At 63.5% G+C, this 57002-nt stretch carries 49 protein-coding genes and 3 tRNA genes (2 of these 52 cut by a window edge); 10 read left to right on the forward strand and 42 right to left on the reverse strand.

Annotation, left to right across the window (positions count from 1 at the left end):
• The 3 genes from PSV26_RS12690 to aceE form a co-directional block, all read right to left on the reverse strand.
• Positions 1-108, reverse strand: partial view of an MFS transporter gene (locus PSV26_RS12690; RefSeq protein ID WP_300571254.1) — the 5' portion only. The gene continues 477 nt to the left of window position 1, outside the view; the window shows 108 of its 585 coding nt (coding positions 1-108); the start codon lies at positions 106-108; its stop codon lies off the left edge, out of view.
• An 82-nt stretch (positions 109-190) separates the two neighbouring features.
• Complete coding sequence (aceF, locus tag PSV26_RS12695) at positions 191-1879, reverse strand: dihydrolipoyllysine-residue acetyltransferase (RefSeq protein WP_300571256.1); 1689 nt, start codon at positions 1877-1879, stop codon at positions 191-193.
• 61 nt (positions 1880-1940) lie between these two features.
• Complete coding sequence (aceE, locus tag PSV26_RS12700; RefSeq protein WP_300571258.1) at positions 1941-4706, reverse strand: pyruvate dehydrogenase (acetyl-transferring), homodimeric type; 2766 nt, start codon at positions 4704-4706, stop codon at positions 1941-1943.
• Positions 4707-4977: 271 nt separating this feature from the next.
• Here aceE and PSV26_RS12705 point away from each other — a divergent pair, with 271 nt between their 5' ends.
• The 3 genes from PSV26_RS12705 to folD all read left to right on the forward strand — a co-directional run bounded on the left by PSV26_RS12705 (position 4978) and on the right by folD (position 9159).
• Positions 4978-7542: a PAS domain S-box protein gene (locus PSV26_RS12705; RefSeq protein ID WP_300571260.1), complete on the forward strand. Its 2565-nt coding sequence runs from the start codon at positions 4978-4980 to the stop codon at positions 7540-7542.
• A 34-nt stretch (positions 7543-7576) separates the two neighbouring features.
• Positions 7577-8206 (forward strand): response regulator transcription factor, encoded by a 630-nt coding sequence (locus PSV26_RS12710; protein ID WP_293592234.1) that lies wholly within the window; start codon positions 7577-7579, stop codon positions 8204-8206.
• A gap of 86 nt (positions 8207-8292) precedes the next feature.
• A complete protein-coding gene (gene folD / locus PSV26_RS12715) occupies positions 8293-9159 on the forward strand; it encodes a bifunctional methylenetetrahydrofolate dehydrogenase/methenyltetrahydrofolate cyclohydrolase FolD (protein WP_300519182.1) in 867 nt (288 codons plus the stop codon).
• Positions 9160-9255: 96 nt separating this feature from the next.
• Here the strand turns inward: folD and PSV26_RS12720 are convergent, their stop codons facing one another.
• From PSV26_RS12720 to rpsB, 20 genes are all read right to left on the reverse strand, one after another.
• On the reverse strand, positions 9256-9693 hold the full coding sequence (locus PSV26_RS12720) for a DUF4149 domain-containing protein (RefSeq protein WP_300519179.1): 438 nt from the start codon (positions 9691-9693) through the stop codon (positions 9256-9258).
• A gap of 8 nt (positions 9694-9701) precedes the next feature.
• Positions 9702-10178 carry a transcription elongation factor GreA gene (greA, locus tag PSV26_RS12725; protein WP_096665416.1) on the reverse strand — a complete coding sequence of 159 codons (477 nt, stop codon included), beginning with the start codon at positions 10176-10178 and terminating at the stop codon, positions 9702-9704.
• 120 nt (positions 10179-10298) lie between these two features.
• On the reverse strand, positions 10299-13529 hold the full coding sequence (gene carB / locus PSV26_RS12730; RefSeq protein ID WP_300571262.1) for a carbamoyl-phosphate synthase large subunit: 3231 nt from the start codon (positions 13527-13529) through the stop codon (positions 10299-10301).
• Positions 13522-14694 carry a glutamine-hydrolyzing carbamoyl-phosphate synthase small subunit gene (gene carA / locus PSV26_RS12735; RefSeq protein ID WP_300571264.1) on the reverse strand — a complete coding sequence of 391 codons (1173 nt, stop codon included), beginning with the start codon at positions 14692-14694 and terminating at the stop codon, positions 13522-13524. The genes carB and carA overlap by 8 nt, the downstream gene beginning before the upstream one ends.
• 284 nt (positions 14695-14978) lie before the next feature.
• Positions 14979-15764 carry an RNA methyltransferase gene (locus tag PSV26_RS12740; RefSeq protein ID WP_300571266.1) on the reverse strand — a complete coding sequence of 262 codons (786 nt, stop codon included), beginning with the start codon at positions 15762-15764 and terminating at the stop codon, positions 14979-14981.
• Positions 15761-16378, reverse strand: a complete 618-nt coding sequence (gene rnhB, locus PSV26_RS12745; protein ID WP_300571268.1) for a ribonuclease HII — start codon at positions 16376-16378, stop codon at positions 15761-15763. The genes PSV26_RS12740 and rnhB overlap by 4 nt, the downstream gene beginning before the upstream one ends.
• On the reverse strand, positions 16350-17480 hold the full coding sequence (gene lpxB / locus PSV26_RS12750) for a lipid-A-disaccharide synthase (RefSeq protein ID WP_300571749.1): 1131 nt from the start codon (positions 17478-17480) through the stop codon (positions 16350-16352). Before lpxB ends, rnhB begins: the two co-directional genes overlap by 29 nt.
• 76 nt (positions 17481-17556) lie before the next feature.
• Positions 17557-18351, reverse strand: coding sequence for an acyl-ACP--UDP-N-acetylglucosamine O-acyltransferase (gene lpxA / locus PSV26_RS12755; RefSeq protein ID WP_300519164.1), 795 nt, complete (start codon positions 18349-18351; stop codon positions 17557-17559).
• A gap of 180 nt (positions 18352-18531) precedes the next feature.
• Positions 18532-18972, reverse strand: a complete 441-nt coding sequence (fabZ, locus tag PSV26_RS12760) for a 3-hydroxyacyl-ACP dehydratase FabZ (protein WP_300519161.1) — start codon at positions 18970-18972, stop codon at positions 18532-18534.
• Positions 18969-20054 carry a UDP-3-O-(3-hydroxymyristoyl)glucosamine N-acyltransferase gene (lpxD, locus tag PSV26_RS12765; protein WP_300571270.1) on the reverse strand — a complete coding sequence of 362 codons (1086 nt, stop codon included), beginning with the start codon at positions 20052-20054 and terminating at the stop codon, positions 18969-18971. Before lpxD ends, fabZ begins: the two co-directional genes overlap by 4 nt.
• A gap of 25 nt (positions 20055-20079) precedes the next feature.
• Entirely contained in the window at positions 20080-20586 is a 507-nt protein-coding gene (locus tag PSV26_RS12770) for an OmpH family outer membrane protein (RefSeq protein ID WP_300571272.1), read from the reverse strand.
• A complete protein-coding gene (gene bamA, locus PSV26_RS12775; RefSeq protein WP_300519153.1) occupies positions 20586-22892 on the reverse strand; it encodes an outer membrane protein assembly factor BamA in 2307 nt (768 codons plus the stop codon). The genes PSV26_RS12770 and bamA overlap by 1 nt, the downstream gene beginning before the upstream one ends.
• A 13-nt stretch (positions 22893-22905) precedes the next feature.
• Complete coding sequence (gene rseP, locus PSV26_RS12780; RefSeq protein WP_300571274.1) at positions 22906-24258, reverse strand: RIP metalloprotease RseP; 1353 nt, start codon at positions 24256-24258, stop codon at positions 22906-22908.
• Positions 24259-24271: 13 nt separating this feature from the next.
• Complete coding sequence (gene ispC / locus PSV26_RS12785) at positions 24272-25459, reverse strand: 1-deoxy-D-xylulose-5-phosphate reductoisomerase (protein ID WP_300571276.1); 1188 nt, start codon at positions 25457-25459, stop codon at positions 24272-24274.
• A gap of 10 nt (positions 25460-25469) precedes the next feature.
• Complete coding sequence (locus PSV26_RS12790; protein ID WP_300571278.1) at positions 25470-26306, reverse strand: CDP-archaeol synthase; 837 nt, start codon at positions 26304-26306, stop codon at positions 25470-25472.
• On the reverse strand, positions 26306-27049 hold the full coding sequence (gene uppS, locus PSV26_RS12795; RefSeq protein ID WP_300571280.1) for a polyprenyl diphosphate synthase: 744 nt from the start codon (positions 27047-27049) through the stop codon (positions 26306-26308). The genes PSV26_RS12790 and uppS overlap by 1 nt, the downstream gene beginning before the upstream one ends.
• A 173-nt stretch (positions 27050-27222) precedes the next feature.
• On the reverse strand, positions 27223-27783 hold the full coding sequence (gene frr / locus PSV26_RS12800) for a ribosome recycling factor (protein ID WP_300519139.1): 561 nt from the start codon (positions 27781-27783) through the stop codon (positions 27223-27225).
• A gap of 65 nt (positions 27784-27848) precedes the next feature.
• Entirely contained in the window at positions 27849-28559 is a 711-nt protein-coding gene (gene pyrH / locus PSV26_RS12805; protein WP_300519137.1) for a UMP kinase, read from the reverse strand.
• Positions 28560-28621: 62 nt separating this feature from the next.
• The gene (tsf, locus tag PSV26_RS12810) at positions 28622-29536 is read right to left on the reverse strand and encodes a translation elongation factor Ts (protein ID WP_300571282.1); all 915 of its coding nucleotides are present in this window, start codon (positions 29534-29536) and stop codon (positions 28622-28624) included.
• A gap of 115 nt (positions 29537-29651) precedes the next feature.
• Positions 29652-30404, reverse strand: coding sequence for a 30S ribosomal protein S2 (gene rpsB / locus PSV26_RS12815; protein WP_300519132.1), 753 nt, complete (start codon positions 30402-30404; stop codon positions 29652-29654).
• Between the two features lie 359 nt (positions 30405-30763).
• Here rpsB and PSV26_RS12820 point away from each other — a divergent pair, with 359 nt between their 5' ends.
• Both PSV26_RS12820 and PSV26_RS12825 read left to right on the forward strand, forming a co-directional pair.
• Complete coding sequence (locus PSV26_RS12820; RefSeq protein ID WP_300571284.1) at positions 30764-32035, forward strand: D-amino acid dehydrogenase; 1272 nt, start codon at positions 30764-30766, stop codon at positions 32033-32035.
• 18 nt (positions 32036-32053) lie between these two features.
• Positions 32054-33601, forward strand: coding sequence for an NAD(P)H-hydrate dehydratase (locus PSV26_RS12825; protein ID WP_300571286.1), 1548 nt, complete (start codon positions 32054-32056; stop codon positions 33599-33601).
• Here the strand turns inward: PSV26_RS12825 and PSV26_RS12830 are convergent.
• The gene (locus tag PSV26_RS12830) at positions 33572-34120 is read right to left on the reverse strand and encodes a YggT family protein (protein WP_300519124.1); all 549 of its coding nucleotides are present in this window, start codon (positions 34118-34120) and stop codon (positions 33572-33574) included. The two genes, PSV26_RS12825 and PSV26_RS12830, sit on opposite strands and share 30 nt — an antisense overlap.
• 60 nt (positions 34121-34180) lie before the next feature.
• Entirely contained in the window at positions 34181-36481 is a 2301-nt protein-coding gene (rnr, locus tag PSV26_RS12835; protein WP_300571751.1) for a ribonuclease R, read from the reverse strand.
• A gap of 278 nt (positions 36482-36759) precedes the next feature.
• On the opposite strand from rnr, the gene PSV26_RS12840 reads away from it, so the two are divergent.
• Positions 36760-36844 (forward strand) — tRNA-Leu (locus PSV26_RS12840).
• A gap of 111 nt (positions 36845-36955) precedes the next feature.
• Here PSV26_RS12840 and rimO read toward each other — a convergent pair.
• The 5 genes from rimO to PSV26_RS12865 form a co-directional block, all read right to left on the reverse strand.
• Positions 36956-38365 carry a 30S ribosomal protein S12 methylthiotransferase RimO gene (gene rimO, locus PSV26_RS12845; RefSeq protein WP_300571288.1) on the reverse strand — a complete coding sequence of 470 codons (1410 nt, stop codon included), beginning with the start codon at positions 38363-38365 and terminating at the stop codon, positions 36956-36958.
• A 63-nt stretch (positions 38366-38428) separates the two neighbouring features.
• Complete coding sequence (gene phaR, locus PSV26_RS12850) at positions 38429-38965, reverse strand: polyhydroxyalkanoate synthesis repressor PhaR (protein ID WP_300519643.1); 537 nt, start codon at positions 38963-38965, stop codon at positions 38429-38431.
• Positions 38966-39187: 222 nt separating this feature from the next.
• Positions 39188-39264, reverse strand: a tRNA-Val gene (locus PSV26_RS12855).
• A gap of 77 nt (positions 39265-39341) precedes the next feature.
• Positions 39342-41567, reverse strand: a complete 2226-nt coding sequence (locus PSV26_RS12860) for a bifunctional (p)ppGpp synthetase/guanosine-3',5'-bis(diphosphate) 3'-pyrophosphohydrolase (protein ID WP_300571290.1) — start codon at positions 41565-41567, stop codon at positions 39342-39344.
• Positions 41568-41665: 98 nt separating this feature from the next.
• Entirely contained in the window at positions 41666-42565 is a 900-nt protein-coding gene (locus PSV26_RS12865; protein WP_300571292.1) for an alpha/beta hydrolase, read from the reverse strand.
• 94 nt (positions 42566-42659) lie between these two features.
• Between PSV26_RS12865 and PSV26_RS12870 the strand changes: the two genes are divergently transcribed.
• Positions 42660-43442, forward strand: a complete 783-nt coding sequence (locus PSV26_RS12870) for a 3-hydroxybutyrate dehydrogenase (protein ID WP_300519117.1) — start codon at positions 42660-42662, stop codon at positions 43440-43442.
• 243 nt (positions 43443-43685) lie between these two features.
• Here the strand turns inward: PSV26_RS12870 and PSV26_RS12875 are convergent.
• From PSV26_RS12875 to uvrB, 10 genes are all read right to left on the reverse strand, one after another.
• A tRNA-Val gene (locus tag PSV26_RS12875) sits at positions 43686-43760 on the reverse strand.
• A gap of 34 nt (positions 43761-43794) precedes the next feature.
• A complete protein-coding gene (dnaQ, locus tag PSV26_RS12880) occupies positions 43795-44502 on the reverse strand; it encodes a DNA polymerase III subunit epsilon (RefSeq protein ID WP_300571294.1) in 708 nt (235 codons plus the stop codon).
• A 40-nt stretch (positions 44503-44542) separates the two neighbouring features.
• A complete protein-coding gene (gene fdx / locus PSV26_RS12885) occupies positions 44543-44881 on the reverse strand; it encodes an ISC system 2Fe-2S type ferredoxin (RefSeq protein ID WP_096665493.1) in 339 nt (112 codons plus the stop codon).
• Between the two features lie 19 nt (positions 44882-44900).
• Positions 44901-46775: a Fe-S protein assembly chaperone HscA gene (gene hscA, locus PSV26_RS12890; RefSeq protein WP_300571296.1), complete on the reverse strand. Its 1875-nt coding sequence runs from the start codon at positions 46773-46775 to the stop codon at positions 44901-44903.
• A gap of 35 nt (positions 46776-46810) precedes the next feature.
• Positions 46811-47332 carry a Fe-S protein assembly co-chaperone HscB gene (hscB, locus tag PSV26_RS12895; protein ID WP_300571298.1) on the reverse strand — a complete coding sequence of 174 codons (522 nt, stop codon included), beginning with the start codon at positions 47330-47332 and terminating at the stop codon, positions 46811-46813.
• Between the two features lie 139 nt (positions 47333-47471).
• A complete protein-coding gene (gene iscA / locus PSV26_RS12900; RefSeq protein ID WP_300519104.1) occupies positions 47472-47795 on the reverse strand; it encodes an iron-sulfur cluster assembly protein IscA in 324 nt (107 codons plus the stop codon).
• 26 nt (positions 47796-47821) lie between these two features.
• Positions 47822-48208: a Fe-S cluster assembly scaffold IscU gene (gene iscU / locus PSV26_RS12905; RefSeq protein WP_293592264.1), complete on the reverse strand. Its 387-nt coding sequence runs from the start codon at positions 48206-48208 to the stop codon at positions 47822-47824.
• 45 nt (positions 48209-48253) lie between these two features.
• Complete coding sequence (locus PSV26_RS12910; protein WP_300571300.1) at positions 48254-49471, reverse strand: IscS subfamily cysteine desulfurase; 1218 nt, start codon at positions 49469-49471, stop codon at positions 48254-48256.
• Positions 49472-49575: 104 nt separating this feature from the next.
• Positions 49576-50112: a Fe-S cluster assembly transcriptional regulator IscR gene (gene iscR / locus PSV26_RS12915; RefSeq protein WP_300519097.1), complete on the reverse strand. Its 537-nt coding sequence runs from the start codon at positions 50110-50112 to the stop codon at positions 49576-49578.
• Positions 50113-50378: 266 nt separating this feature from the next.
• Entirely contained in the window at positions 50379-52481 is a 2103-nt protein-coding gene (uvrB, locus tag PSV26_RS12920; RefSeq protein ID WP_300519094.1) for an excinuclease ABC subunit UvrB, read from the reverse strand.
• Positions 52482-52653: 172 nt separating this feature from the next.
• On the opposite strand from uvrB, the gene PSV26_RS12925 reads away from it, so the two are divergent.
• Together PSV26_RS12925 and PSV26_RS12930 are read left to right on the forward strand one after the other, a co-directional pair.
• A complete protein-coding gene (locus PSV26_RS12925) occupies positions 52654-53850 on the forward strand; it encodes an amino acid aminotransferase (RefSeq protein WP_300571302.1) in 1197 nt (398 codons plus the stop codon).
• 30 nt (positions 53851-53880) lie between these two features.
• Complete coding sequence (locus PSV26_RS12930; RefSeq protein ID WP_300519089.1) at positions 53881-54456, forward strand: nucleotidyltransferase family protein; 576 nt, start codon at positions 53881-53883, stop codon at positions 54454-54456.
• A gap of 84 nt (positions 54457-54540) precedes the next feature.
• On the opposite strand, the gene PSV26_RS12935 is transcribed toward PSV26_RS12930, so the two are convergent.
• Together PSV26_RS12935 and ygiD are read right to left on the reverse strand one after the other, a co-directional pair.
• Positions 54541-54906 (reverse strand): nuclear transport factor 2 family protein, encoded by a 366-nt coding sequence (locus tag PSV26_RS12935; RefSeq protein ID WP_300519087.1) that lies wholly within the window; start codon positions 54904-54906, stop codon positions 54541-54543.
• A 20-nt stretch (positions 54907-54926) separates the two neighbouring features.
• A complete protein-coding gene (ygiD, locus tag PSV26_RS12940) occupies positions 54927-55781 on the reverse strand; it encodes a 4,5-DOPA dioxygenase extradiol (RefSeq protein WP_300519084.1) in 855 nt (284 codons plus the stop codon).
• A gap of 243 nt (positions 55782-56024) precedes the next feature.
• On the opposite strand from ygiD, the gene phaZ reads away from it, so the two are divergent.
• Positions 56025-57002, forward strand: partial view of a polyhydroxyalkanoate depolymerase gene (gene phaZ, locus PSV26_RS12945; protein ID WP_300519081.1) — the 5' portion only. 417 nt of this gene lie beyond the right edge of the window; 978 of the gene's 1395 nt are visible here — the first part of the coding sequence; the start codon lies at positions 56025-56027; the stop codon falls past the right edge of the window.

Consider the following 57002-nt stretch of genomic DNA (forward strand, 5'->3'; position numbering starts at 1 on the left):
CTCGTTGGCCTCGAAGCGGCTGCCCAGGCGCGTATCGCCGAAGGTGATCAGCGCATCGGTGGCGATCACCGCCTGCCCGGCTTTCCTGACAGCAACCAGGGTGGTCATAGTGGCCGCAGCGCAGGGCCGCCCCAAGCAAGGCCAGCCCCCCCGGGGGGCAGCGACGTACACGAAGTGACGAGCGTGGGGGTCAAAGCAATACCCGGCGGAAGTCACCCAGGATCTGGCCCAGGTAGGCGTTGAAACGCGCGGCCGAAGCGCCGTCGATAACGCGGTGGTCCCAGCTCAGGGACAGCGGCAACATCAGGCGCGGCTGGAAGGCCTGGCCGTCCCACACCGGCTCGGTGCTCGACTTGCAGACGCCGAGGATTGCGACTTCCGGCGCGTTGATGATGGGCGTGAAATAACGCCCGCCTATGCCGCCCAGCGACGAGATGGTGAAACACGCGCCCTGCATGTCGGCCGGGCTGAGCTTGCCGTCACGCGCTTTTTTCGCGAGTTCGCCCATCTCCTGCGAGATCTGCACCACGCCCTTCTTGTCGGCGTCCTTGATGACAGGCACGACCAGACCGTTGGGCGTGTCGGCGGCGAACGCCACGTTGTAATACTGCTTGAGCACCAGCTGATCGCCGTCCAGCGAGGCATTGAACTCGGGGAATTTCTTCAGCGCAGCGACCGAGGCCTTGATCAGGAAGGCCAGCATGGTGATCTTGATGCCGGTCTTTTCGTTTTCCTTGTTCATCAGCACGCGGAAAGCTTCCAGCTCGGTGATGTCCGCATCGTCGTGATTGCAGACGTGCGGAATCATGACCCAGTTGCGGTGCAGGTTGGCGCCGCTGATCTTCTTGATGCGCGACATGTCCTTGCGCTCGACCGGGCCGAACTTCGTGAAGTCCACCTTGGGCCAGGGCAGCAGATCCAGGCCAGCGCCGCCGCCCGATGCAGCCGGCACCTTGGCAGCCTGCGCCTGGGTACGCGCCTCACCGGCCATCACCGCCTTGGTGAAGCCCTGCACGTCGTCCAGCGTGATGCGGCCTTTGGGGCCGCTGCCCTTGACCTCCGCCAGGGGAACGCCCAGTTCGCGCGCAAATTTTCGCACCGAGGGCGAGGCATGCGGCAGGTTGCCCGTGGGTGCAGCCGGTTCATGCGCCGGCAAGGCTGCCGGTGCCACGGCGGCCGGCGCCGGCGCGCTGGCCCGGCTGGCAGCGGGCGCCGCAGCTGCGGCGGCGGGTGCCGCTACTGGCGTCGGCGCGGGTGCCGCAGCGGCGGCCGGTGCCGCGGCGCCTTCCAGAATCGCCAGCAGGTCGCCAATGTTGATCTTGTCGCCGAGCTTGACCTTGAGTTCCCGGATCACACCCGACACCGAGGACGGAATTTCCATCGAGGCCTTGTCGGACTCCACGGTGACCAGCGACTGCTCGGCCTTGACCGTGTCGCCGACCTTGACCAGCACCTCGATGACGGCCACGTCCTTGAAGTCGCCGATGTCCGGCACACGGACCTCGACCGGGCCGGAGGCCGCAGCCGGGGCGGCCGCGGCTGCTACTGAAACAGGAGCAGCCGGCGCAGATGCAGCTTGGGCTGGAGTCGCATTCTGTTCAGAAGCGGGAGCCGCGGCAGGCGCAGCGCTCGCAGCAGCGCCCTCGCCTTCGAGCACCAGCACCACCGATCCTTGTTTGACCTTGTCGCCCAGCTTGACCCGGACTTCCTTGACCACGCCGGACTGGCTGGAGGGAATTTCCATCGAGGCCTTGTCCGATTCGACCGTGATCAGCGACTGCTCCGCCTTGACCGTGTCACCCGGCTTGACCAGCAGCTCGATGACTGTTACTTCGTCAAAGTCCCCGATGTCGGGAACCTGTATGTCTACCAATGCCATGTTCTTGTCTCCAGTTCGTCCGTGTTTTCTGCGCGTGCTGATCAGGCGGGATCAAGCCCGATCAGGCGTAAAGCGGGTTGACCTTGTCGGCATGGATGCCGTACTTCTTGATGGCCTCGGCGACCTTGGCCACCGGCACGGTGCCTTCTTCGCTGAGCGCCTTCAGCGCGGCGACCACAATGTAGTGGCGGTTGATCTCGAAGTGCTCGCGCAGCTTGCTGCGGAAATCGCTGCGGCCAAAACCGTCGGTGCCCAGCACCTTGTAGGTACGGCCGCGCGGAATGAAGGAACGGATCTGCTCGGCATAGGCCTTCATGTAGTCGGTCGAGGCCACCACCGGCCCCGTGTGTTTTTCGAGCTGCTGGCTCACGAAGGGGACACGCGGCGTGTCCAGCGGATGCAGCAGGTTCCAGCGCTCGGCGTCCTGGCCGTCACGCGTGAGTTCGTTGAAGCTCGGGCAGCTCCAGACGTTGGCGGCGACGCCCCAGTCCTTGTCCAGCAGTTCCTGGGCTGCGATGGACTCGCGCAGGATGGTGCCCGAGCCCAGCAACTGCACGCGCGCCTGGTCCTTGCCCGCGGCCTGGCCGCCTTCCTTGAGCAGGTACATGCCCTTGACGATCTGCGCCTCGGTGCCCGGTGTCAGGCCAGGCATCGCGTAGTTTTCGTTGAGCAGCGTGATGTAGTAGAAAATGTTTTCCTGACGCTCGACCATGCGCCTGAGGCCGTCCTGCATGATCACCGCCACTTCATGGGCATAGGTCGGGTCGTAGCTGACACAGTTCGGAATGGTGCCGGCCAGGATGTGGCTGTGGCCGTCCTCGTGCTGCAGGCCTTCGCCGTTGAGCGTGGTGCGGCCCGACGTGCCGCCCAGCAGGAAACCACGCGCCTGCATGTCGCCCGCGGCCCAGGCCAGGTCGCCGACGCGCTGGAAGCCGAACATCGAGTAATACACGTAGAACGGGATCATGATCCGGTTGTTCGTGCTGTAGGAGGTGGCGGCAGCGATCCAGCTGCTCATGCCGCCGGCCTCGTTGATGCCCTCCTGCAGGATCTGGCCCTTTTTGTCTTCCTTGTAATACATCACCTGGTCCTTGTCGACCGGGGTGTATTTCTGGCCTGCCGGGTTGTAGATGCCGATCTGGCGGAACAGCCCTTCCATGCCGAAAGTGCGGGCCTCATCCACCAGAATCGGCACCACGCGCGCGCCCAGCGCCTGGTCGCGCAGCAACTGCGTGAGAAAACGCACATAGGCCTGGGTGGTGGAGATTTCGCGGCCTTCCGGCGTCGGCTCGATCACCGACTTGAAGGTCTCCAGGGACGGTGCGGTGAAGCTCTCGTCGGCCTTGGTCCGGCGGTGCGGCAGGTAGCCGCCGAGGGCCTTGCGGCGCTCGTGCAGGTATTTCATTTCAGGCGTGTCGTCGGCCGGTTTGTAAAACGGGACGTCCGGCAGCTGGCTGTCGGGAATCGGGATGTTGAAGCGGTCGCGGAAGGCCTTGATGTCCTCGTCGGACAGCTTCTTGGTCTGGTGGACGTTGTTCTTGCCTTCGCCGATCTTGCCCATGCCAAAACCCTTGACGGTCTTGATCAGCAGCACGGTCGGCTGGCCGGTGTGGTTGACCGCCTTGTGAAACGCCGCATAGACTTTTTTCGAATCGTGGCCGCCGCGGCGCAGGTCGAAGACTTCCTCGTCGCTCATCTTGGAGACCATCTCCAGCGTCTCGGGATTCTGGCCGAAAAAATGCTTGCGCACATAGGCACCGTCGTTGGCCTTCATGGCCTGGTAGTCGCCGTCGGGCGTGTCCATCATGACCTTGCGCAGCGCGCCGTTCTTGTCGCGCGCCAGCAGCGGATCCCAGTTGCTGCCCCAGATCAGCTTGATCACGTTCCAGCCCGAGCCGCGGAACTCGCCCTCAAGCTCCTGAATGATCTTGCCGTTGCCGCGCACCGGGCCGTCCAGGCGCTGCAAATTGCAGTTGATGACAAAGATGAGGTTGTCGAGGTTTTCGCGCGCGGCCAGGCTGATGGCGCCCAGCGACTCAACCTCATCCATCTCGCCGTCGCCGCAGAACACCCAGACCTTGCGGTTCTCGGTGTTGGCAATGCCGCGTGCGTGCAGGTACTTGAGGAAACGCGCCTGGTAAATCGCCATCAGCGGGCCCAGGCCCATGGAGACGGTGGGGAACTGCCAGAACTCGGGCATCAGCTTGGGATGCGGGTAGCTCGACAGGCCCTTGCCATCGACCTCCTGGCGGAAATTGAGCAATTGCTCTTCACTGAGCCGCCCTTCAAGATAGGCGCGGGCATACACACCCGGCGACACATGGCCCTGGATGTAGAGACAGTCGCCGCCGTGCTCCCTGCCGGGTTCCGCGCTTTCGGCGTGCCAGAAATGGTTGAAACCGGCGCCGAACAGGCTGGCCAGAGATGCGAATGAGCCAATGTGGCCGCCGAGGTCGCCACCGTCAGCCGGGTGCAGGCGGTTGGCCTTGACGACCATGGCCATCGCGTTCCAGCGCATGTAGGCGCGCAGGCGCTGCTCGATCAGGAGGTTGCCGGGAGAAGGCACCTCGTCGCTGGGTTCGATGGTGTTGACATAACCAGTGGTGGCGGAGAACGGCGTGTCGATGCCCTCCTGGCGCGCCTGCTCCAGCAACTGCTCCAGCAGGAAGTGGGCCCGTGCGCGGCCCTCATCATTGCTGGGGCTGTTGGCAATGACGGCGCTCAGCGCGTCAATCCACTCGCGGGTCTCCTGGGCGTCCTTGTCCTGGACCTCCGTGGCAGCCTTGCCCAATGTATCGGCACGTGCCTGTTCCGGATTTGCAGCCATGGTTTTGTCTCCTGCTGGGCGCTAGATTCCTAGCTGTTGATTTGGTGGCGTCAACATCACGTTAACGCAATTTGGATTGCAAGCTCCAGTTTCCCACAATTTTTCGGATTTTTCAAATCGTGCTTTTTACTTTCGTATTGTGAAATTTTAATTCTCAGGAATAGACGGGCCCGGCAGACCAGTGGGCGCAGCCCCGCAACCACGCCTCTCTCGTCATGGTCAGGGTGACGCGCGGCCGCAGGGGGAAGTCCCGTAAACTCGACACCCCGCCATGACCGAGCCCACACCCTCCACTTTTGACGCCCCTGCGGGCAGCGCGCCGCTGGCCCGCTGGCGCCGCTGGTGGCGCAAACAATCGCCGACCCGCCAGGACCGCTTTGTCACGCTCGGCCCTTTGCTGGCGGTGATGCTTTTCCTGGCCGCGGTGATTGCCGCATTTGCCTACCTGCGCATCGAGGAAATCGACCGCGAGCAGCAGGCCGTCAAGCGCGATGTGGAGTACGCGCAGCAACGGCTGCGGCTGCGCCTGCTGGAGCGCCAGGAGCAGTTGATGCGGCTGGGCCGCGACGTGTCCAACAAGGACGTGGACAGCGCGGAGTTCATTTCGCAGGCCGAATCGCTGGTCAACCAGTACCCCGAACTGCTGGCCGTGACCTGGATAGACGCGCGCCGCCGGGTCCGCTCTTCCTATGTCTCGCCGAGCGCCAATGCGTCACAGCAGCAGGCGCCCGGTGAACAGCTCAAACGCGGGGAAACCGAAAGCACCTTCGGGCTGGCCCGCGATCTGCGGCAACCGGTTTATTCGCGCCCCCTGACCGTCAAGGACGACACGAGCTACAACGCCCCCAGCCTGCAGCTGCAGGTGCCGCTCGACGATCAGGGCAAGTTCGACGGCGTCATCATGGGCGAATACTCCATCGACGGCCTGCTGCGCTTTGGCGTGCCCAACGAAGTGACCGCCAAATACGCGGTGGCCCTGCTTGACGACCAGGGCAAGGTGCTGGCCGGCAACCTGCCGCCGCCCAGAAACACGGCGGCCAGGCTGCTGCCCATGGCCGACGATGCGCAGGAGTATGAAATCCCGGTGTCACCGGTCGGCAACGGCCTGCTGCTCAAGGCCCAGGGCTACCGGGCTTCACTGGGCGTGGTGGGCAGCGGTTTCTTCTGGCTGGTCAGTGCCCTGAGCGCGCTCACCGTCTGGATGCTGCTCGGCACCTGGCGCCACACGCGCCGGCGCGTACAGGCGCAGGAAGCGCTGATCTCGGAAACCAATTTCCGCCGCGCCATGGAAAACTCCATGCTGACCGGCATGCGCGCGCTGGACCTGCAGGGCCGCATCACCTACGTCAACCCGGCCTTCTGCCAGATGACGGGCTGGAGTGAAGGCGAGCTGGTCGGCCGAACCGCCCCCTTTCCCTACTGGCCGGATCAGGATCGCGACACACTCGCGGCGCGGCTGGACGACGAGCTGCATGGCCGCTCCACCACAGGTGGATTCGAAGTGCGCATCAAGCGCAAAAGCGGCGCCATTTTTGATGCCCGCATGTATGTTTCGCCGCTGATCGATCCGCGCGGCCAGCAGACCGGCTGGATGACCTCGGTCACGGACATCACCGAACCCAAACGCATCCGTGAAGAGCTCTCCAACTCCTACGAACGTTTCACCACCGTGCTCGAAGGGCTGGACGCGGCGGTGTCGGTCGCGCCGCTGGGCAGCGAGGAGCTGCTGTTTGCCAACAAGCTCTACCGCGCCTGGTTCGGCGGTGAAGTCGCCGGCCACATGAGCCTGATCGCCCAGGCCGGCGTGCCGGCCGTGGCGCCGACCGACGACACCCTGGACGCCGTCGACGGCCTGGCCGGTTTTCCGACCGACACCCTGACTGCGGCCCAGACCGAGAACGCCGAGATTTTTGTGCCCGAGCTCGGCAAATGGCTGGAGGTGCGCTCGCGTTACCTGACCTGGGTGGACGGACGCCTGGCGCAGATGGTGATTGCCACCGACATCACGCCGCGCCGCCATGCCGAAGAGCAGGCCGCCCTGCAGGCCGAGCGGGCCCAGGCGGCCAGCCGCCTGATCACCATGGGCGAGATGGCGTCCAGCGTCGCCCACGAACTGAACCAGCCGCTGACCGCCATCAACAACTATTGCAACGGCATGGTGTCGCGCATCAAGGGCCAGCAGATCAGTAACGAGGACCTGCTGGTGGCGCTGGAAAAAACCGCCCGGCAGGCGCACCGCGCCGGCCAGATCATCCAGCGCATACGCTCCTTCGTCAAACGCAGCGAACCGAACCGCAGCCCGGCCGACGTGGCCACCATGGTCAGCAATGCGATGGAGCTGGCCGACATCGAACTGCGCCGCCACAACGTGCGGCTCAGCCACTACATCGCGGCGCGCCTGCCGCCGGTGATGGTGGACCCCATCCTGATCGAGCAGGTGCTGATCAACCTGATGAAAAACGGTGCCGAGTCGATTGCGCAGGCTCAGCGCCCCACAGCGCGGCGCAGTGTGGAGCTGCGCGTGGTGCCCAAAATCATCGACGAGCAGAACGTGGTCGAGTTCTCGGTGCTGGATTCGGGCAAGGGCCTGTCGCCCGAAGTCATGGGCCGTCTCTACGAAGCCTTTTACTCAACCAAGGCCGAAGGCATGGGCATCGGCCTGAAGCTGTGCCGCAGCATTGTGGAGTCGCACCAGGGCAGGATGCTCGCCGAGAACCTCTACAATGGGGACGAAGTGGTGGGGTGCCGGTTTACCTTCTGGATCCCCGTGACACCCCTGCTCTCGCCAGCGCCGGCTGCCGCAGAAGCGCCCGCCGCCCCGACTGGCATTTCCTGACAGGGTTCTGAAACCGTTTACGCAAAGGTTTGGCATGAGCTTGATTCCGAAAAAAGGTACCGTCTATGTCGTCGATGACGACGAGGGTGTGCGCGACTCGCTCCAGTGGCTGCTTGAAGGCAAGGACTACCGCGTTCGCTGCTACGACTCTGCCGAAACCTTTCTGAGCCGCTACGACCCGCGCGAAGTCGCCTGCCTGATCGTCGACATCCGCATGGGCGGCATGACCGGCCTGGAACTGCAGGACCGCCTGGTCGAACGCAAGTCGCCGCTGCCCATCGTGTTCATCACCGGCCACGGCGACGTGCCCATGGCGGTGGACACCATGAAAAAAGGCGCGATGGATTTCATCCAGAAGCCTTTCCAGGAAGAAGCCCTGGTCAGTCTGGTGGAGCGCATGCTGGACCAGGCCAAGGAAGCCTTCAGCGAACACCAGCAATCCGCCAGCCGCGACGCCCTGTTGGCCAAGCTCACCTCGCGCGAGGCGCAGGTGCTGGAGCGCATCGTCGCCGGCCGCCTGAACAAGCAGATCGCCGACGACCTGGGCATCAGCATCAAGACGGTGGAGGCGCACCGCGCCAACATCATGGAAAAACTCAATGCCAATACCGTGGCCGACCTGCTGAAAATTGCCCTGGGTTCCAGCGCACCCAAGGCCGCCTGACCGATCTTCCTTCACTCCTCTTTTTATAGCTGACGGCGCCCGTGGTTCAAGGACTGGCGGGCGTTTTTTCTTGAAGACCAGACACCATGACCGCCCACATCATTGATGGCATTGCCCTGTCGAAACAACTGCGTGCCGACGTCGCGCTGCGCGCCGCCGCGCTGCGCGCGCGCGGTGTGGTGCCAGGCCTGGCGGTGATCCTGGTCGGCGAGAATCCCGCCAGCCAGGTGTATGTGCGCAACAAGGTCAAGGCCTGCGAGGACAGCGGCCTGCATTCGGTGCTGGAGCGGTACCCGGCGACCTTGAGCGAAGCCGAACTGCTGGCACGCGTGGACGCGTTGAACCGCGACCCGGCCATCCACGGCATCCTGGTGCAGCTTCCCCTGCCCGCCCACATCGACGCGCACAAGGTGATCGAGGCGATTTCACCCGCCAAGGACGTCGATGGGTTCCACGTGGCCAGCGCCGGCGCCCTGATGGTCGGCCAGCCCGGCTTCTGGCCCTGCACGCCTTACGGCTGCATGAAGATGTTCGAAAGCATCGGCTACGACCTGAAGGGCAAACATGCGGTGGTGATAGGCCGCAGCAACATCGTCGGCAAACCGATGGCCTTGATGCTGCTGCAGAAAAATGCCACCGTCACGATCTGCCACAGCGGCACCCCGAACCTCAAGGCGATGACGCTTCAAGCCGATGTGGTGGTCGCCGCCGTGGGCAAGCGCAACGTGCTGACGGCCGACATGGTCAAACCCGGCGCAGTGGTGATCGACGTCGGCATGAACCGCAATGACGAAGGCAAGCTCTGCGGCGACGTGGATTTCGACGGCGTGAAGGAAGTCGCCGGCTGGATCACCCCCGTGCCCGGCGGTGTCGGCCCCATGACCATCACCATGCTGCTGGTGAACACCCTCGAAGCCGCAGAGATGACCCCCACGGTTGCTCGCTCCGCGTAGCGCCCTGCCCCCCCGGGGGGGCCGCTGCGCCTGCGGGCCGGCGGAGCCGGACCCGCGGCCCCTGCTTGAAAAGAAGCGGTTGGCTGTGGTTTGCGGCTATGTGTCGCCGGCTTTCGTAGAGCGACTCAGGCACCACAAGGTCCAGCCGGCCGCCAGCCACTGGGCCAGGTACATCGCGCTGCCCAGGCCGTGCCAGAGCTTGAGGTTGCCACCGTCGGCGCGTGCGTTGACGATGCGCGGCGCCACGCCGAATTCCACCAGCACCGCGAGCAGCAGGCCCGCCACTATGAATTTCATAGCTGCTTGCGCAGAAGGGGAAAGGGCTGGAGCCTCTTTTTTATTCAAGGCCAGCAGCAGGAGCATGGCGCAGGCCACGCTGAGCCAGGTCTGCGCCGTGAACAGTTTCGCAGCCATGGCGCCGGCCGCGGCGGGGCCGGGCAGGTGAATGAACAACATCGGCACCACGACAAAACCCAGGCCCGTCAGGCTGCCCCACCAGAGGGCGGCCAGCAGGATGCTCAGGCGGGGTTTCATGCGGCAGCCTAGATGTACATCACCGCGATGATTTCATAGCGCCTGATGCCGCCCGGTGCCTGCACCTCGGCGGTGTCGCCCTCGTCCTTGCCGATCAGCGCGCGTGCAATCGGCGAGCTGATGTTGACCAGGCCCAGCTTGATGTCGGCCTCGTCCTCGCCGACGATCTGGTAAGTCACCTTGTCGCCGGAGTCCTCGTCCTGCAACTCGATGGTGGAGCCGAACACCACCTTGCCGCCGGCATCCACCTCGGACGGGTCGATGATCTGCGCGGCCGACAGCTTGCCTTCGATTTCCTGGATGCGGCCTTCGATGAAGCCCTGGCGGTCCTTGGCGGCGTCGTACTCGGCGTTTTCGCTGAGATCGCCCTGGGCCCGTGCTTCGGAGATCGAATTGATCACCCAGGGGCGATCCACGGTCTTGAGCTGGTGCAGTTCGGCCTTGAGCTTTTCTGCGCCCTTTTTTGTAATAGGAATGGTTGCCATGGTTTGAGTCCTCCAAAAGCGAAACCGCCACCAGTCACCTGGCGGCGGCGTCAAAAAATGATTGTCCTGATGTCAGTTTAATGCAAATGTGCAGGCACCGGCTCGGTAGTTGTCCCGAGCTCAGGCCAGCTGGGCATGGAGTTCCTGGACCGAATACACCGTCAGGTTGTCCAGGTATTTCATGCCCTCCACCGCTGCCTCAGCGCCGGCGATGGTGGTGTAGGTGGTGACCCGGGCCAGCAGCGCCGAAGTGCGGATCTGCCGCGAGTCGGCAATCGCGTTGCGGCGCTCTTCCACCGTGTTGATGACCAGCGCAATCTCGTTGTTCTTGATCATGTCCACCACGTGCGGCCGGCCCTCGGTGACCTTGTTGACCACGCCGCAAGGGATGCCGGCAGCGTTGATGGCCGCGGCCGTTCCCTTGGTGGCGACAATCTCGAACTTGAGCGCCGCCAGCGCACGCGCCACTTCCACGGCGCGCGGCTTGTCGTTGTTCTTGACGGTCATGAACACCTTGCCGGAGGTCGGCAGCTTGGTGCCGGCACCGAGCTGCGACTTCACAAAGGCCTCGCCGAAAGTCTTGCCCACGCCCATCACCTCGCCGGTGGACTTCATCTCGGGGCCGAGAATCGTGTCCACGCCGGGGAACTTGACGAAGGGGAACACCGCTTCCTTGACGCTGAAATACGGCGGCGTGACTTCCTGGCTGATGCCCTGCGAGGCCAGCGACTGGCCCACCATGCAGCGCGCCGCGACCTTGGCCAGCTGGATGCCGGTGGCCTTGCTGACAAAGGGCACGGTACGGGATGCGCGCGGATTCACTTCCAGAACGTAAATCACGTCCTGGCCGTCCACATGCTGGATGGCGAACTGCACGTTCATGAGACCCACCACGTTCAGGGCCTGGGCCATGGCGGCGGTCTGGCGCTTGATCTCGGTCACCGTTTCCGCGCTCAGCGAATACGGCGGCAGCGAACAGGCCGAGTCGCCGCTGTGCACGCCGGCCTGCTCGATGTGTTCCATCACGCCGCCGATGAAGGTCACGCCTTCCGAATCGCGGATGCAGTCGACGTCACACTCGATCGCGTCGTTCAGAAAGCGGTCCAGCAGCACCGGCGAGTCATGGCTGACCTTGACGGCCTCGCGCATGTAACGCTCCAGGTCGCGCTGCTCATGCACGATTTCCATGGCGCGGCCACCGAGCACGTAGCTGGGGCGTACCACCAGCGGGTAACCCAGCGCAGCGGCTTTCTCCAGGGCCTCGGGCTCGGTACGGGCCGTGGCATTGGGCGGCTGGCGCAGTTTCAGCTCGTGCAGCAGTTTCTGGAAACGCTCGCGGTCTTCGGCTGCGTCGATCATGTCGGGCGAGGTGCCGATGATGGGCACGCCGTTTTTCTCCAGGTCCAGCGCCAGCTTCAAGGGCGTCTGGCCACCGTACTGGACAATCACGCCCAGCGGTTTTTCCTTGTCGACAATTTCCAGCACGTCTTCCAGCGTCAGCGGTTCGAAATACAGGCGGTCGCTGGTGTCGTAGTCGGTCGAGACGGTCTCGGGGTTGCAGTTGACCATGATGGTCTCGTAACCGTCCTCGCGCATGGCGAGCGCGGCATGCACACAGCAGTAGTCAAACTCGATGCCCTGGCCGATGCGGTTGGGCCCGCCGCCCAGCACCATGATTTTTTTGTTCTCGGTCGGCTCGGCCTCACACTCGCTGCCCTCGCCCTCGTAGGTCGAGTACATGTAGGCGGTGTTGGTCGCAAACTCGGCGGCGCAGGTGTCCACCCGTTTGTAGACCGGGCGCACGCCGAGTTCCAGCCGTTTCTCGCGGATGGCGGTGTCGGTGGTCTTGAGTTGTTTGGCCAGGCGCCGGTCGGAGAAGCCCTTTTGCTTGAGGGCGCGCAGTGTCGGCTCGTCAATCTTGTCCAGGGTGGTGGTTTCCAGCTCCAGCTCGATCTTGACGATCTGTTCGATCTGCACCAGAAACCAGGGGTCGATCCTGGTCAGGGCAAACACTTCATCGACGCTCATGCCCATGGCGAACGCGTCGCCCACGTACCAGATGCGGTCGGGACCAGGCGCGCCGAGTTCTTTCTCCAGCACCTCGCGATCCTGCGTCTTCTCGTTCATGCCGTCCACGCCGACCTCCAGGCCGCGCAGGGCTTTCTGGAAGGACTCCTGGAAGGTGCGGCCCATGGCCATGACTTCACCGACCGACTTCATCTGGGTGGTCAGGCGGCTGTCGGCAGTCGGGAATTTTTCAAACGCAAAACGCGGGATCTTGGTGACGACGTAGTCGATGCTCGGCTCAAAACTCGCGGGCGTGGCGCCGCCCGTGATTTCGTTGCGCAGCTCGTCCAGCGTGTAACCGACGGCCAGCTTGGCAGCAACCTTGGCGATGGGGAAACCGGTGGCCTTCGACGCGAGCGCTGAGGAGCGCGAGACACGCGGATTCATCTCGATCACCACCATGCGGCCGTCGACCGGGTTGATCGAGAACTGCACGTTGGAGCCGCCGGTGTCGACACCGATCTCGCGCAGCACGGCCAGGCTGGCGTTGCGCAGGATCTGGTATTCCTTGTCGGTCAGGGTCTGGGCCGGCGCCACGGTGATGGAGTCGCCGGTGTGCACACCCATGGGGTCCAGGTTTTCGATCGAGCAGACGATGATGCAGTTGTCGGCCTTGTCGCGGACCACTTCCATCTCGTACTCTTTCCAGCCGAGCAGCGACTCTTCAATCAGCAGCTCGTTGGTCGGCGAGGCTTCCAGGCCGCGCTTGCAGATGACCTCGAACTCTTCCGAGTTGTAGGCGATGCCGCCGCCGGTGCCGCCCAGCGTGAAGCTGGGGCGGATCACGGTCGGAAAACCAAGCGTCTTCTGTACGGTCCAGGCTTCGTCCATGCTGTGGGCAATGCCGGAGCGCGCCGAGCCCAGGCCGATTTTGGTCATCGCGTCCTTGAACTTCAGCCGGTCTTCGGCCTTGTCAATCGCTTCGGGTGTCGCGCCGATGAGCTCGACTTTGTACTTGTCGAGCACGCCGTTATGCCAGAGATCCAGCGCGCAATTGAGCGCGGTCTGCCCGCCCATGGTCGGCAGGATGGCGTCGGGCCGCTCCCTGGCGATGATCTTCTCGACCGTCTGCCAGGTGATGGGCTCGATGTAGGTGACGTCGGCCGTGGCCGGGTCGGTCATGATGGTCGCCGGGTTGCTGTTGATCAGGATGACCTTGTAGCCTTCCTCACGCAGCGCCTTGCAGGCCTGCACACCGGAGTAATCAAACTCGCAGGCCTGGCCGATGATGATGGGGCCGGCGCCGATGATGAGGACGCTTTTGATGTCTGTGCGTTTAGGCATTCTTGTGTTTCTCCATCAATGCCGTGAAACGGTCGAACAAATACGAAATGTCGTGCGGGCCGGGCGAGGCTTCCGGGTGCCCCTGGAAGCAGAACGCCGGCTTGTCGGTGCGGGCCAGGCCTTGCAGGGTGCCGTCGAACAGGCTGATGTGGGTCGGGCGCAGGTTCGCCGGCAGGGTTTTTTCGTCCACCGCAAAACCGTGGTTCTGGCTGGTGATGCTGACGCGGCCGTTGTCGAGGTCTTTCACCGGATGGTTGGCGCCGTGGTGACCGAACTTCATCTTGAAGGTTTTCGCGCCGCTGGCCAGCGCCATGATCTGGTGGCCCAGGCAGATGCCGAAGGTCGGGATGCCGGTGTCGATCAGCTCGCGCACCGCCGCTATCGCGTAGTCGCAAGGCTCCGGATCGCCCGGTCCGTTGGCCAGGAAGATGCCATCGGGCTTGAGCTTGAGCACGTCGGCGGCGGGCGTCTGCGCCGGCACCACCGTGATGCGCGCGCCGCGTTCGGCCATCATGCGCAGGATGTTTTTCTTCACGCCGAAATCGAAGGCGACGACATGGAATTTCGGCGTGATCTGCACGCCGTAACCCGAGCCCAGCTTCCACTCGGTCTGGGTCCATTCGTAGGACTGCTTGCAGGAGACCACCTTGGCCAGGTCGAGCCCGGCCATATCGGGTGCGCTGCGGGCCACGAGAACCGCTTGTTCAATATGTTCAGGCGACACCTCGTCGCCCGCAGGCAAGGCCAGGATGCAGCCGTTTTGTGCGCCCTGCGTGCGCAGCATGCGTGTCAGCTGGCGCGTGTCGATGTTGGCAATCGCCACCGTGCCCTCCCTGACCAGGTACTCGGACAGGGTCATGGTGCTGCGGAAATTCGACGCGATCAGCGGCAGGTCCTTGATGATCAGCCCGGCGGCATGGACTTTTTCTGCCTCCACGTCTTCGGCATTGATGCCGTAGTTGCCGATATGGGGGTACGTGAGGGTGACGATCTGCTGGCAGTAGCTGGGATCCGTGAGGATTTCCTGGTAGCCGGTCATGGCGGTGTTGAACACCACCTCACCGACCGTGGAGCCCACGGCTCCAATGGAATTGCCGATAAAGACCGTGCCGTCTGCGAGCGCCAGAATGGCGTGAGGGGTATTTCCCTGTAGAGACAAAAGCACTGGGTTCTCCGGGTTGGTTACGGTTCGCCCAAGCGTGCACAAGAAACGTCTCTGTCAAGACTCTTGCGGGCTGCTTTTGTGAGGGTGTTGGCTTGGTATGCGCTCGGGCGAAGCTGTGTTTTGAAAAGCCACTGATTATATAACGCCCCCACGGTCGCTCGCTTTGCGTAGCTCCCTGCCCCCCGATGGGGCCGCTGCGCCTGCGGCCTGGCGAAGCCAGTTCCGCGGCCCCAACTGGTGAAGAAAGTGCCTCCAGCACCTCGCGTCACAGCACAGAAAGCTGGCTAGCTGCGGGAAATGGAGCTGGCGTACAGGCAAATGGCCGCGGCAGCAGCCACATTGAGCGACTCCTCGCCGCCCGGCTGGTCGATGCGCACCTTCAGGCTGGCCCGGGCCATCAGGTCGTCGCCGACACCCTGCCCTTCGTGTCCCATGGCCCAGGCGCAGGGCATGGGCAGGGTTTGCTGGTGCAGGAAAGCGCCGTGGTGCGAACTGGTCACCAGGATGGGAACGCTCAAGCCGTCCAGCGCCTGCGGCTCCACCCCTTCGAGCAGCTGAAGCCCGAAATGGGCGCCCATGCCTGCGCGCAGCACCTTGGGCGACCACAGCGCCGCCGTGCCCTTGAGCGCAATCACCTGGCTGAATCCGAAGGCCGCGGCGCTGCGCAGCATGGAGCCAACGTTGCCGGCGTCCTGCACCCGGTCGAGAATCAGCGTTGCCGCCCCTGGCGACAGGGCCGTTGGCGCCGGCAGATCAATCACGAACCCCATGCGGGCCGGCGACTCCAGGCCACTGATCTCGGGCAGCAGGGCATCCGCAATCACTATGGTTTTGATAGCTGCTCGCGCCCATTCGGCGTGGGCCAGAGGCCAAAATGACTCTGCAAACACGGCCATCGCCGGTGTCAGCCCGCGCAGCAGCGCGGCGCGGCACAGGTGGTCGCCCTCCAGCCAGACCCGTCCCTGCTTGCGGTAGGCCGTGCTGTCCTGCGAGAGCCTGCGCAGCTCCTTGACCAGGGGGTTGTCGCGCGAGGTGACAAACACCGGCGCCACCGGCGCAGGCGTGCTCAACGCAGGACCTCGGCCACCGGACTGAACGACCGGCGGTGTTGCGGGCAGGCGCCGTGCGCGCGCAGGGCCGCCAGATGTTCGGCCGTGCCGTAGCCCTTGTGGCCGGCAAAACCGTATTGCGGGTATTCGAGGTGGAACTGCTCGCACCAGCGGTCCCGGTGCACCTTGGCCAGGATGGACGCGGCAGAGATGGCCGGTACCAGCGCGTCGCCCTTGACGATGGCTTCGGCCAGCATGCTGAGCACCGGCAGGCGGTTGCCATCGACCTGCACTTTCACGGGTTTCAGGCGCAAACCCTCGACCGCGCGTTTCATCGCCAGCATGGTGGCCTGCAGGATGTTGAGGCGGTCGATTTCCTCGACGCTGGCCTGGGCAATCGAGCAGCACAGGGCCTTGGCGAGGATTTCCTCGTAGAGCTGTTCCCGGCGCCGCGCCGTCAGCACCTTGGAGTCCGCCAGGCCCTTGATGGGCTGCAGATCGTCCAGAATCACCGCGGCGGCCACCACCGGGCCGGCCAGCGGCCCGCGGCCGGCCTCGTCCACACCGGCCCACAGTCCGGGCGTGTCCCAGGACAGGGTGACCTGTTCAGCCTTCAAGAATGTTCTGGATCGCATCGGTGGCCAGTTGGGCGGTGTCGCGCTGCAGTTCGTGGTGCAGCTGCGTGAATCGTTGTTCGACGGCAGCTATTTTTTCGGGTGCGGAGATTTTCGCATCTATCCATTGCAGCACCGCAGCGGCCAGCGCCTGCGGCGTGGCGGCATCCTGCAGCAGCTCGGGCACGACAAAATCGCGGCACAGGATGTTGGGCAGGCCCACCCAGGGCTGCAGCTTCTTGCGGCGCATGATCTGCCAGGACAGCCAGTTCATGTTGTACGCAATCACCATGGGGCGCTTGAACAGCGCCGCCTCCAGCGTTGCGGTGCCGCTGGCAATCAGCGTGACATCGCAGGCCGCCAGCACCGTGTGCGACTGCCCGGTGACGATCTGCACCTGTGACCCCACACCTGCTTCCCGCGCCGCCTGTTCGATCTGCTGGCGCAAGGCGGGCACCGCCGGAACTATTATTTTGATAGCAGGTTGCGCACGCTGGACAAGGGCTGCAGCCCGAAAGAACCTGTCGGCCAGGTACTGGATCTCGGAGCGTCGGCTGCCGGGCAACACGGCCAGCACCCGATCACCCGCTGCCAGGCCCAGCGCTTGCCGGGCCGCCGCCTTGTCGGGCTGCATCGGGATCATGCCCGCCAGCGGGTGGCCCACATAGGTAGCGGCAATGCCATGCTGCGCCAGCAGGGCCGGCTCAAAGGGAAAGATGCACAGCACGTGGTCGACGCTGCGGCGGATTTTTTCGACCCGGTCTGCGCGCCAGGCCCAGACCGAGGGACTGATGAAATGAACGGTGCGTATGCCGGCGGCCTTGAGGTCGGCCTCCAGGTCGAGGTTGAAGTCGGGTGCATCGACGCCGATGAACACATCGGGCCGCAACTGCAGCAGCCGCTGCCGGAGCTGCCGGCGGATGCCGACAATTTCGCGGTAGTGCCGCAGCACCTCGACATAACCGCGCACCGCCAGCTTTTCGCTGGGCCACCAGGCGGAGAAGCCGCGGCCGGTCATCTGCGGCCCGCCTATGCCCACCGCCGTCAGCCCCGGCCAGCGTGCGCGACAACCGTCAAGCAGCAAACCGGCCAGCAGGTCACCGGAGGTTTCGCCGGCGACCATGGCGAACGCAGGGTCCTTGGAGGTGCCGGCCACTCCACGGGCCGGCAGAGAGCTGGGTGCGTCCGGCACGAGAGGCCTAACGCACGATGCCGCGCTGCGGCGAAGTGGCTTCCAGAAACCCGAGCATCATCTGCACATCGGCTTCGGCTTCGGGATGCCGGGCCGTGAGCGCGGCGATGCGCGCCCTGGCCTGCTCCAGCGTCAGGTCCTCCCGGTACAGGGCCTTGTGCATGCCCTTGACGGCCGCGATGCGCTCTGGCGTGTAGCCGCGCCGGCGCAGGCCCTCATAGTTCATCGAACGCGCCCCGGCAGGCTGGCCCTGGCACATCACGAACGGCGGCAGATCGGCAAACAGCAGCGAACACATGGCGGTCATGCTGTGGGCACCCAGCCGGACGAACTGGTGCACGACGGTGAAGCCGCCCAGGATCACCCAGTCGCCGACATGCACATGACCGGCAAGCTGCGAGTTGTTGGCAAAAATCGTGTGGTTGCCGACATCGCAGTCGTGCGCCAGATGCACATAAGCCATGATCCAGTTGTCGTTGCCGACCCGCGTCACCCCGGTGTCGCCGGGCGAGCCGATGTTGAAGGTGCAGAACTCGCGGATGGTGTTGCGGTCGCCGATGACCAGTTCGCAGGGCTCCCCCGCATACTTCTTGTCCTGTGGAATGGCACCCAGCGAGTTGAACTGGAAAATGCGGTTGTCGCACCCTATCGTCGTGTGGCCTTCGATGACGCAATGCGCGCCAATCGTCGTGCCGGCTGCAACCTTGACGTGCGGGCCGATCACGGTGTACGGCCCCACGCTGACGCTGCTGTCGAGCTGGGCCTGGGGATCAACCAGCGCTGTGGGATGTATAGCCATCATGAAAAAATGTACTGTTCAGCGAATAAGTCGGCCAGCTGCCGCGTCGGCAAGCGCCCCTTCAAGCCTGAGCCTCGGGACATATCTCCTGCAAGCAGGGGCCGCGGGTCCGGCTTCGCCGGCCCGCAGGCGCAGCGGCCCCCTCAGGGGGCAGCACATTACGCGAAGCGAAAAGCGTGGGGGTCATGCAATGCTGCGCATGGTGCACATCAGCTCGGCCTCGCAGACCATGTTGTCATCGACCCGGGCCACACCCTTGAACTTGAACACGCCGGCCTTGAGCCGCTCCAGCGTGACGTCCATGATCAGCTGGTCGCCGGGCTCCACCGGCCGCTTGAAACGCGCGCCGTCGATACCGGCAAAGTAATACACGGTCTTGTCATCGGGTGTCACACCCTGCATGTCGAACGCCAGCAGGGCTGCGGCCTGCGCCATGGCTTCGAGCATCAGCACACCCGGCATCACCGGCCGGTGCGGAAAGTGCCCGGTAAAAAACGGCTCGTTGATCGTGATGTTCTTCAGCGCCTTGATGCGCTTGCCTTTTTCGAGTTCCAGCACACGGTCCACCAGCAGGAAGGGGAAGCGGTGCGGGAGCTGCTTGAGAATTTGGTGAATGTCCATCATGATTTTTCTTCGGTCTTTCCAGAGGCTTTGTCAGTCGTTTGCTCGAGCGCCTTGAGGCGTTCACGCAAGGCGTGAAGCTGCTTGAGTGTGGCTGCATTTTTTTCCCACTGCGCATTGTCGTCGATGGGAAACAGGCCGGTGTAATGCCCCGGCTTGTGAATCGAGCGGGTCACCACCGAAGCGGCGGAAACATGCACATGGTCGGCCAGGCTCAAATGTCCCAGTACCACCGCACCGCCGCCAATGGTGCAATGGGCACCAATGGTGGCACTGCCCGCCACCCCGGCACAACCGGCCATGGCCGTGTGCGCGCCCACACGCACGTTGTGGCCGATCTGCACCAGGTTGTCCAGCTTGACGCCGTCTTCAAGAACGGTGTCCTGCAACGCACCCCGGTCGATGCAGGTGTTGGCGCCGATCTCGACGTCATTGCCGATGCGCACCGCGCCCAGCTGTTCGATTTTTTCCCAACGCCCGGCATGTGGCGCAAAGCCGAAACCGTCGGCGCCGATCACGGCACCCGGGTGAACGATGCATCGCTCACCAAGGGAGCAGCCGTCGGCAACGGTCACCCGGGCCGACAGGCGCGTCCCGGTGCCGATCCGGACGCCGTTGCCAATGACGCTGTGCGCGCCAATCTCGACACCGGTATCCAGCACCACCTGGGCACCGATGCAGGCAAAGGCACCCACCACCACACCGGGCGCCAGGCGTGCCTGGGGGTCGATGAAGGCGCTGGGGTGAATGGGGGGCCCGCTGGTCGTCCCGGAAGAGCCCGACCGCGCGTGCTCGCGCTTCCAGAGCTGGGTAACGCGGGCAAAATAGAAATACGGGTCATCAACGATGATGCAGGCGCCGCGCTGCATGGCCACCTCGGCCACGCCAGGCCCCACCACCACACAGGCGGCGGCAGAGCGGGCGAGTTTGCCCTGGTATTTGGGGTGACTGAGAAAAGTCAGCTCGGCCGCGCTGGCCGATTCGAGCGTGGCGAGCCGCTCGACCAGGACATCCGGGTCTCCTACCAGCCGGGCGTCGAATTCGCCCGCCAGCGCCGCAACAATGTCCCCGAGTCTGAGCGTCACACCTGGCGTGTCCCTGAATGCGGGCTTATCTGGCGGCGTTGAGCGCCTTGATCACCTTGTCGGTGATGTCATGCTTGGGGTTGGCGTAAACCGCTTCCTGCAGGATGAGGTCGTACTTCTCGGCCTCGGCAACGGTCTTGACGACCTTGTTGGCGCGCTCGATGACCTGCTGCAACTCTTCGTTTTTGCGCGCGTTGAGGTCTTCCTGGAATTCGCGGCGCTTGCGCTGGAAATCCCGGTCCTGTTCCACCAGTTGTTTCTGGCGGGTCACGCGCTGGCTCTCCGCCAGGGTTGGTGCCTCGCGGTCGAACTTGTCGGCCATGGCCTTGAGCTGGGTCCCGACGTCGGTGAGCTCCTTCTCACGCTTGCCGAATTCCTGCTCCAGCTTGGCCTGGGCCGCCTTGGCGCTGTTGGCTTCGCGAAAGATGCGGTCGATGTTGACGATGCCGATCTTGAAGTCCTGCGCGGCTGCCGCAAACGCGGCCAGCGCCATCACGGCAGCGAGGAAGAACTTGAGTGAAAAGGATTTCATTAGAAGGATGTACCAATCTGGAATTGCAGTCGCTGGATTTTATCCGTCGGCTTCTTGTTCAAAGGATGGGCAAACGCCAGCCGCAGGGGTCCGAGCGGCGAGATCCAGCTCACACCGAAACCCACCGACGAGCGCATCTCGCTGAGTGAATATTTCTCGTTCTCGCCAAACACATTGCCCGCGTCGACGAAACCAAACATCCGCAGGGTCCTGTCGTTGCCTGCGCCGGGAAACGGCGCCAGGATTTCGGCGTTCAGCGTGATCTTTTTCGGCCCGCCGATGGAGTTGCCCTGGCTGTCACGGGGACCCAGGGTACCCGGCTCATAGCCGCGCACAGAACCCAGGCCGCCGGAATAGAAGTTCTTGAACACCGGGAAAGGTTGTCCGTTCAGGCCCTTGCCCCAGCCCAGCTCGGTGTTGAGCGCGATGGTGAACTGCTTGTTCAGCGGGATGTACTGCTGGAACTGGTAGTTGCTGCGCAGGAAACGGGCATCCCCTGCAACACCCCAGTCGCCGTAAACGCGCTGAAAACGCCCCTTGGTCGGGACGATCGCGCTGTCGCGTTCGTCACGCGACCAGCCGATGGTCAGGGGGATGGAATTGCTTTTGGCACCAAAGGTATTGATGTAAGTCTGATAGACCGGCGGAAGGTTGGTGCCGGAAATATCGATCTGCTCGAGTCCCCCACCGAAATACACCGTATCGACCTCGCTGAAGGGCACACCGAAACGAATGCTGGCGCCCGTGGTCTTGAGCTCATAGTCGGTGTTCAACACGCCGATCTGGCTGCTGTAGGGCCGCGAAGTGCGGGTGTACACGTCGATGGTCCGCGAAATGCCGTCGTTCGTGAAATAGGGGTCCACGGTGCTCAGCACCAGCTGCCGGTTGTACTTGCCGGTGTTGACCTCCAGGCCCAGGTAGTTGCCGGTGCCAAAGGCGTTTTCCTGCTTGAAACCGAACACCAGCGACAGGCGGTCGGCGCTGGAAAAGCCGGCGCCGAGCTGCAGGTTGCCCGTGGGTTTTTCCGCCACCGAGAGGTTCAGGTCCACCTGGTCGGGCGTGCCCGGGACTTCCTGCGTGTCGATGTTGACTTCGGTGAAAAACCCGAGACGGTCCACGCGATCACGCGACAGGCGGATCTTGTCACCGTCATACCAGGAGGCCTCGAACTGGCGGAACTCCCGGCGAATGACTTCATCGCGCGAACGGTTGTTGCCGCTGATATTGATGCGCCGCACATAAGCGCGGCGCGAGGGCTCGCCCTGCAACACAAAAGCCACGCGGTTGTTGGTCCGGTCGATCTCCGGCTGGGCGTCCACCTTGGCAAAGGCAAAGCCGAAACTGCCGTAATACTCGACGAAGGCCTTGACGGTCTGGGCCACCTGGTCGGCGTTATAGGGCTCGCCCGGCTTGATGGTGACCAGCGACTTGAACTCGTCCTCGCGTTCGAGGAAATTGCCTTCGAGCTTGACACCGGACACGGTGAAACGTTCACCCTCGGAGATGTTGATGGTGACCGAAATATCCTGCTTGTTCGGGGAGATGGCGACCTGCGTGGAGTCGACCTTGAACTCCAGGTAACCGCGCGTCAGGTAGTAGGAACGCAGGGTTTCAATGTCGGCATTGAGCTTGGCGCGCGAGTAACGGTCCGACTTGGTGTACCAGCTGAGCCATCCGCCGGTGTCCAGGTCAAACAGGCCGCGCAAGGTGGACTCGCTGAACACCTTGTTGCCGACAATGCGGATTTCCTTGATCTTGGCGACATCGCCTTCGGTCACGCTGAAGGTCACGTTGACCCGGTTGCGCTCGATCGGGGTCACGGTGGTCACCACCTCGGCGCCGTACAGGCTGCGGTTGATGTACTGACGCTTGAGCTCCTGCTCGGCCCGGTCGGCCAGCGCCTTGTCGAAGGGCCGGCCATCGGTCAGCCCGATTTCCCGCAGCGCCTTCTTGAGCACGTCCTTGTCAAACTCCTTGGCCCCGACGAAGTCCACGTCGGCAACTGTTGGACGCTCCTCGACAATCACGACCAGCACATCTCCGCTGACTTCAAGCCGCACATCCTTGAACAGGCCCAGCCCGAACAGCGCGCGGATTGCACCGGCGCCCTTGTCGTCGTTGTAGGTCTCGCCGACACGGAAAGGCAGCGACGCAAAAATGGTCCCGGGCTCGACGCGCTGCAGGCCTTCGACGCGGATATCGCGAACGGTGAAGGGATCGACGGCCCAGGCTGCATGCGCGATGAGAAAGCTGGCCACCACCGCGGAAACGCTGCGGACCTTGAATCGTTTGATTTGTTTTTGCATGAAAAAATTGGTGTTAGCCCAAAAGCCGGGAGACATCGTTAAACAGGGCAACTGACATCATGCCCAGCAGGATTGCAACGCCTCCGCGCTGCAACCGGTCCATCCACGCGTCAGACACGCTTTTGCCGGTAATCGCCTCCCAAAGATAATACATCAGGTGCCCCCCGTCCAAAACCGGCAGCGGCAGTAAATTGAGCACGCCCAGACTCACGCTGATCAGCGCCAGAAACAGCAGATAGGCCGTCCAGCCAATGCTCGCCGACTTGCCGGCATAGTCGGCAATCGTCAGCGGGCCGCTGAGGTTTTTCAGGGAGGCCTCGCCGATGACCATCTTGCCCATCATTTTCAGCGTCAACGCCGAGACCTGCCAGGTACGGACCGCACCCTGCCACAGGCCTTCAAGCGGGCCGTACCGCACCGTGACCATGGCGGGCGGTGCGCCGACATAGGCGCCGATGCGGGCGATCGACCGGCCGGCCTCCTGCCTGATCTCCGGCGTGACCGGCACCTCCATCGCCCGCCCTGCCCGCTCGATGCCCCAGGTCTGGGTGCCGCTGGACGCCCGGATGGTTTCACGCAGTTGCGGACCGTCGACGATGGCCAGGCTGCCGATGCGCAGCACCAGGTCGCCGCTGCGAAGGCCCGATTTCTCGGCAGCGCCGCCGGCCATCAGTTCACCGATCACCGGCTGGGTCCAGGGCCCGATGAGGCCGATCCTGCGAAACAACTGGGCATCGGCGTCGGCAGCCTGGAGCTGGCCCAGCGGCAACACCAGTTCTCGCGTCGCGGCGGTAGCCGCGTCGGGCCCGCCTATCGCCAGCCGCACGTCACGGCCATTGAGCGCGCCCTGGGTCAGGAGCCAGCGCAGGTCCTCGAAAGAACGCATGTTCTGCAAGGACTCCCCGTCCAAAGCCGCCTGCTGCACCCGCTCGCCGCCGCGCAGGCCGGCACGCTCGGCGATGGACCCCGCGACGGGACTGGCCAGGATGGCCTCCGGTTCCTGCAGGCCGCTCCAGTTGACCACGGCGTACAGCACGATGGCCAGCAGCAGATTGGCCGCCGGCCCGGCCGCCACCACCGCGGCACGCGAGCGCAGAGGCTGGGTGTTGAAGGCCAGATGGCGCTCTGCCCGGTCGACCGGCCCTTCCCGCTCGTCCAGCATCTTGACGTAGCCGCCCAGCGGCAGCATGCCAATGGAAAATTCCGTGGGACTGTTCTTGAGCCGCCAGGTGTAGATCGGCTTGCCAAACCCGACGGAGAACTTCAGGACCTTGATGCCGCAGGCCACGGCCACGCGGTAGTGCCCGTACTCGTGGACGGCGATCAGGATCCCCAGGGCAACAACAAAGGCGACCAAGGTCAGCATGGAAAAACTCCTGTCAAGTCGTCAGATTGCCGGTGATGCGGGTGGCCGCGGCGCGCGCCTGCGCATCCAGCGCCAGCAAGTCGCCGATGCCCCGGATTTCAGAGGCGCTCACGGTGTCCAGAGTTCCACGGTTCACGGCGTGAATCTGGTCAAAGCGTATCCGTTTTTCAAGGAAAGCGGCCACCGCCACTTCGTTGGCAGCGTTCAGCACCGCCGTGGTGCCGACAGGCGCATCGAGCACCTCCCAGGCCAGCGGCAAGCCGGGGAAATGTTCGTTGTCCGGAACCGCGAACGTCATGGTGGCCAGCGCCCGGAAATCGAGCGCCTGCGCACCCGAGGAAATCCGGCCAGGCCAGGCCAGGCCGTAGGCGATCGGCACCCGCATGTCAGGCGTTCCAAGCTGGGCCACCACCGAGGTGTCGCGGTATTGAACCATCGAATGAATGATGCTTTGCGGGTGAATCACCACCTCGATCTGCGCCGGCGCAAGACCGAACAGGTAACGCGCCTCGATCACTTCGAGCGCCTTGTTCATCATGGTGGCCGAGTCCACCGAAATCTTGCGGCCCATCACCCAGTTCGGGTGGGCGCAGGCCTCGTCGGGGGTCACGTCGCGCAGCGTGGCTGGCGCCCGGGTGCGAAACGGCCCCCCGGAGGCTGTCAGGATGATCTTGTCGATGCGCTCCAGCCAGGCCGCCGGGTCTTCGGGCAGGGACTGGAAGATCGCCGAGTGTTCGCTGTCGATGGGCAACAACTGCGCGCCGCCCTCACGCACGGCCTGCATGAACACCTCGCCGCCGACCACCAGCGCCTCCTTGTTGGCCAGTAGCAGGCGCTTGCCGGCGCGCGCCGCCGCCATGCAGGCCGCCAGCCCGGCCGCGCCCACGATGGCCGCCATCACGGTATCCACCCGCTCGTCAGATGCTATCATTTCAAGAGCATCCGACGCATGAAGGACTTGGGTTGAAAGCCCGTTTTCCTTCAAACTTTGGGCCAGAATGCGGGCGTGCGGGGCGCTTGCCATGACGGCGTAGGATGGTTTGAAGCGCAGGCACTGCGCCAGCATCAAATCGGTCTGCGTGGCCGCACTGAGCGCAAAAACCTCAAACCGGTCGGGGTGGCCGGCAATCACGTCCAGTGTATTGACCCCCACCGAGCCGGTCGAGCCCAGCACCGTGACACGTTGTTTCTGCACTGTCATGGGCGGGCGTTCAGACCGTCACCAGCATCATGGCCAGCGGTAGCACCGGCAACAGTGCATCGACCCGGTCCAGCACCCCGCCGTGGCCCGGCAGCAAACCGCTGGAATCCTTGGCGCCGGCGCTGCGCTTGATCAGGGACTCGACCAGATCACCCACCACGCTGAGCGCCGCCAGAAACACCATGGCCAGCAGCGTCACGGCAAGGCCGTGTTGCGCCGCCAGGCGCGCATACAGACTCTCACCAGTGGCGTCAAGCAGCAGCCAGGCGATACACAGCACAAGCACCCCCGCCATGCCGCCCCAGACACCCTCCCAGCTTTTGCCGGGGCTGATCGAAGGGGCCAGCTTGCCCTTGCTGAAGCGCCCGCCCAGGGCCTTGCCGGCGAAATAGGCGCCGATATCGGCGACCCAGACCAGCAGAAGCACCGACAGCAGGAACTCGATGCCGATGAAACGCGCCTGCGCCACGGCCAGCCAGGCCAGCCAGAGCGCCAGCACACCGACCACCAGGCGCACGGTGCGCGGAATGCGCGACCAGCCGGCCACGCCACCGCGCAGCAGCCAGGCGCCCGCCAGCACCCAACCCGCGCCGGCCAATCGCCATAGCAAAGGCAGCGGTTGGTCGAGCATCCCCAGGTCCCAGGACATGCCGCACAGCACCACGCAAACAAAGCCGGCCACCAGCGCACTGAGCTGTCCGTAACCGTTCAGCCGCGCCCACTCCCAGGCACCCGCGGCAATCAGCACCAGCGCGACCACGGCAAAAGGCACCGGGGTCTGGTAAAAAAGCGCCGGCAGCAGAATGGCCAGCATCACCAGCGCCGTGATCACGCGTTGTTTGAGCATCAGGCAGCCTTCATGTCGGGGTTGGGGGGTGGCGAGACGACTTGCGCGGAGGTCTGGCCAAAACGCCGCTCGCGGCTGCGGTAGACCGTGATCGCTTCATCGAGCGCCGTCTCGTCGAAGTCGGGCCAGAGTTTGTCGGAAAAATGCAGTTCGGAATACGCCGCCTGCCAGAGCAGGAAATTGCTGATGCGCAGTTCGCCGCCGGTGCGGATCACGAGGTCCGGGTCGGACACATGGGCCAGCGCCAGCGCACGGTCCAGCGCCATTTCGGTGATCTCCTGGCCCGCCGCCGCCAGCTTGCGTGCCGCCTGGGCGATGTCCCAGCGGCCACCGTAGTTGAAACACACATTGAGGATCAGCCGCTGGTTGTCTGCGGTGGCCTGCTCGGCCTGGTCCAGCCCGGCCTTGAACTTGTCGGACAGGCGCTGCCGGTCGCCGACAAAATGCAGTTGCACGCCGTTGGCCTTGAGCGAGGGCACTTCCCTGGCCAGCGACAGCGCCAGCAACTCCATGAGGCCGGAGACTTCGTCCGGCGGCCGGTTCCAGTTTTCGGAAGAAAAGGCAAACACGGTCAACACACCGATGCCGCGGGCCATGCAGGCCTGCACACAGCGGTTTAGCGCGCCGACCCCTTGCTTGTGGCCGGCGATGCGCGGCAGGAAACGCCGCGTGGCCCAGCGGCCGTTGCCGTCCATCACGATGGCGACATGGTGCGGAACGGCGGTGGAGCTTGTTTGAGCCATGTGGCAGTCAGTCACTACGCACAGTGCGCGCGTTTGAGGGCAACTGTCTTTTCAAGCCGGGGCCGCGGAACCGGCCTTGGCCTGTCCTGCGCCGGCCGAAGGGCCGGGCCGCAGGCGCAGCGGCCCCCTCGGGGGGCAGAGAGCTACGCGAAGCGAGCGAACGTGGGGGCAATCTAGACTGCCATGATGTCTTGTTCCTTGCCGGCGACCAGCTTGTCGACTTCGGCAATGAAACGGTCGGTGAACTTCTGTACTTCGTCGTGGGCGCGGCGTTCATCGTCTTCCGACGCCAGCTTGTCCTTGACGAGTTTCTTGACGCCGTCGTTCGCATCACGGCGCAGATTGCGGATGGCGACCTTGGCGTGTTCGCCTTCGCCGCGAACCACCTTGGTCAGCTCCTTGCGCCGCTCTTCGGTCATGGCCGGCATGGGCACGCGAATCAGGTCGCCCTGGGACGCCGGGTTGAGTCCGAGGTCGGAGTCACGGATGGCTTTTTCAATCTTGGCTCCCATGCCTTTTTCCCAGGGCGCAACACTGATGGTGCGTGCATCGAGCAGCGCCACATTGGCGACCTGGCTGATCGGCACCATGGCGCCGTAGTAGTCCACATGCACCGTGTCCAGCAGTCCGGGGTTGGCACGGCCGGTACGGATTTTGGTCAAGGCATGCTTGAAGGACTCTACCGACTGCTGCATTTTCTGCTCGGCCTGGCTCTTGATATCGGGAATGCTCATGATTGAAATCTCCGGAGGATTCTTGTTCTGCTAAGTCTGGGGGATGGCATGCACACCGGCAGGTTTCAGACGTGGACCAGCGTGCCTTCGTCTTCGCCCTGCACCACGCGCTTGAGCGCGCCGTGCTTGAAGATGCTGAAAATCTTGATCGGCAGTTTCTGGTCGCGGCACAACGCAAAGGCGGTGGCATCCATGACTTCGAGGTTTTTGCCCATGGCCTCGTCGAAGGTGATGTTGGTGTAACGCGTGGCCGTCGGGTCTTTCTTCGGGTCCGCGCTGTACACACCGTCCACCTTGGTGGCCTTGAGCACAATCTCGGCCCCGATTTCCGCGCCACGCAGGGCGGCTGCGGTGTCGGTGGTGAAGAAAGGATTGCCGGTGCCGGCTGCGAAGATGACGACCTTGCCCTCTTCGAGGTATTGCAGCGCCTTGGGGCGCACATACGGCTCCACGATGCGTTCAATGCCGATGGCCGACATGACACGCGGTGTCAGGCCCGCCTTGTCCATGGTGTCGCCGAGTGCCAGCGCGTTCATCACGGTGGCCAGCATGCCCATGTAGTCGGCAGTTGCACGGTCCATGCCGACCGAACCGCCGGCCACGCCGCGGAAAATATTGCCGCCGCCGATCACGACAGCCACTTCCACGCCCATGCGGGTGACTTCGGCAATCTCCTCTACCATGCGCACAATCGTCGCACGGTTGATGCCGAAGGCATCGTCTCCCATCAAGGCTTCACCTGAAAGTTTCAACAAGATTCGCTTGTAGGCTGGCATGAGGGAGTTCCTGTCGTTTTTATGGGCGTAAGTTTAGCGGCCTTTCGGATCAGCGGGCGTTATCAGGCGGCTTTGGCGGCGGCCACCTGGGCGGCCACTTCAGCCGCAAAATCGTCGACCTTCTTCTCGATGCCTTCGCCGACAACATACAGCGTGAACGCCTTCACGGTCGTGCCTTTTTCCTTGAGCATCTGCTCGACCGTCTGCTTGTCGTTTTTCACGAAAGGCTGGTTGAACAGGGACACTTCCTTGAGGTATTTCTGCACGCCGCCGTCGATACGCTTGGCAACAATTTCGGGAGATTGCACAGGCTTGCCGGCGGCGGTGGCCACCGCGGCATCCTCGGCAGCCTTGGCCGCAGCGACCGAACGTTCGCGCGCGACGAGCTCGGCAGGCACCTGGTCGCTCGACAGCGACACCGGCTTCATCGCGGCGACATGCATGGCGACGTCCTTGGCCGGCACTTCTTCGCCTTCGTACTCGACGACCACGCCGATACGCGTGCCGTGCAGGTAGGAGGCCAGCTTACCGCCGTCAAAACGCTTGAAGCGGCGCACGCTCATGTTTTCGCCGATCTTGCCGATCAGACCCTTGCGCACGTCTTCCACCGTCGGGCCGAAACCGTCCAGGCTCAAAGGCATGGCGCCGATGGCGGCGACATCGGCCGGGTTGTTCTTGACGATGCCCTTGACCACCGCGTCGGTGAAAGCCAGGAAGCTGTCGTTCTTGGTGACGAAGTCGGTTTCGCAGTTGATCTCGACCAGCGCGCCCACGGCACCTTCGCTGTGGAAGGCGATCACGCCTTCAGCGGTGATGCGGGAGGCCGCCTTGCCTGCCTTGTTGCCGAGCTTGACGCGCAGGATTTCTTCGGCTTTTTCGAAGTTGCCGTCGGCCTCGGTCAGTGCCTTTTTGCACTCCATCATCGGGGCGTCGGTTTTTGCGCGCAGTTCTGCGACCATGCTTGCTGTGATTGCCATTTTTGGTTCTCCGTGTGTCGTGTTGACTTCAAATAAATACTGGTGCCTTTGGACAAGGCTGTGAAAAAGGGGCTACGCGAGCCCCTTTTTCGCGTCAGGCGCAGGGCCGGGCCGTTCAGGCAGCGGCGTTTTCCACTTCGACGAATTCGTCGGCGCTCTCGGCGGATGCCATCTTGACGACTTCATTGCCGGCGGCAGCGCGGCCTTCGATGATCGCGTCGGCGATGCCGCGGGCATACAGCGCCACGGCCTTGGACGAGTCGTCGTTGCCGGGGATGACGTAGTCAATGCCGATGGGGGAATGGTTGGAGTCAACCACGCCGATCAGCGGGATGCCCAGTTTCTTGGCTTCGAGGATGGCGATCTTGTGGAAGCCCACGTCGATCACGAAGATCGCGTCGGGCAGCGCATTCATGTCCTGGATGCCGCCGATGTCTTTTTCCAGCTTTTCCATTTCGCGCTTGAAGGTCAGCTGCTCTTTCTTGCTCAGGGTATCGAGACCGACTTCCTGCTGGGCCTTCATTTCCTTGAGGCGCTTGATCGAGGTCTTGACCGTCTTGAAGTTGGTCAGCATGCCGCCCAGCCAGCGCTGGTCGACAAAAGGCACGCCAGCGCGTTTGGCTTCAGCGGAAACGAGTTCGCGCGCCTGGCGCTTGGTGCCGACCATCAGGATGGTGCCGCGGTTGGCGGACAGCTGTTTGGCGAACTTCATCGCGTCCTCGAACATCGGCAGCGATTTTTCGAGGTTGATGATGTGGATACGGTTGCGGTGGCCGAAGATGTACGGGGCCATCTTGGGGTTCCAGAAGCGAGTTTGGTGACCGAAATGGACGCCGGCTTCCAGCATTTCACGCATGCTAATTGACATAAATAACTCCAAAGGTTGTGTCTAAAATCAGCGCTTATCACCTGAAAGCCTTGTTAAAAGCTCCCGGGCAACACCTTGAATGACTGATTTGCGATTTGCTGCACGACGGCTCAATTGCCTTTCGCACAGCCTGCTGAGTATAACATCCCTGCCTGTGCCAACGTACCCGCCCGAGCCCTGTCACGCGCCATCTCCTGTTGCCGGCAAGCTGCCGGCCACGGTTTCCGGCCCGTCCGCACTTCCAAAACAATAGCAGTCGGCGCTTTTTCCGCGCTGGCTTCTGACCGGTTGAACCCCAGGAACATGAACCCATTGACTGCCTGCACAAGCCCCTGTCCCCGCCCTGCACGGACCGCCCCATGAGGATCGCGGTCATCGGCGCCGGCATCATCGGCATCACCACCGCCTGGGAGCTTGCCCGGGACGGCCACGAGGTCACGGTTTTCGATCGCCGCGGCGCCGCTGCCGAAGAAAGCAGTTTCGCCAATGCCGGCGTGGTGGCCCCGGGCTACGTGACCCCCTGGGCAGCGCCCGGCATGCCGGGCAAGGTGCTGGGCCACCTGCTGGGCCGCCACGCGCCGGTCCGGCTCAGCCTGCCGCTGTCCGGCCGCGAGCTGGCCTGGATGTGGAAGTGGTGGCGCGCCTGCCGCCTGGAAACCTACCTGGCCAACCGCGCCCGCCTGCAGCGCCTGGCTTTTTACAGCCGCGCGCGCCTGCACCAGATCACCGCCGAGTGCCAGCTCGACTACGACCGCAGCCCCGGCTACATGGTGCTGCTGCGCGCCGAACAGGACGGCCAGATGGTCGAACCCGGCCTGCAGGTGCTGCGTGACGCCGGGGTCAGCTTCCGGCAGATCGGCTCGGACGAGGCGCGCCGGATCGAACCGGCGCTGAATCCGGACACACCCCTGCTGGGCGCCATTCACCTGCCCGACGACGAAGTGGCCAACTGCCGTCAGTTCGCCCTGCTGCTCAAAACCGAGGCCCAGCGCCTGGGTGTGACTTTTGAGTTCAATACGACTGTGGCCCAAATGGACCGGGCGCAACCAGCTACCTTTTTGATAGCAGGCGAAGCGACGCCGCGAAACTTTGACGCCGTGGTGCTGTGCGCCGGCCTGGACTCGGCCTCGCTGCTGCGGCCACTGGGCATCCGCATGCCGCTGGCAGCGGTGTATGGCTACTCCCTGAGCGCGCCGATTCGCGAGCCACTGAACGCGCCGCGCAGCGCCCTGATGGACGAACGTTACAAGGTCGCGATCTCGCGCCTGGGCAACCGAGTTCGCGTGGCCGGCAGCGCCGAAATTGGCGGCCGCCCCGACAGGAAGAGTGCCGCGGCCATCCAGACACTGTACAAGGTGCTGCAGGACTGGTTCCCGGGTGCTGCCCACACCTCCAACACCACCACCCATGTGCAGGAATGGAAAGGTGTGCGGCCCATGTTGCCGGACGGCCCGCCCATCCTCGGTGCCAGCGGCCTGCCCGGCCTGTGGCTCAACCTCGGCCACGGCTCCAGCGGATGGGCGCTGAGCTGCGGCAGCGCGCGGGCCGTCGCCGACCTGGTCGCCGGCCAGGCGCCCGAGATTGACCTCGAAGGGCTGGATCTGAACCGGCTCACATCCCCGGCCGCCTGAAGGCTGCACAATCGGCCCATGTTAGCCGTCTCCCCTGCCCTCAGCCTGCCGCTCCACGGGGTTGCTTCGACGCGCCTGCTGGAGCAGCGGGCGGCAGCCCACCTGCCAGCGCACACCCTGATGCAGCGCGCGGGGCTGGCCAGCGCGCGCCTGGCCCTGGCGCTGGCGCCGCACGCGCAGTGCCTCTGGATCGCCTGCGGGCCGGGCAACAACGGCGGCGACGGACTGGAAGCGGCCCTGCACCTGCACCAGTGGGGGAAAAACGTGCGGGTGACCTGGCTGGGCGCACAAAACGAAGCCAGGGTACCCGCCGATGCGCTGGCCTCGCTGGCGCGTGCCCGTGCGGCCGGCGTGCCCTTTGCCGGCACGCCGCCAGCCGGCTTTGACTTCGCCATCGACGCCCTCCTGGGCATAGGCGCGGTACGCCGCCCCACGGCGGCCACGGGCCAGACCGATCTGCTCGGCCAGTGGCTGGCGCTGCTGCAGGCCAGCCCGCAACCGGTCCTGGCGATCGATATCCCGAGCGGGCTGGACGCCAATACCGGTGCATCGATTGCTCCTGAATCAATAGCTGCCAGCGCTTTACCTTCAAGGGCTGGTGCCCGATTTACCTTGAGCCTGTTGACACTGAAACCGGGCTTGTTCACGGCCACCGGCCGCGACTTGGCCGGGCAGGTCTGGTGGGACGACCTCGGCGTCACCCCTGCATCAGCGCTGGCGCCTGACGCCTGGCTGCTGGGCCGGGACCGTGCCGGGTCGCACCACCGGGCGCAGGCGGCGCATGCCAGCCACAAAGGCAGCTTTGGCGATGTCGCCATCCTCGGCGGCCAGTCCAGCCCGCAAGCCGCGACCCACATGAGTGGCGCCGCCCTGCTTGCCGGGCGGGCCGCCCTGCATGCCGGCGCCGGACGGGTGTTTGTGGCCCTGCTTGGCGGCGCCGGCCTCACGGTGGACCCGCAGCAGCCCGAGCTGATGTTCCGCAGTCCCGACGCGCTCGACCTCAAGACCCAGGTGCTGGTCTGCGGCTGTGGCGGCGGCGACGCCGTGGCCGCCGTGCTGCCGCGCGTGTTGTCGGGCGCGCAGGCCGCCGTGCTGGACGCCGATGCGCTCAATGCCATCGCCGCCGACACCCAGCTGCAAACCCTGCTCCGGGCCCGCCAGGGCCGCGGCTACCGCACGGTGTTGACACCGCATCCGCTGGAGGCCGCCCGCCTGCTCGGCAGCAGCGCTGCCGTGGTGCAGGCCGACCGCCTGCTGGCAGCGCGGCAGCTGGCTGAAAATTTCGGCTGTGTGGTGGTGCTCAAGGGTTCGGGCACGGTGATCGCTGCGCCGGACCAGGTCAGCGCCATCAACCCCACCGGCAACGCGCGCCTGGCCACGGCAGGTACCGGCGATGTGCTGGCGGGCATGGTGGGTGCCCGGCTGGCCGGCGGACAGACGGCCTTGGATGCCGCATGCAGCGCCGTTTTCCGGCATGGCCAGCTGGCCGATGACTGGTCGGCCTGGCGCCCGGGACAGCCGCTGACCGCCTCCGACCTAGCCCAGAACCATCAGGCCGATCTGTAGCAGCAGGAGCAGCACCAGCGCCGACAGGTCAACCCCGCCGATCGCCGGAATGATGCGCCGCAGCGGCGCCAGCAGCGGCTCGGCCAGCCGGCCCAGCAGGCCATACATGGGCGAACCCGGCTGCAGCCAGGAAATGATGGCGTAAACCAGCACCACCATGAAGGCCAGTTGCAGCGCGACACGCAGCAGCATCTTCAGGCTCATCCACAGCAAAGCCGGCAGCATGGCCGCGGTCAGGTTCAGCAAGGCGCCGAACAGGGCCGCCCACACCAGCGCATACACCAGTGCCAGCAGCAAGGCGGCCAGCAGACTGGCCCAGTCCACACGCGACTGCGCAATCGCCTTGGGCAACACGCGCCGCAGGGGCTTGACCAGCCAGTCCGTCACGGCCATCACAAAGGTGCCGGGCTGCGCGCTCATGTTGATGCGCAGGCGGTTCATCCAGGCACGCATCAGCGCCGCGCCTATCAGCACGAAGAAAAGGCTGTCCACCAGAAAGGACAGGATGCGGATCAGCATGGTTGTTGGCTTCCGGGTATGGCGGACGAGACTCGCAATGGATCAGGGGTGCTCATGTCTTTAGCGCCGGGGTTTCTTGCTCTGCTTGCGCCCGGCGCTGGAAGCAGATTTCTTGACCGCCGCCTTCAGCGCCTGGATCGGCGACTTGGCAGTGCGGCCGCCCGCCGCACTGCCCTCGCGCGCGCCGGCGCGCTGCTCGGTGCCCTTGCCCGCGCGTTTGTCGTCACGCTTGCCACCGCGTTGCTCGCTGGCCTTGCGCGGCAGTGCACGTTCCTGCTCGGGCAGGTCGGAGGTGCGGCCGCCGGCCTTGTCTTTCATGGCGCGGGTCAGCAGCTCTTCGCCCTCGCGCACCAGCCGGAAGTCGATCTTGCGGCCGTCGAGATCGACCCGGCTGACCTGGACACGCACCCGGGTGCCGATGGCGTAGCGGATGCCGGTGCGTTCGCCGCGCAGCTCCTGGCGGGCCTCGTCAAAGCGAAAATACTCGCCACCCAGTTCGGTGATGTGCACCAGGCCCTCGACATACATCGCATCGAGCGTGACAAAAATGCCAAAGCTGGTGGCCGCCGTAACGACGCCGCCGAACTCCTCGCCCAGGTGCTCGCGCATGTATTTGCACTTGAGCCAGGCTTCCACGTCGCGGCTGGCTTCGTCGGCACGGCGTTCGTTGGCGCTGCAATGCAGGCCGGCCGCCTGCCAGGCGAGCTGGTCAGCGGTTGGTTTTTTGGGTTTCTGGTCCGGCTCGGTGACGCGCGAGGCCAGCCGTTTCGACAGCTTGGCCTCGGCCTCGCCAGGGGTGGGCAACACCGGCAGCTGATACCTGGACTTGGTCAGCACCGCCTTGATGACGCGGTGCACCAGCAGGTCCGGGTAGCGGCGGATCGGGCTGGTGAAGTGCGTGTAGGCCTCGTAGGCCAGGCCGAAGTGACCGGCGTTCATGGGGGTGTAGATCGCCTGCTGCATGGAGCGCAGCAGCATGGAATGGATCTGCATCGCGTCGGGCCTGTCCTTGGTCGCCATGGCAATCTTCTGGAACTCGCCCGGCGCGGGGTTCTCCGTGATCGTCATGCCGATGCCCAGGGCCTTCAGGTAGGTGCGCAGGATGTCCTTCTTCTCGGGTGTCGGGCCTTCGTGCACGCGAAACAGGCCTTCGTGTTTGCTGCCGGAGATGAAGTCCGCCGAACAGACGTTGGCCGCCAGCATGGCCTCTTCGATGATGCGGTGGGCGACGTTGCGGGTGCGCGGCACGATTTTCTCGATGCGCCCGGCCTCGTCGCAGACGATCTGGGTCTCGGTGGTTTCAAAGTCCACCGCGCCGCGCACGCCGCGCTCCTTGAGCAGCGCCTGGTAGACGTCATGCAGGTCCAGCAGGTGCGGCACCAGCGCCTTGCGCTGCGCCGCTTCCGGGCCCCGCGTGTTGGCCAGGATGGCGGCGACTTCGGTGTAGGTGAAACGCGCGTGGCTGAACATCACGGCCGGGTAGAACTGGTAGGCGTGGACTTCACCCTTGGCGTTGACCAGCATGTCGCAGACCATGCACAGGCGTTCGACGTTCGGGTTCAGCGAACACAGGCCGTTGGAGAGTTTCTCCGGCAGCATGGGGATCACGCGGCGCGGAAAATAAACGCTGGTCGCACGGTCGTAGGCGTCGATATCGATCGCACTGCCGGTTTCGACATAGTGGCTCACGTCGGCAATCGCGACCAGCAGGCGCCAGCCCTTGCCGCGGCCGACCTTGGCCGGCTCGCAATACACGGCGTCGTCGAAGTCACGCGCGTCTTCACCGTCGATGGTCACCAGCGGAATGTCGGTCAGGTCCACGCGGCCTTTTTTGTCGGCGGGGCGAACGGCGTCCGGCAGAGTGCGGGCCAAGGCAAGTGCGGCGTCGCTGAACTCATGCGGCACGCCGTATTTGCGCACGGCAATTTCAATTTCCATGCCCGGGTCGTCGATTTCCCCGAGCACTTCCTTGACGCGGCCCACCGGCTGGCCAAACAGCGCCGGCGGCTCGGTGAGCTGTACCACCACAATCTGCCCGGGCTTGGCCGTGCCGATGGCTCCCTTGGGGATCAGCACATCCTGGCCGTAACGCTTGTCCTCGGGCGCCACCAGCCAGACACCGCTTTCCTGCAGCAGGCGGCCAATGATGGGGTTGGGGGACCGTTCGATGATTTCCGTGACGCGGCCCTCGGGGCGGTTCTTGCGGTCATGCCGCACAATGCGCGCCTTGACGCGGTCCTTGTGCAGCACGGCACGCATTTCGTTGGGCGGCAGGTAGATGTCGGCTTCGCCGTCATCGCGCTGGACAAAGCCGTGGCCATCGCGATGGCCTGAAACAGTGCCCTCAAATTCGGCGAGCAGGCCGGCGCCTGGGCCGTTGCTGTGGGTAGTTGTTTTGATAACAGGTCTCTCTTCTTGAGATGATTAATGGGGGAAAGGATTCCGGCATCGGCTTGCTGCCGGCGGGAAATACATCGTCTTGTCTGTCTTTGTCTGCATGTCAAAAGCCGGCGGCTTGCCGGACCGGGGCGTGAAGTTGCGGCCTCGGCATGGGATGCGCCTCATGGACCGCACTTCGATTGAAATTTTTTGGAATCCGTACCGGAAAACCGATTTTGCAATGGTACACTGCTGGCTGTGCCCGGGTGGCGGAATTGGTAGACGCGCACGGTTCAGGTCCGTGTATCGCAAGATGTGGAGATTCGAGTTCTCTCCCGGGCACCAGATACATAAAATCCAGCAAAAGCTGGTACAAAAAAGGCCACCGCCAACCCGGTGGCCTTTTTGCTTTCCAGGCGCTTTTTCAGCACTTGTGCCAGCCCCTTCCGGACGTCTTCAGACCGGCACCGCCACCAGATCGTGGCCCTGCGTGCCGACAATCCGGGCCCTGGTGAATTCCCCGACCTTGAGCGTCTTGCTGATTTTCTCGGGAGGCAGCAATTTCACGACGCCGTCGATCTCCGGCGCGTCGGCATAGCTGCGGCCCACGCCGCCCTTTTTACCCATGCCGGGCGCCGAGTCCACCAGCACCTGCATGGTGGCCCCCACACGTTGCTGCAGCTTCGCTGCCGAGACCGCTTCGGCCACCGCCATGAAACGAGCGCGGCGCTCTTCGCGCACTTCGAGTGGCAGCATGCCCGGAATGTCGTTGGCGGTAGCGCCTGCCACCGCGCTGTAGGCAAAACAGCCGGCACGGTCAATCTGGGCTTCCTTCATGAAGTCCAGCAGGTGCTCGAACTCGGATTCGGTTTCACCGGGGAAACCGGCAATGAAGGTGCTGCGAATCACGATCTCGGGGCAGATCTCGCGCCAGCGCCCAATCCGCTCCAGATTTTTCTCGCCGCTGGCCGGCCGCTTCATGCGCTTGAGTACATCGGGATGGCTGTGCTGCAGGGGTACGTCCAGGTAGGGCAGCACCTTGCCGGTGGCCATCAGCGGCAGGATCTCATCCACACTTGGGTACGGGTAGACGTAATGCAGGCGCACCCAGGCGCCGTAGGGCTCGGCAATCTCGCCGAGCGCCTGCACCAGTTCCAGCATGCGGGTCTTGACCGGCTTGCCATCCCAGAAGCCGGTGCGGTACTTCACGTCCACCCCGTAGGCCGAGGTGTCCTGGCTGATGACGAGCAGCTCACGGACACCGCCCTCAAACAGCGCACGCGCCTCATTGAGCACGTCGCCGATCGGCCTCGACACCAGGTCGCCGCGCATCGACGGAATGATGCAGAAGGTGCAGCGGTGGTTGCAGCCTTCGCTGATCTTCAGGTAGGCGTAATGCCGCGGCGTGAGCTTGATGCCGGCGATGCCAAAGGCGTTGGGAACCAGGTCCACAAACGGGTCATGCGGCTTGGGCAGGTTCAGGTGGACCGCGTCCATCACTTCCTGCGTCGCGTGCGGGCCGGTCACGGCCAGTACACTCGGGTGCATCTGGCGCACCAGGTTGCCGCCACCCTCGCCCGCCTTGGCGCCCAGGCAGCCGGTCACGATGACCCGGCCGTTTTCGGCCAGTGCCTCGCCAATGGTGTCCAGGCTTTCCCGGACGGCATCGTCGATGAAGCCGCAGGTGTTGACAATCACCAGGTCGGCGCCTTCAAAGGTTTTGGAGGTCTGGTAACCCTCGGCGCTGAGCTGCGTCAGGATCAGCTCGGAGTCGGTCAGGGCCTTGGGACAGCCGAGGCTGACAAACCCGACGCGCGGCGCGGTGTTCAAGGTGGGGGAAGGTGGGGTAGCTAGGGCTTGGCTCATGCCCTCTATTGTCTCAGAGCCGGCCCGCTGCGACAGCCGGCGCGCGAAATGGCCTGACCCCGGTCAGCGCTTGAGGCCCAGGGCGGCCAGCATCTGCTCGCTTTGTTTTTGCATCTGCTCCTGCATTTGCGTGAACACGGTTTTCGACTGCTCGACATAGCTGCCCATCATGCCCTGCATGGTTGGCGACTGGGCATTGACAAACTGCGCCCACGCCTCCGGCGTCAGGCCCTTGGACTGCTCGGACATCTTGAGCTGCAGGTCCATGAAGGACTGGACGTTTTTCTCGAGGTAGGAACCCATGAAGCTCTGCATCGCATTGCCGTAAAAACGGATGATGTTGGACAACACCGCCTCGGTGAACATGGGCGCGCCGCCGGCTTCCTCTTCCAGAATGATCTGCAGCAGGATGCTGCGTGTCAGGTCCTCGTTGGTCTTGGCATCGCGCACCACGAAGTCGGTGCTGTCCATGACGAGGTTTTTGACTTCGGCCAGCGTGATGTAGGCTGAAGTATCGGTGTCGTAGAGACGGCGATTCGGGTATTTCTTGATGACACGCGGCGAGGCCGCCTTGCCGTTACCGCCCTTGCTGCCCGGTATTTTCCCCGACGTGCTGCCGACGGGGGGAGCCGGGTCGGTTGACGGGCTCCTGGACTGACTGGTGGGCTTGCTCTTGGGCACTGTGCGAACTCCTGTGAATGACTGCCTGCACCAATGCACAGGGTCACCACATTCTAGGAAGTATGCTTACCTGCAATCCCCTTGGTTTACCCTGTGAGCACCGTGGAATGCACAGTTGACAGGAAAACAACTAAAGGAAATTGGTAGGCGCGATTGGACTCGAACCAACGACCCCCACCATGTCAAGGTGGTGCTCTAACCAGCTGAGCTACGCGCCTAAGGACTGTTCGACCTCGTCATTGTAGCAGGGCAAACCCGGCCTTTTTGCACCCTGGCCGAAATTTTTGCCGACAAATCAACGCCTGCGCGCCGAACGCACGCCACTGACCTCGGCGACGATCGCAAGCACCTGGTTGAGCCGGCCCGAGTTGGCCACCTCCACCGTGAACGTCATCCAGGCCGTGCCGCCGCGGTTGTCCTTGACCGACGTGGTCTGCACGCCGATGACGTTCATTTTTTCACGCGCAAACACTTCCGAGATGTCGCGCAGCAGGCCCTGCCGGTCGGCCGCTTCCACGGCCACATCCACCGGGTACACCGACCCTTCGCTGCTTTTGGGCTGGCTCCACTGCACTTCGATCACCCGGTCGGGGCTGCCGCTGGCCATGTTCCTGAAGTTGCTGCAATCGCTGCGGTGGATGCTCACGCCCTTGCCCTTGGTGACAAAACCGAGAATCGCATCGGGTGGTGCCGGCTTGCAGCACCTGGCCAGCTGCGTGAGCAGCGAGTCGATGCCGACCACCAGCACCCCGCCCTTGCGTGCGCGCTCGGACGACTTGTCATGCTGCCGGGCTTTTTTGGCCAGCACATAGTCGTCCTGCGTGGGCGGCGGCTCGGGCGGCTTGAGCATGTTCTCGATGGTGCGCAGCGACAGCTCGTCCTTGCCCACCACTTCGAACAAATCTTCGGCGCTTTTAAAACCCAGTTGCGTCGCCACATCCTCGAGCTTCATCGCGGTCTTGCCCTCGCGCTGCAGCAGTTTTTCCACAGCCTCGCGTCCGCGCGCCACCGTCTGTGCCATGGCCTGGGCATTGAACCAGGCGCGCACTTTCGAGCGAGCGCGGTGGCTGGCCAGGAAGCCGAGTTCGGGGTTGAGCCAGTCACGCGACGGCCCCCCCTCCTTCGTGGTGACGACCTCGACCGTCTGCCCGTTTTGCAGCGGCGTGTTCAGCGGCACCATGGCGCCGTCGATGCGTGCGCCGCGGCAGCGGTGACCCAGGCTGGTGTGCACGCTGTAGGCAAAGTCGAGTGCTGTCGCACCCTGCGGCAGTTCGACAACGGCCGCGTCCGGCGTCAGGACGTAGATGCGGTCCTCGAACAGGCCCTGGTTGGCGTCGCGCGCCTTGGCCGCCACCGGCCCCGACAAATCACGTTCCCAGGCCAGCAACTGCCGCAACACGGCAATTTTTGCGTCGTATTCGCTGCTGGCCGACACGCCGCCGTATCCCTTGGTACCCGCTTCCTTGTAAGCCCAATGGGCAGCCACGCCGTGCTCGGCATGGTCGTGCATGGCCTGGGTGCGGATCTGGATCTCGACCGCCCGCTGCTGTGCGTCGCGCACCACCGTGTGCAGCGACTGGTAGCCGTTGGATTTGGGCTTGGCAATGTAGTCGTCGAATTCGCCCTCAACCGGCGTGAAATGCGAATGCACAAAACCGAGCGCCGCGTAGCAGCCCTTGACGTCGGCGGCGATCACGCGCAGGGCGCGGATGTCGAACACCTGTTCAAAGTCAAGGCCCTTGCCACGCATCTTCTTGACGATGCTGTAGATGTGTTTGGGCCGGCCCTGCACCAGCGCGGCAATGCCGTTGCTGTTCAGGTCGCGTTCCAGCTGGGCGCGCAGCGCCTCCATGAAAACCTCGCGCCCGGCGCGTTTTTCATCGAGCAGGCGGGCAATGCTTTTGTAAGTGTCCGGCTCCAGAAAGCGGAAGGCCAGGTCTTCCATTTCCCACTTGATCTGCCAGATGCCCAGCCGGTTGGCCAGCGGTGCAAAAACGTTGAGCGACTCGCGCGCCACGGCCAGCGGGCATGGTTGCCGTATGGCTGCAAAGTGACGCAGCGTCTGCAGGCGGGACGCCAGGCGCAGCATGACGACGCGCAGATCGCGCGAAAACGCCAGCAGCATCTTGCGCACGTTTTCAGTTTGCGCCGCCGGGTCTTCCAGCTGCGCCCTGTCGTCGGCGGCGCGGGCCTGCTTCTGCACATGGACGAGCTTGGTGGTCTCCATGGCCAGGGCGGCGAAGTTGGCACCGAAAGCCTTGGCAATCACCTCCTGCGGCTTGTTCAGGTGCGCGCAGGCGTGAACGAGGTAGGTGGCCGCCTGCATGGCCTCGGAGCCGCCAATGGCCCTGAGAATGGCCGCGACGGCGTCCGCATGGGCCAGGATGTTTTCACCGGTGTCCAGCGTTTCGCTGGCGATCAGCGGCTCGGCAAAGGCCCTGGCGCGGGCCAGCGTGTGCGGCTGGTCCGGCAGGCTGTCCGCTGTCGCCGTCACGATGGACGCGTTGGGCAGCGGTGTCATGGGCGCCACGCTCGGCTGGGCTTTCAAAGGCGATTTGGGCGGGGCGCCAGTCCCGGCCCCGGCATGTTTCGTCACAGGCAGCTTTTCAATAAAAAATTTCAGACAAGAAGAAAATCGCCCACCGTGCTGACCTGATCCATCGCCACCAGGGTCGGTGCGTGGCCGACACCTTCAAACTCCACCAGGCGGGCCCGGGGACCGCGCTGCATCATGGCCTGCGCCGTGACACGGCTGAGCAAGTCCGATTGTGCGCCGCGCACGACCAGTGTCGGCGCGCGAATGTTGTCAAAAAGTTGCCACAGCAGCGCCTCGCCTTCGCGCGCCGCCGCTTCGGTCGTCGCCCGGACCGGCTCCGCAATGGCCGGGTCGTAATGCAGCATCACGCGGCCATCGTCTGCACCGGGCACGGGCTTGACCATGTGGCGCGACAGCGCCAGCCATTGCTCGGGCGTGTGCGGGCCAAAGCTGGTCGAGATCGCCCACATCGCGTCGGCCGCGTGCTGCAGCGAGGCGAAGTGACCGGCTTTGCCGAGGTAGGCCGCAATACGCGTGATGGCCTGCCACTCAATGGACGGCCCCACATCGTTCAGGACCAGCTTGTGAACAGGCGCTGGCAAGCTCAGCTCAGGCTGGCCAGCCATGGCCATGCCGATCAGGCCGCCCATGCTGGTGCCGACCCAGTCCAGCATCGTGACCGGCGCTTGCTGGTGCAGGTGCGCCAGCAGTGCCATCATGTCCGCCGCGTACTGGGGAATCTGGTAACCCATGGGGTCCTGGAGCCAGTCGCTGCGACCGCGGCCCACCACGTCGGGGCACACGACCCGGACCTCGTCCGACAGGTACTCTGCCAGCACGTCAAAATCCCTGCCCTGGCGCGACAGGCCGTGCACACACAGCACCACATGCGGGTTGGCCGGATCGCCCCACTCCCAGTACGCCATGCGGTGGCCTCCCGAAACGTCGGGGCACGATACGTAGTTCAGCGTAGGTTCAGTCATGGCCAGGGAATCCGGGTTGCAGGCTTGATAATTGCCCGAGCCGCTATTTTTTTCAGCGTCTGACAGGCATCGTAAATCATCCGGAGAAAACTTCATGCTCAAAGGTAAAACTGCACTCGTGACCGGCTCCACCAGCGGCATCGGACTGGGGATCGCCAGGGCGCTGGCGGCGCAGGGGGCCAACATCGTGCTCAACGGCTTCGGCGACACTGAAGGCCCCAAGGCGGAAATTGCAGCGCTGGGCGTGAAGGTGGCCTACCACGGTGCCGACATGAGCAAGCCCGCCGAGATCGAGGCCATGATGACTTTTGCCGCGGCGCAATTCGGACAGGTGGACATCCTGGTCAACAACGCCGGCATCCAGCATGTGGCAAAAATCGAGAACTTTCCCGTGGAACGCTGGGACGCCGTTCTGGCGATCAACCTGAGCAGCGCCTTCCATGCCACACGGCTGGCCCTGCCGGCCATGCAGGCCGCCCACGGGGGCAAGGGCTGGGGCCGCATCATCAATGTCGCCTCGGTGCACGGCCTGGTTGGCTCGGCGGAAAAATCTGCGTATGTGGCGGCCAAACACGGCATCGTCGGCCTGACCAAGGTGACGGCCCTCGAAAACGCCACCACCGGTGTGACCTGCAACGCCATCTGCCCGGGCTGGGTGCTGACGCCGCTGGTGCAAAAACAGGTGGATGCCAAGGCCGCAGCTGGCGGCATCTCCAACGAACAGGCCACGCAGCAACTGCTGGGCGAAAAAGAGCCCTCGATGCAATTCACCACGCCCGAGGAACTGGGCGCGCTGGCGGTGTTTTTCTGCTCGCCGGCCGGCAACAATGTGCGCGGCGTGGCCTGGAACATGGATGGCGGCTGGGCAGCGCAGTAAAGCGCCGAAACCCCAGAACGCGCCAGGCTGGTGGCTGATGCCGCCAGCCATTCATGCGTCAAGAAATATAGCCAAATCGGTCGTCAGCCCTTGCTGATATTGCGCCAGCAGCTATTTATTTCATAGCAAACTTATTCTGCTCGCAACCATGCAAGCACAGCGGGTGTGGACTGGTCCACCGGGGACATATCGCGCCGGCCATAGAAAAAGCCCCAAGTCGCAAGCGACTTGGGGCTTCAATTCTGGTGGGCGGTGCAAGTTTCGAACTTGCGACCCCTGCAGTGTGAATGCAGTGCTCTACCCCTGAGCTAACCGCCCTGTTTGGTCAGCCTCAGATTATAAGGGGTTTTTGTCACGCATCAGCGAGTTCACGCCAGACAGTTTTGCCTTTGCTGCTTTTATCGATGTCTGCCAGCAGGCTTTCGTGGGCGGCGATCTCCTGATCGTTGGCCAGCAGCAGCGGCAAGTCAAAGCCACGGAGGTCCATCACCACGGCGGCGCCACCGTCCTGCGTACTGCCGCCCAGGTCCATCACCAGAGAATTCTGCCCGCGTGTCAGGTTGATGTAGACGTCAGCCAGCAGTTCGGCGTCCAGCAAGGCGCCATGCAGTGTGCGGCCCGAGTTGTCGACGTCCAGGCGATCACACAGGGCGTCGAGCGAATTGCGTTTGCCGGGATACAGCTCCTTGGCCATCATCAGGCTGTCGGTGACCTTGGCCACGCAGTTGCGGATCGAGACACGTCCCATCAGCTCGAGCTCCTTGTCCAGGAAGCTGATATCGAAAGGCGCGTTGTGGATGATGACTTCGGCACCTTCCAGGTAAGCCAGCAACTCGTCGGCGATGGCCGGAAACTTGGGCTTGTCCTGCAGGAACTCGTTGCTGATGCCGTGCACCTTGAGCGCGTCCTCATGGCTGTCGCGCTCGGGGTTCAGGTAGAAATGTTTGTTGTTGCCGGTGAGCTTGCGGCCGATCAGCTCGACGCAGCCGATTTCGATGATGCGGTCGCCGTTTTCAGCGGACAGACCGGTGGTTTCAGTGTCTAGAACGATTTGGCGCATGCCGTGGATTATCCCTCCAACACTTGCGCCAGGGTGCAGTTCAGTGCACTTCCTTGGCGTGGTTGATGGAGTATTTGGGAATCTCGACCGTCAGGTCGGTTTGGGCAACGATGGCCTGGCAGCTCAGGCGCGAGTTGGGTTCCAGACCCCACGCGCGGTCCAGCAGGTCTTCCTCGCTTTCGTCCATCTCGTTGAGCGAACGCATGCCTTCGCGCACGATGACGTGGCAGGTGGTGCAGGCGCAGCTCATGTCGCAGGCGTGTTCGATGTTGATGTTGTTGTCGAGCAGCGCCTCGCAGATGGACGTGCCGGCAGGCGCGGACACTTCGGCACCGTTGGGGCAGTACTCAGGATGGGGCAGTATTTTGATGATGGGCATGGTGTGTTCGGTCCGCGGGTCAGACCGTCGCTATGTTTTTTCCGGCCAGGGCCTGGCGGATGCCCCGGTTCATGCGCTGGGCCGCAAAGTTCTCGGTACCGGCAGCCAGGGCCTTGATGGCGGCTTCGATCTGCGCGGCGTCGCCCTGCTGCCGGACGGCCGCCAGGTCGACCATCAGGCGGTCGATCTCCACCTTTTCCTCGGGGGTCAGCAGGTCGGCATCGGCATCCAGCGCACTGCGCGTTGCCAGGATCATGCGGTCGGCATCGACCTGCGCCTCGGCCAGCGCGCGCGCCTGCATGTCCTGCTGGGCCGTTGAAAAACTCTCCTGCAGCATGCGGGCAATGTCGTCGTCGGACAAGCCGTAGGAGGGCTTCACGTCAATCCGCGCTTCCACGCCGCTGCCCTGCTCCCTCGCGCTGACGCTGAGCAGGCCATCGGCGTCCACGGTGAAGGTCACGCGGATACGCGCCGCGCCTGCGGCCATCGGCGGAATGCCGCGCAGCTCGAAACGCGCCAGGCTGCGGCAGTCGGCCACCAGGTCGCGCTCACCCTGCACCACATGCAGGGCCAGCGCGGTCTGGCCGTCCTGGTAGGTGGTGAAGTCCTGCGCCATCGCGGTCGGGATGGTCTGGTTGCGCGGCACGATGCGTTCAACCAGGCCGCCCATGGTTTCGATGCCCAGCGACAGCGGAATCACGTCGAGCAACAGCAGGTCGCTGCCGGTGCTGTTGCCGGCCAGCTGGTTGGCCGAAATGGCCGCCCCCAGGGCCACCACTTCGTCGGGGTTGAGGTTGATCAGGGGCTCGCGGCCAAACAGGCCGGCCACCGCGCGGCGCACCTGCGGCATGCGCGTGGAGCCGCCCACCAGCACCACGCCCTGCACGTCGTCCTTGCCCAGCCCGGCATCGCGCAAGGCTTTGCGCGCCACTGTCAGCGTACGCTGGGTCAGCCCGGCCGTGGCAGCTTCAAAGTCCGCAGCCTTCATATCAAATTGCACGTTAGCCCTTGCCAGACGGGCGGAGAATGCTACTGAATCCGTAGCAGACAAGGCCTCCTTGCAGACCCGGGCAGCCTGCAGCAATGCGGCTTTGTCGCCCGGTGTGAGGGTGTCTGCGGCCAGGCCCGCCTTGACCAGCACCCATTCGACCAGCGCGCGGTCATAGTCGTCGCCGCCGAGGGCCGAGTCGCCGCCGGTGGCCACGACTTCAAACACGCCCTGCGTCAGGCGCAGGATGGAAATGTCAAAGGTGCCGCCACCGAGGTCATAAATCGCGTAAACCCCTTCGCTGGCGTTGTCCAGGCCGTAGGCAATCGCCGCCGCGGTCGGCTCGTTGATCAGGCGCAGCACGTTGAGCCCGGCCAGTTGCGCGGCATCCTTGGTGGCCTGCCGCTGGGCGTCGTCAAAGTACGCCGGCACGGTGATGACCGCACCGAAAATCTCGTCGTCAAAGCTGTCTTCTGCCCGGTAGCGCAATGTCGCCAGGATCTCGGCGCTGACTTCGACCGGGCTTTTTTCACCGGCCACGGTCTGCAGCGTGACCATGCCGGGCTGGTCGATCAGCTGGTAAGGCAATTGCGCGCGGTTGACGATGTCGCCAATGCCACGGCCCATCAGGCGCTTGACCGAGGCGATGGTGTTTTGCGGATCCTGCACCTGCGCGGCCAGCGCGTCGAAACCGATCTGGCGGCTGGTGACGCCCTTGTCGTCGACCAGGTAACGCACCACGCTGGGCAGCAACACACGGCCCAGCGCATCGGGCAGGCATTCGGCCACACCGCTGCGCACGCTGGCCACCAGCGAATGGGTGGTGCCCAGGTCAATGCCGATGGCGATGCGCCGCTGGTGCGGATCGGGAGTCTGTCCGGGTTCGGAAATTTGCAGTAGGGCCATGAATGTTTTGGGTCGCGCTGGAGGTCTGTGACGGGCTATTGTCCCAGCGAGTCGATGCGCGCATCAATCTCGCTGCCAAAGCGCTCAATAAACATAAGGCTTCTGACCTGTTGGGCAGCAGCCGGATAGTCCTTGTCCCGATCCAGCGAGCGCTCTATTTTTGATAGCAGTTCGCGCTTGCTGTTCAAGGTCTGAGCGGCGATTTCTTCCAGATTGTCCAGGCCCTCGGCCTCTTCCAGCGCTTCACGCCACTGCATCTGCTGAATCAGGAAATCCGGCGGCATGGCCGTGTTGCTCTCGGCCTGGATGGGCGCGCCGTGCAGCTCACAGAGGTAGATCGCACGTTTGAGCGGGTTCTTCAGCCGTTGGTAGGCCTCATTGATACGCACCGACCACTGCATGGCCACGCGCTGGGCGGCAGCGCCCTGCGCCGCAAACCTGTCGGGATGCGCCTCGCGCTGCAGCTCTTTCCAGCGCGCGTCGAGCGCGGCACGGTTCTGCGCGAACTGCGCAGGCACGTCAAAAAGTTCGAAATCGTTGGATTGGAGCGACGCCACTTGGAGAATCTGGTTTCGGGATGGAAAGCGTAGCGAGCGGTCGTCAGGCGAGGCGCACGGAGCACAGCAACCGGAACGTACTCAGGTACGTGAGGATTGCGAGCACCGCGCAACGACGCATGGCGCCCGCGCAGTAGCTTTACACGCGAAAGCTTTCGCCGCACCCACAGCGGTCGCGCTCATTCGGATTGATGAACTTGAAGCCCTCATTGAGGCCCTCACGCACAAAGTCGAGCTGGGTGCCGTCGATGTAAGCCATGCTTTTGGGGTCCACCAGCACCTTCACGCCGTTGTCTTCAAATACCACGTCCTCCGGCGCAATCTCGTCGGCATATTCGAGTTTGTAGGCCAGGCCGGAGCAGCCGGTGGTTCTGACGCCCAGGCGTACACCCACGCCCTTGCCGCGTTTGGTCATGTAGCGGGTGACGTGACGTGCTGCGGCGTCGGTGAGAGTAACGGACATGGGAAAAGCTTCGCAGGTCGATGAGGTTAGTGGGCGTGCTTCAACTTGTAGTCGCTGACAGCCGCCTTGATGGCGTCTTCGGCGAGGATGGAGCAATGGATTTTCACCGGCGGCAAGGCCAGCTCTTCGGCAATCGCGCTGTTCTTGATGCTTGCCGCTTCGTCCAGCGTCTTGCCTTTGACCCACTCGGTCACGAGTGAGCTCGACGCAATCGCCGAGCCGCAGCCGTAGGTCTTGAAACGCGCGTCTTCAATCACGCCCGTCAGCGGGTTGACCTTGATCTGCAGCTTCATGACGTCGCCGCAGGCCGGTGCGCCGACCATGCCGGTGCCTACCGTGTCGTCGCCCTTTTCAAACGAGCCGACGTTGCGGGGGTTTTCATAGTGGTCTACCACTTTTTCGCTGTATGCCATTTTGTTTACCTCTTCAAGCTGTTGGTGCGTTACGTACGGCCGGCCTCAATGGGCGGCCCACTGGATGGTGGACAGATCCACGCCGTCCTTGAACATTTCCCAGAGCGGCGACAGGTCACGCAGCTTGGCCACGTTCTCCTTGATCGTCGCCACGGCGTAATCAATCTCTTCTTCGGTGGTCCAGCGGCCTATGGTCATGCGCAGGCTGCTGTGGGCCAGCTCGTCGCTGCGGCCCAGGGCACGCAGCACATAGCTGGGCTCCAGGCTGGCCGAAGTACAGGCCGATCCGCTGGACACCGCCAGGCCCTTGATGCCCATGATCAGGGACTCGCCCTCGACAAAGTTGAAGCTCATGTTGAGGTTGTGCGGCACGCGCTTGTCGGCATGGCCGTTGAGGAAAACCTCTTCCACGTCCTTCAGGCCTGCCAGCATGCGCTCGTGCAGGGCACGGATACGCTGGTTCTCATCGTGCATTTCCGCCTTGGCAATACGGTAGGCCTCGCCCATGCCCACGCACTGGTGTGTCGGCAAGGTGCCGGAACGCATGCCGCGTTCGTGGCCGCCCCCGTGCATCTGTGCCTCCAGCCGCACGCGCGGCTTGCGCCGCACATACAGCGCGCCTATGCCCTTGGGCCCGTAAGTCTTGTGCGAGGTCAGGCTCATCAGGTCAACCGGCAAGGTGGCCAGATCAATGTCCACGCGACCGGTGGCTTGCGCGGCGTCCACATGGAAAATGATGCCTTTTTCCCGGCACAGGGCGCCAATCGCCGGGATGTCCTGAATGACACCAATCTCGTTGTTGACGAACATGACGCTGACAATGATGGTGTCGGGACGGATCGCCGCCTTCAGCACCTCCAGGTCAAGCAGACCGTCGGCCTGCACGTCGAGGTAGCTCACTTCAAACCCCTGGCGCTCGAGCTCGCGGCAGGTGTCGAGCACGGCCTTGTGCTCGGTCTTGACCGTGATCAGGTGTTTGCCTTTGGACTTGTAGAAATGCGCGGCGCCCTTGAGCGCCAGGTTGTTGGACTCGGTCGCACCGCTGGTCCAGACGATCTCGCGCGGGTCGGCACCGATCAGCTCGGCGACCTGCTCGCGGGCTTTTTCCACCGCAGCTTCTGCCTCCCAGCCCCAGGCATGGCTGCGTGAAGCGGGGTTGCCGAAATGCTCGCGCAACCAGGGAATCATGGCGTCCACCACCCGCGGGTCGCACGGGTTCGTGGCGCTGTAGTCCATGTAAATGGGGAAGTGTGGGGTTTCCATGTGGCTAGCTTTTTATTTCAGGGCTGGCTTGCAGCATCAGCATCAAAAAATGGACGGCAGTCTCCGGCAATCAGGCCCTCGCAGGCCAGCAAGACCAGGACCGCTCAGGACTTCGAAAACGCGTTGCCCAGGGCAAACACCGAATTGGGCGCGTTGACGCGCATCGGCTTGGCCATAGGCGCTGTGAAGATGGCTTTCTTCACCATGGGTGTGTTTTCGACCACGACACCCTTGGCCAGCTGGTCGTCGACCAGCTTTTGCAGGGTCACGGAGTCGAGAAATTCCACCATGCGGCTGTTCAGCGAAGCCCACAACTCGTGGGTCATGCAACGGCCACCGTCACCGAGACAGTTTTCCTTGCCGCCGCATTGGGTCGAGTCGATGGGTTCGTCCACCGACACAATGATGTCGGCAACAGTGATGGCTGCCGCCTTGCGGCCCAAGGTGTAGCCGCCGCCGGGGCCACGGGTGGACTCGACGAGCTCGTGGCGACGCAGCTTGCCGAACAGTTGCTCAAGGTAGGACAGCGAAATCTGCTGGCGCTGGCTAATGGCCGCCAGGGTGACGGGGCCGTTGTTCTGGCGCAGGGCCAGGTCAATCATCGCGGTGACCGCAAAGCGGCCTTTGGTCGTGAGGCGCATTTTCAAGCTCCTTAAAAGTTGGCTTGACTGTCGTTTGGCTCACCCTGCCAAGCTTGTGGCTTGAAAGGGAACTTTTTCTCCACCCGCCCCGGCCTGACGGCCTGATCGGCTACAGGGCTCTTGTTGTTCTGTTGGTTCTTGACTGTTTTCGTCAAGTATAGCACAGATGCCCGACCGATTCAGTCGTCATTGTACCGCTCAAGCCACTTTGTCCAAGACAAACAAAGCCGAATCCGTGACGAAAGTCCCGCTTATCCGTTTCATTTTCAGCCCGCCACCGGCGGCACATTGTCCACACCCGGTGCGCCAAACGCCTGCGCCTTGAGCACATGCAACTGGTCCCGGACGCTGGCCGCCCTTTCGAACTCCAGGTTTTTGGCGTGTTCGATCATCTGTTTCTCCAGCCGCTTGATTTCGCGGGCAATGTCTTTCTCGCTCATGTCCTCCACCAGGGCCTTCTGCAGCTCGAGTTTTTCCGCTTCCTTGCCGGACTTCTCGCTGTAGACACCGTCGATCAGGTCCTTGATGCGCTTGACGATGCTGCGCGGCGTGATGCCGTGTTCGAGGTTGAAAGCGATCTGTTTGTTCCGTCGGCGTTCGGTTTCATCCATCGCCTTTTTCATGGAGTCGGTGATGCGGTCCGCATACAGGATGGCCCGGCCGTTGAGGTTTCGGGCGGCCCGGCCTATGGTCTGGATCAGGCTGCGCTCGGCGCGCAAAAAGCCTTCCTTGTCGGCGTCCAGGATGGCAACCAGGCTGACTTCCGGAATGTCCAGGCCCTCGCGCAGCAAGTTGATGCCGACCAGCACGTCGAAGGTGCCCAGGCGCAGGTCACGCAGGATTTCCACACGCTCGACCGTGTCCACGTCGCTGTGCAGGTAACGCACCTTGACGCCGTTGTCGGTGAGGTAGTCGGTGAGCTGTTCGGCCATGCGTTTGGTCAGCGTGGTGATCAGCACCCGTTCGTTTTTGTCGACGCGGATGCGGATTTCCTGCAGCACGTCGTCGACCTGGTGCGTGGCCGGCCGCACTTCCACCTCGGGGTCCACCAGCCCGGTAGGCCGCACCACCTGCTCGACCACCTTGCCGGCATGCTGCTGTTCGTACGCGGCAGGCGTGGCCGAGACAAAAATCGCCTGGCGCATCTTGGTCTCGAACTCCTCGAACTTCAGAGGCCGGTTGTCCAGTGCGCTGGGCAGGCGAAAACCGTATTCGACCAGCGTGGTCTTGCGCGAGCGGTCGCCGTTGTACATGGCGTTGAGCTGACCGATCATCACGTGGCTCTCGTCGAGAAACATGATCGCGTCTTTCGGCAAATAGTCGCACAGTGTCGAGGGCGGGGAGCCCGGCGGCGCGCCGCTCAAGTGACGGGTGTAGTTCTCGATGCCCTTGCAATGGCCGATCTCGCTGAGCATTTCCAGGTCGAAACGCGTGCGCTGCTCGATGCGCTGGGCTTCCACCAGCTTGCCGTCGCCGACAAATTGTTTGACGCGCTCCGACAGTTCGAGCTTGATGGTTTCGACCGCCGCCATGACCTTGTCGCGCGGGGTCACGTAATGGCTTTTCGGGTAGACCACAAAACGCGGCACCTTCTGGCGAATGCGGCCGGTCAGCGGGTCGAACAGCGACAGTGACTCGATCTCGTCGTCGAACAGCTCGATGCGGATGGCCAACTCGGAATGTTCCGCCGGAAACACGTCGATCACGTCGCCGCGCACGCGGAAGGTGCCGCGCACAAAGTCCTGGTCGTTGCGCGCGTACTGCATGCGGATCAGGCGCGAGATCACGTCGCGCTGGTTCATCTTGTCGCCGCTGCGCGCGATGAAACGCATCTGCGTGTAATCCTCGGGCGCGCCTATGCCGTAAATTGCGCTGACCGTCGCCACGATGATGGTGTCGCGCCGCTCCAGCACGCTTTTGGTCGCCGACAGGCGCATCTGCTCGATGTGTTCATTGATCGCCGAGTCTTTTTCAATGAACAGGTCGCGCTGCGGCACGTAGGCCTCAGGCTGGTAGTAATCGTAATAACTGACGAAATACTCGACCGCATTTTTCGGGAAGAACTCGCGGAACTCGCTGTACAGCTGCGCCGCCAGCGTCTTGTTGGGGGCAAACACGATGGCCGGCCGGCCCATGCGGGCGATCACGTTGGCCATGGTGAAGGTCTTGCCCGAGCCGGTCACGCCCAGCAGGGTCTGGAAGACTTCGCCGTCATGCAGGCCCTCGACCAGTTGCTCGATCGCCACCGGCTGGTCGCCCGCCGGTGGGTAGGGCATGAAGAGCTCGAACGGAGAGTCCGGAAAGCGCACAAATTCGCCTTCGGCGGCGGCCGTGCTGGCCTCTGGCATGACGTCAATCACTTCTGGCATATAAAACCCAATCCTGGCCCGCTAAAATCTGGGGCAACCGAACAGAATACGACATTTGGCGGGCGGGCGTCACTGGGGGCCGACTATCTGCCGGCCGTCTTCGCCGCAGCCGGTAAACCAGATGGCGTGCCGGACCGTTTAAAAACACAAACCACCCTTTTAGAGGATTTTCATGTCGCTTTTCACCGCGGTCGAAATGGCCCCCCGTGACCCTATATTGGGCCTGAACGAGCAATTCAATGCCGACACCAACCCGAACAAGGTCAATCTCGGCGTTGGCGTCTATTACGACGACAACGGCAAGCTGCCCCTGCTGCAATGTGTGCAGGCCGCCGAAAAGGCCATGATGGCGTCGCCCAAGCCGCGCGGCTACCTGCCCATGGACGGTGTGGCTGCCTATGACGCGGCCGTCAAGGCCCTCGTCTTCGGCGCCGACAGCGAGCCGGTCAAAAGCGGCCGCGTTGCCACTGCCCAGGGCATAGGCGGCACCGGCGGCCTGAAAATTGGCGCCGACTTCCTGAAAAAGCTCAGCCCGGACGCCAAGGTGCTGATCAGCGACCCCAGCTGGGAAAACCACCGCGCCCTGTTCGCCCAGGCCGGCTTCACCGTGGAAAGCTACCCTTACTACGACGCCGCCAAGCGCGGTGTCAATTTCGAAGGCATGCTCGCGGCCCTGAACGCCGCACCTGCCGGCACCATCGTCGTGCTGCACGCCTGCTGCCACAACCCGACCGGCTACGACATCACCAGCGCCCAGTGGGATCAGGTGATTGCTGCCGTCAAGGCCCGCCAGCTGACCCCTTTCCTGGACATGGCCTACCAGGGCTTCGGCCAGGGCATCCAGGAAGATGGCGCCGTCATCGGCAAGTTTGTCGCCGCAGGCCTGTCCTTCTTTGTCTCGACCTCCTTTTCCAAAAGCTTCAGCCTGTACGGCGAACGCGTCGGCGCCCTGTCGGTGCTGTGCGAAAACAAGGACGAGGCCGATCGCGTGTTGTCGCAACTCAAGATCGTGATTCGCACCAACTACAGCAACCCGCAGATCCACGGCGCCACCGTGGTCGCCAACGTGCTGAACAACCCCGAACTGCGCGCGCTCTGGGAAAAAGAGCTGGGCGAGATGCGTGTGCGCATCAAGGCCATGCGTCAGGCACTGGTGGACGGCCTGAAAGCCGCCGGAGTGAAGGAAGACATGAGCTTCATCACCCAGCAGATCGGCATGTTCAGCTACTCCGGCCTGACGAAAGACCAGATGGTTCGCCTGCGCAATGAATTCGGCGTGTACGGCACCGACACCGGCCGCATGTGTGTGGCTGCGCTGAACAGCCACAACATCGCCCACGTCTGCGCGTCCATCGCCAAGGTGATGTAAATCGGCGAGGCAGGCCTGCCGCAGCGGTTTGTGCAGGACGCCCTGCGCAACCCCTGCAACCAGGCCCTGCTGGACGGCCTGGCCGACCTGCATCTGCCCGACGCCTGGCTGGTCGGGGGTTGCCTGTTCCAGACGGTGTGGAACCTGCTGGACGGCCGCTCACCCGGCGCAGGCATCCGCGACTACGATATTTTCTACTTCGACTCCAAAGACCTTTCCGATCATTCGGAGCAAGCCGCCAACCGGCAGGCACAGGCTCTTTTTTCCGGCCTGGGCGTCCAGCTCGATGTCAGGAACCAGGCGCGAGTGCACCTCTGGTATCCGGCGTATTTTGGGCGCCCCTGCCCGCCGCTGCAAAACGCCTGTGAAGGCGTGGACCGCTTTCTGGTGGGCAGCACCAGCGTCGGTTTGCGCCGGGAAGCCGGCCACATAGAGGTTTACGCACCCTACGGACTGGACGACATGTACCGGGGCATCCTCAGCCCCAACCCTCGCGTGGACCACGGGCCCCTGTATGAAAACAAGGTGCGCGACTACCAGGCGCGCTGGAACTGGCTGGGCCGGCCCGACCCGGCGCCACTTGCGGCCGCACGCCGGGATTTATGAAAAAAGTGCCTGCATCCCTTATGGGACAAGCGCAAGCAGCTATACATTTGATAGCAAAATCATGACAACCATTGCCACCATGTATCAGGCGCCAACCGTTGTCGGATCGTAGAAAAAGCGCTCTTCCACAATCTTGTCACCCTCCCAGCGCTGGTGCGCGAGCTCGTCGATGCGCAGCATCGATCCTGAAACGCGCGTGAATTCGAACACCCAGTGGATCACGACGAAGTCACCGTCCACCAGGAAGGACTCGACCGGCAAGGTGCGCATCGTACTGCAGGCGGCGATCACCGCCCGCTCATAACTGACCAGCGCGTCGCGGCCACGCCGGGGCGGCTGGCTGTTCTCCTGCATGCTGGCATGGGGGGCATAAAACTGCTCGATGGCCTCGACGTAGCAGCCCTGTTCCACCATTGCAATGAACTCCTGGACGGTTTGGCGGCTTGGCATGGTGTTGGGAGCTTCCCGGTTCAGCCCCAGATCACGGAGCGCATGGAGATCGAACCGAGCTGGAAACTGGTGTTGAAAAAGCGTGGCGCTTCATGGCTGTCCACGGCCGCTGCCGCATACAGCAGCGGCAGGTAATGTTCATGGGTCGGGTGCGCCATCAGCGCCAGCTGACCGAGCTTCTGGAAGTTCTGCAACGCGTCCAGATTGCCCTGCTGAATATAGCCCCCGGTGGTCTGGTCAAACTCCAGCGCCCAGTCGTAAGCCTGGTTGCCGGCGGCGCCGCGCTGGGCCTGGCGCAGGTTGTGCACGATGTTGCCGCTGCCCACAATCAGCACCCCGCGCTCGCGCAGGCCCTTGAGCTGCCGGGCCAGCGCGTAGTGGTCAGACGGCGGGCGGCTGTAGTCCATGCTCAGCTGCAGCACCGGGAGGGCGGCGTCCGGAAACATGGGTTTGAGCACCGACCAGGCGCCGTGGTCGAGCCCCCAGGCGTCAACGTCCACCCCCAGCGGCGCCGAGCCGCGCTGCCTGACAAAACGGCCGATCTCGCGTGCGGCCGCCGGCGCACCCGGCGCCGGGTACTGCTGGTCGAACAGCTCCTGCGGAAAACCACCGAAGTCATGGATGGTTTTGGGCTGGTCCATGCCGGTCACCCACCAGCCCTCGGTCAGCCAGTGGGCCGAAATGCACAACACCAGCTGCGGCGGCGGGTACTGGCTGCCGAACGCTGCGCCCAGTTCCTGCCAGCTGCGGCGGTATTCGTTGTCGCCAATCGCGTTCATGGGGCTGCCATGGCCGACAAACAGCACCGGCATCCGGTCCGATTTTTTCAGGGAGGTGAATTCGTCAAGCGCCAGGGCGCCGGTCATTTCGTTCATAAATTTCCATGGTGGCGCCCTTGCCTGCGGCCCGGGCGCTTTGCGCGGCATGATGGCGACTTTTACGCCTGTCTGCCGGGGAGATGCTCAGGCATCCGTCGGCCAGACATGTGCAATTTTCCATTGAATGGCCAAAAGAAGTGCCCATCCGGCTTTCGTATTGGTGTTTGCCCTCCATTTAATCGTAAGCACACCTGTTATTATTTGTTGCACTGCAGCATATTGTTGTACAAAGGTCAAATCATGCTTTATCAAGTTTATGAAACCCAGCGTCAGCTGATGGAGCCGTTTGTCGACTTCGCCCAGGCCGCCGCCAAGCTCTACAACAACCCGTTGTCACCCTTGAGCCAGAGCCCGCTGGCGCAGAGAGCGGCAGCCGGCTACAGCCTGATTTACCGTCTCGGCAAAGACTACGAAAAACCGGCCTTTGGCCTGACCACGGTTGATGTGGATGGGGTCGGCGTCGCCGTGCATGAGCGCATCGAGATGGACAAGCCCTTTTGCGAGCTGCGCCGCTTCAAGCGTTTCACCGACGACCCGGCCACCCTGACCAAACTCAAGGGCCAGCCGGCCGTGCTGATCGTGGCGCCGCTGTCGGGCCACTATGCCACCTTGCTGCGCGACACTGTCAAGACCATGCTCAAGGACCACAAGGTCTACATCACCGACTGGAAAAACGCCCGCACCGTGCCGCTGTCGGACGGCGCTTTCGCGCTGGACGATTACGTCAACTACGTGCAGGAATTCATCACCCACCTGCAGGGCATCTACGGCAACTGCCATGTCATCAGCGTGTGCCAGCCGACCGTGCCGGTGCTGGCCGCCATTTCACTGATGGCCAGCCGGGGCGAAACCACGCCGCTGTCCATGACCATGATGGGCGGACCCATCGACGCGCGAAAATCGCCGACTGCCGTCAATAACCTGGCCATGAACAAGAGCTACGAGTGGTTCGAGAACAACGTGATCTACCGCGTGCCGAGCAACTTCGCGGGCGCCGGACGCCGTGTCTATCCGGGCTTTTTGCAACACACCGGTTTTGTCGCGATGAACCCCGACCGCCACGCCACCAGCCACTATGACTACTTCAAGGACCTGATCAAGGGCGACGACGTCAGCACCGAGGCACATGTGAAGTTTTACGACGAGTACAACGCCGTGCTGGACATGGACGCCGACTACTACCTGGACACCATCAAGACCGTGTTCCAGGAGTTCAAG

It is taken from the genome of Polaromonas sp., assembly GCF_029945685.1.
Lineage (GTDB): Bacteria > Pseudomonadota > Gammaproteobacteria > Burkholderiales > Burkholderiaceae_C > Polaromonas.

Excerpts from the sequence above, each read along its gene's own strand:
- aceF (WP_300571256.1), bottom strand. The coding sequence starts at position 1,879 with ATGGCATTGGTAGACATACAGGTTCCCGACATCGGGGACTTTGACGAA.
- aceE (WP_300571258.1), bottom strand. The coding sequence starts at position 4,706 with ATGGCTGCAAATCCGGAACAGGCACGTGCCGATACATTGGGCAAGGCT.
- PSV26_RS12705 (WP_300571260.1), top strand. The coding sequence starts at position 4,978 with ATGACCGAGCCCACACCCTCCACTTTTGACGCCCCTGCGGGCAGCGCG.
- PSV26_RS12710 (WP_293592234.1), top strand. The coding sequence starts at position 7,577 with ATGAGCTTGATTCCGAAAAAAGGTACCGTCTATGTCGTCGATGACGAC.
- folD (WP_300519182.1), top strand. The coding sequence starts at position 8,293 with ATGACCGCCCACATCATTGATGGCATTGCCCTGTCGAAACAACTGCGT.
- PSV26_RS12720 (WP_300519179.1), bottom strand. The coding sequence starts at position 9,693 with ATGAAACCCCGCCTGAGCATCCTGCTGGCCGCCCTCTGGTGGGGCAGC.
- greA (WP_096665416.1), bottom strand. The coding sequence starts at position 10,178 with ATGGCAACCATTCCTATTACAAAAAAGGGCGCAGAAAAGCTCAAGGCC.
- carB (WP_300571262.1), bottom strand. The coding sequence starts at position 13,529 with ATGCCTAAACGCACAGACATCAAAAGCGTCCTCATCATCGGCGCCGGC.
- rnhB (WP_300571268.1), bottom strand. The coding sequence starts at position 16,378 with ATGCGATCCAGAACATTCTTGAAGGCTGAACAGGTCACCCTGTCCTGG.
- lpxB (WP_300571749.1), bottom strand. The coding sequence starts at position 17,480 with ATGGTCGCCGGCGAAACCTCCGGTGACCTGCTGGCCGGTTTGCTGCTT.
- lpxA (WP_300519164.1), bottom strand. The coding sequence starts at position 18,351 with ATGATGGCTATACATCCCACAGCGCTGGTTGATCCCCAGGCCCAGCTC.
- fabZ (WP_300519161.1), bottom strand. The coding sequence starts at position 18,972 with ATGATGGACATTCACCAAATTCTCAAGCAGCTCCCGCACCGCTTCCCC.
- PSV26_RS12770 (WP_300571272.1), bottom strand. The coding sequence starts at position 20,586 with ATGAAATCCTTTTCACTCAAGTTCTTCCTCGCTGCCGTGATGGCGCTG.
- bamA (WP_300519153.1), bottom strand. The coding sequence starts at position 22,892 with ATGCAAAAACAAATCAAACGATTCAAGGTCCGCAGCGTTTCCGCGGTG.
- rseP (WP_300571274.1), bottom strand. The coding sequence starts at position 24,258 with ATGCTGACCTTGGTCGCCTTTGTTGTTGCCCTGGGGATCCTGATCGCC.
- ispC (WP_300571276.1), bottom strand. The coding sequence starts at position 25,459 with ATGACAGTGCAGAAACAACGTGTCACGGTGCTGGGCTCGACCGGCTCG.
- PSV26_RS12790 (WP_300571278.1), bottom strand. The coding sequence starts at position 26,306 with ATGCTCAAACAACGCGTGATCACGGCGCTGGTGATGCTGGCCATTCTG.
- uppS (WP_300571280.1), bottom strand. The coding sequence starts at position 27,049 with ATGGCTCAAACAAGCTCCACCGCCGTTCCGCACCATGTCGCCATCGTG.
- frr (WP_300519139.1), bottom strand. The coding sequence starts at position 27,783 with ATGAGCATTCCCGATATCAAGAGCCAGGCCGAGCAGAAAATGCAGCAG.
- pyrH (WP_300519137.1), bottom strand. The coding sequence starts at position 28,559 with ATGCCAGCCTACAAGCGAATCTTGTTGAAACTTTCAGGTGAAGCCTTG.
- tsf (WP_300571282.1), bottom strand. The coding sequence starts at position 29,536 with ATGGCAATCACAGCAAGCATGGTCGCAGAACTGCGCGCAAAAACCGAC.
- rpsB (WP_300519132.1), bottom strand. The coding sequence starts at position 30,404 with ATGTCAATTAGCATGCGTGAAATGCTGGAAGCCGGCGTCCATTTCGGT.
- PSV26_RS12820 (WP_300571284.1), top strand. The coding sequence starts at position 30,764 with ATGAGGATCGCGGTCATCGGCGCCGGCATCATCGGCATCACCACCGCC.
- PSV26_RS12825 (WP_300571286.1), top strand. The coding sequence starts at position 32,054 with ATGTTAGCCGTCTCCCCTGCCCTCAGCCTGCCGCTCCACGGGGTTGCT.
- PSV26_RS12830 (WP_300519124.1), bottom strand. The coding sequence starts at position 34,120 with ATGCTGATCCGCATCCTGTCCTTTCTGGTGGACAGCCTTTTCTTCGTG.
- rimO (WP_300571288.1), bottom strand. The coding sequence starts at position 38,365 with ATGAGCCAAGCCCTAGCTACCCCACCTTCCCCCACCTTGAACACCGCG.
- PSV26_RS12860 (WP_300571290.1), bottom strand. The coding sequence starts at position 41,567 with ATGACACCGCTGCCCAACGCGTCCATCGTGACGGCGACAGCGGACAGC.
- PSV26_RS12865 (WP_300571292.1), bottom strand. The coding sequence starts at position 42,565 with ATGACTGAACCTACGCTGAACTACGTATCGTGCCCCGACGTTTCGGGA.
- PSV26_RS12870 (WP_300519117.1), top strand. The coding sequence starts at position 42,660 with ATGCTCAAAGGTAAAACTGCACTCGTGACCGGCTCCACCAGCGGCATC.
- dnaQ (WP_300571294.1), bottom strand. The coding sequence starts at position 44,502 with ATGCGCCAAATCGTTCTAGACACTGAAACCACCGGTCTGTCCGCTGAA.
- fdx (WP_096665493.1), bottom strand. The coding sequence starts at position 44,881 with ATGCCCATCATCAAAATACTGCCCCATCCTGAGTACTGCCCCAACGGT.
- hscA (WP_300571296.1), bottom strand. The coding sequence starts at position 46,775 with ATGGCCCTACTGCAAATTTCCGAACCCGGACAGACTCCCGATCCGCAC.
- iscA (WP_300519104.1), bottom strand. The coding sequence starts at position 47,795 with ATGTCCGTTACTCTCACCGACGCCGCAGCACGTCACGTCACCCGCTAC.
- iscU (WP_293592264.1), bottom strand. The coding sequence starts at position 48,208 with ATGGCATACAGCGAAAAAGTGGTAGACCACTATGAAAACCCCCGCAAC.
- PSV26_RS12910 (WP_300571300.1), bottom strand. The coding sequence starts at position 49,471 with ATGGAAACCCCACACTTCCCCATTTACATGGACTACAGCGCCACGAAC.
- iscR (WP_300519097.1), bottom strand. The coding sequence starts at position 50,112 with ATGCGCCTCACGACCAAAGGCCGCTTTGCGGTCACCGCGATGATTGAC.
- uvrB (WP_300519094.1), bottom strand. The coding sequence starts at position 52,481 with ATGCCAGAAGTGATTGACGTCATGCCAGAGGCCAGCACGGCCGCCGCC.
- PSV26_RS12925 (WP_300571302.1), top strand. The coding sequence starts at position 52,654 with ATGTCGCTTTTCACCGCGGTCGAAATGGCCCCCCGTGACCCTATATTG.
- PSV26_RS12935 (WP_300519087.1), bottom strand. The coding sequence starts at position 54,906 with ATGCCAAGCCGCCAAACCGTCCAGGAGTTCATTGCAATGGTGGAACAG.
- ygiD (WP_300519084.1), bottom strand. The coding sequence starts at position 55,781 with ATGAACGAAATGACCGGCGCCCTGGCGCTTGACGAATTCACCTCCCTG.